The organism is Streptomyces sp. NPDC001770 (assembly GCF_053596135.1).
The window spans coordinates 56,434-109,870 of sequence record NZ_JBSFFN010000034.1; the positions used below are offsets into that span (position 1 = coordinate 56,434).

Annotated in this window: 47 protein-coding genes and 1 other RNA gene (1 of these 48 cut by a window edge); 18 read left to right on the forward strand and 30 right to left on the reverse strand. The window is 73.1% G+C overall.

Annotation, left to right across the window (positions count from 1 at the left end; translation table 11 throughout):
• Positions 1-152, forward strand: the 3' portion of a protein-coding gene (locus ACWCSV_RS26775) for a hypothetical protein (protein WP_451146374.1). It extends 406 nt beyond the left edge of the window; only the last 152 of its 558 coding nucleotides appear in the window; its start codon lies off the left edge, out of view; it ends in the stop codon at positions 150-152.
• Between the two features lie 158 nt (positions 153-310).
• Here the strand turns inward: ACWCSV_RS26775 and ACWCSV_RS26780 are convergent, their stop codons facing one another.
• The 4 genes from ACWCSV_RS26780 to ACWCSV_RS26795 all read right to left on the reverse strand — a co-directional run bounded on the left by ACWCSV_RS26780 (position 311) and on the right by ACWCSV_RS26795 (position 5,208).
• On the reverse strand, positions 311-1,126 hold the full coding sequence (locus ACWCSV_RS26780; RefSeq protein WP_451146376.1) for a hypothetical protein: 816 nt from the start codon (positions 1,124-1,126) through the stop codon (positions 311-313).
• A gap of 202 nt (positions 1,127-1,328) precedes the next feature.
• Positions 1,329-2,237, reverse strand: a complete 909-nt coding sequence (locus ACWCSV_RS26785) for an N-acetylmuramoyl-L-alanine amidase (RefSeq protein ID WP_451146378.1) — start codon at positions 2,235-2,237, stop codon at positions 1,329-1,331.
• Positions 2,238-2,401: 164 nt separating this feature from the next.
• Positions 2,402-2,989, reverse strand: coding sequence for a class I SAM-dependent methyltransferase (locus ACWCSV_RS26790; RefSeq protein WP_451146460.1), 588 nt, complete (start codon positions 2,987-2,989; stop codon positions 2,402-2,404).
• A 281-nt stretch (positions 2,990-3,270) separates the two neighbouring features.
• Positions 3,271-5,208 (reverse strand): MFS transporter, encoded by a 1,938-nt coding sequence (locus ACWCSV_RS26795; RefSeq protein WP_451146380.1) that lies wholly within the window; start codon positions 5,206-5,208, stop codon positions 3,271-3,273.
• A 389-nt stretch (positions 5,209-5,597) separates the two neighbouring features.
• Here ACWCSV_RS26795 and ACWCSV_RS26800 point away from each other — a divergent pair, with 389 nt between their 5' ends.
• On the forward strand, positions 5,598-7,073 hold the full coding sequence (locus tag ACWCSV_RS26800) for a DHA2 family efflux MFS transporter permease subunit (RefSeq protein WP_451146382.1): 1,476 nt from the start codon (positions 5,598-5,600) through the stop codon (positions 7,071-7,073).
• A gap of 17 nt (positions 7,074-7,090) precedes the next feature.
• Here the strand turns inward: ACWCSV_RS26800 and ACWCSV_RS26805 are convergent, their stop codons facing one another.
• The 6 genes from ACWCSV_RS26805 to ACWCSV_RS26830 form a co-directional block, all read right to left on the reverse strand.
• Positions 7,091-7,723 (reverse strand): response regulator, encoded by a 633-nt coding sequence (locus ACWCSV_RS26805; protein WP_451146462.1) that lies wholly within the window; start codon positions 7,721-7,723, stop codon positions 7,091-7,093.
• Between the two features lie 145 nt (positions 7,724-7,868).
• Positions 7,869-8,636: a YqjF family protein gene (locus ACWCSV_RS26810; protein ID WP_451146384.1), complete on the reverse strand. Its 768-nt coding sequence runs from the start codon at positions 8,634-8,636 to the stop codon at positions 7,869-7,871.
• A gap of 67 nt (positions 8,637-8,703) precedes the next feature.
• On the reverse strand, positions 8,704-9,822 hold the full coding sequence (locus ACWCSV_RS26815) for a sensor histidine kinase (protein WP_451146464.1): 1,119 nt from the start codon (positions 9,820-9,822) through the stop codon (positions 8,704-8,706).
• Between the two features lie 146 nt (positions 9,823-9,968).
• Positions 9,969-10,703, reverse strand: a complete 735-nt coding sequence (locus ACWCSV_RS26820; RefSeq protein ID WP_451146386.1) for an ABC transporter permease — start codon at positions 10,701-10,703, stop codon at positions 9,969-9,971.
• Positions 10,703-11,617, reverse strand: a complete 915-nt coding sequence (locus ACWCSV_RS26825; protein ID WP_451146388.1) for an ABC transporter ATP-binding protein — start codon at positions 11,615-11,617, stop codon at positions 10,703-10,705. Before ACWCSV_RS26825 ends, ACWCSV_RS26820 begins: the two co-directional genes overlap by 1 nt.
• Positions 11,618-12,295: 678 nt before the next feature.
• Complete coding sequence (locus ACWCSV_RS26830; RefSeq protein ID WP_451146390.1) at positions 12,296-13,999, reverse strand: hypothetical protein; 1,704 nt, start codon at positions 13,997-13,999, stop codon at positions 12,296-12,298.
• Between the two features lie 420 nt (positions 14,000-14,419).
• Here ACWCSV_RS26830 and ACWCSV_RS26835 point away from each other — a divergent pair, with 420 nt between their 5' ends.
• Genes ACWCSV_RS26835 through ACWCSV_RS26845 form a run of 3 tightly spaced genes read left to right on the forward strand, consistent with a single transcriptional unit; the run spans position 14,420 to position 17,306 of the window.
• Positions 14,420-15,256: a Nif3-like dinuclear metal center hexameric protein gene (locus tag ACWCSV_RS26835; protein ID WP_451146392.1), complete on the forward strand. Its 837-nt coding sequence runs from the start codon at positions 14,420-14,422 to the stop codon at positions 15,254-15,256.
• Positions 15,253-15,996 (forward strand): zinc ribbon domain-containing protein, encoded by a 744-nt coding sequence (locus ACWCSV_RS26840; protein ID WP_451146466.1) that lies wholly within the window; start codon positions 15,253-15,255, stop codon positions 15,994-15,996. Before ACWCSV_RS26835 ends, ACWCSV_RS26840 begins: the two co-directional genes overlap by 4 nt.
• The gene (locus ACWCSV_RS26845) at positions 15,996-17,306 is read left to right on the forward strand and encodes a bifunctional RNase H/acid phosphatase (RefSeq protein WP_451146394.1); all 1,311 of its coding nucleotides are present in this window, start codon (positions 15,996-15,998) and stop codon (positions 17,304-17,306) included. Before ACWCSV_RS26840 ends, ACWCSV_RS26845 begins: the two co-directional genes overlap by 1 nt.
• 34 nt (positions 17,307-17,340) lie before the next feature.
• Here the strand turns inward: ACWCSV_RS26845 and eda are convergent, their stop codons facing one another.
• Both eda and yaaA read right to left on the reverse strand, forming a co-directional pair.
• Positions 17,341-18,000, reverse strand: a complete 660-nt coding sequence (gene eda / locus ACWCSV_RS26850) for a bifunctional 4-hydroxy-2-oxoglutarate aldolase/2-dehydro-3-deoxy-phosphogluconate aldolase (protein ID WP_451146396.1) — start codon at positions 17,998-18,000, stop codon at positions 17,341-17,343.
• 139 nt (positions 18,001-18,139) lie between these two features.
• On the reverse strand, positions 18,140-18,940 hold the full coding sequence (yaaA, locus tag ACWCSV_RS26855) for a peroxide stress protein YaaA (protein ID WP_451146398.1): 801 nt from the start codon (positions 18,938-18,940) through the stop codon (positions 18,140-18,142).
• Between the two features lie 219 nt (positions 18,941-19,159).
• Here yaaA and ACWCSV_RS26860 point away from each other — a divergent pair, with 219 nt between their 5' ends.
• Complete coding sequence (locus ACWCSV_RS26860; RefSeq protein WP_451146400.1) at positions 19,160-19,705, forward strand: TetR/AcrR family transcriptional regulator; 546 nt, start codon at positions 19,160-19,162, stop codon at positions 19,703-19,705.
• Positions 19,706-19,778: 73 nt separating this feature from the next.
• An RNA gene (rnpB, locus tag ACWCSV_RS26865) (RNase P RNA component class A) lies at positions 19,779-20,180 on the forward strand.
• A 164-nt stretch (positions 20,181-20,344) separates the two neighbouring features.
• Here the strand turns inward: rnpB and ACWCSV_RS26870 are convergent.
• The 3 genes from ACWCSV_RS26870 to ACWCSV_RS26880 all read right to left on the reverse strand — a co-directional run bounded on the left by ACWCSV_RS26870 (position 20,345) and on the right by ACWCSV_RS26880 (position 22,653).
• The gene (locus ACWCSV_RS26870) at positions 20,345-21,388 is read right to left on the reverse strand and encodes a hypothetical protein (RefSeq protein WP_451146402.1); all 1,044 of its coding nucleotides are present in this window, start codon (positions 21,386-21,388) and stop codon (positions 20,345-20,347) included.
• A gap of 318 nt (positions 21,389-21,706) precedes the next feature.
• Positions 21,707-21,856: a hypothetical protein gene (locus tag ACWCSV_RS26875; protein WP_451146404.1), complete on the reverse strand. Its 150-nt coding sequence runs from the start codon at positions 21,854-21,856 to the stop codon at positions 21,707-21,709.
• 38 nt (positions 21,857-21,894) lie between these two features.
• Entirely contained in the window at positions 21,895-22,653 is a 759-nt protein-coding gene (locus ACWCSV_RS26880; protein WP_451146468.1) for a PIG-L deacetylase family protein, read from the reverse strand.
• Between the two features lie 604 nt (positions 22,654-23,257).
• On the opposite strand from ACWCSV_RS26880, the gene ACWCSV_RS26885 reads away from it, so the two are divergent.
• Together ACWCSV_RS26885 and ACWCSV_RS26890 are read left to right on the forward strand one after the other, a co-directional pair.
• Positions 23,258-24,175, forward strand: a complete 918-nt coding sequence (locus ACWCSV_RS26885; RefSeq protein WP_451146406.1) for a cation diffusion facilitator family transporter — start codon at positions 23,258-23,260, stop codon at positions 24,173-24,175.
• Positions 24,176-24,684: 509 nt separating this feature from the next.
• Positions 24,685-25,044, forward strand: a complete 360-nt coding sequence (locus ACWCSV_RS26890) for a hypothetical protein (protein WP_451146408.1) — start codon at positions 24,685-24,687, stop codon at positions 25,042-25,044.
• Between the two features lie 17 nt (positions 25,045-25,061).
• Here the strand turns inward: ACWCSV_RS26890 and ACWCSV_RS26895 are convergent, their stop codons facing one another.
• Complete coding sequence (locus ACWCSV_RS26895; RefSeq protein WP_451146410.1) at positions 25,062-27,323, reverse strand: HelD family protein; 2,262 nt, start codon at positions 27,321-27,323, stop codon at positions 25,062-25,064.
• 294 nt (positions 27,324-27,617) lie between these two features.
• Between ACWCSV_RS26895 and ACWCSV_RS26900 the strand changes: the two genes are divergently transcribed.
• Complete coding sequence (locus ACWCSV_RS26900; protein ID WP_451146412.1) at positions 27,618-27,959, forward strand: hypothetical protein; 342 nt, start codon at positions 27,618-27,620, stop codon at positions 27,957-27,959.
• A gap of 38 nt (positions 27,960-27,997) precedes the next feature.
• On the opposite strand, the gene ACWCSV_RS26905 is transcribed toward ACWCSV_RS26900, so the two are convergent.
• Positions 27,998-29,014, reverse strand: a complete 1,017-nt coding sequence (locus tag ACWCSV_RS26905; RefSeq protein WP_451146414.1) for a TetR/AcrR family transcriptional regulator C-terminal domain-containing protein — start codon at positions 29,012-29,014, stop codon at positions 27,998-28,000.
• Between the two features lie 197 nt (positions 29,015-29,211).
• On the opposite strand from ACWCSV_RS26905, the gene ACWCSV_RS26910 reads away from it, so the two are divergent.
• The gene (locus tag ACWCSV_RS26910; RefSeq protein WP_451146416.1) at positions 29,212-30,462 is read left to right on the forward strand and encodes an FAD-dependent monooxygenase; all 1,251 of its coding nucleotides are present in this window, start codon (positions 29,212-29,214) and stop codon (positions 30,460-30,462) included.
• A 29-nt stretch (positions 30,463-30,491) separates the two neighbouring features.
• On the opposite strand, the gene ACWCSV_RS26915 is transcribed toward ACWCSV_RS26910, so the two are convergent.
• From ACWCSV_RS26915 to ACWCSV_RS26940, 6 genes are all read right to left on the reverse strand, one after another.
• A complete protein-coding gene (locus ACWCSV_RS26915; protein ID WP_327175410.1) occupies positions 30,492-30,881 on the reverse strand; it encodes a GntR family transcriptional regulator in 390 nt (129 codons plus the stop codon).
• A 55-nt stretch (positions 30,882-30,936) separates the two neighbouring features.
• Positions 30,937-31,911, reverse strand: coding sequence for an ABC transporter permease subunit (locus tag ACWCSV_RS26920; protein WP_451146418.1), 975 nt, complete (start codon positions 31,909-31,911; stop codon positions 30,937-30,939).
• Positions 31,908-32,870, reverse strand: coding sequence for an ABC transporter ATP-binding protein (locus tag ACWCSV_RS26925; RefSeq protein ID WP_451146420.1), 963 nt, complete (start codon positions 32,868-32,870; stop codon positions 31,908-31,910). Before ACWCSV_RS26925 ends, ACWCSV_RS26920 begins: the two co-directional genes overlap by 4 nt.
• Positions 32,871-33,063: 193 nt before the next feature.
• A complete protein-coding gene (locus tag ACWCSV_RS26930; protein ID WP_451146470.1) occupies positions 33,064-33,930 on the reverse strand; it encodes a glycosyltransferase family 2 protein in 867 nt (288 codons plus the stop codon).
• A gap of 196 nt (positions 33,931-34,126) precedes the next feature.
• The gene (locus tag ACWCSV_RS26935) at positions 34,127-34,984 is read right to left on the reverse strand and encodes a PhzF family phenazine biosynthesis protein (protein ID WP_451146422.1); all 858 of its coding nucleotides are present in this window, start codon (positions 34,982-34,984) and stop codon (positions 34,127-34,129) included.
• Between the two features lie 220 nt (positions 34,985-35,204).
• Complete coding sequence (locus tag ACWCSV_RS26940; protein ID WP_451146424.1) at positions 35,205-35,855, reverse strand: CatB-related O-acetyltransferase; 651 nt, start codon at positions 35,853-35,855, stop codon at positions 35,205-35,207.
• Between the two features lie 257 nt (positions 35,856-36,112).
• Here ACWCSV_RS26940 and ACWCSV_RS26945 point away from each other — a divergent pair, with 257 nt between their 5' ends.
• A complete protein-coding gene (locus ACWCSV_RS26945) occupies positions 36,113-37,780 on the forward strand; it encodes an alkaline phosphatase D family protein (protein ID WP_451146426.1) in 1,668 nt (555 codons plus the stop codon).
• A 21-nt stretch (positions 37,781-37,801) separates the two neighbouring features.
• Here ACWCSV_RS26945 and ACWCSV_RS26950 read toward each other — a convergent pair whose 3' ends face one another.
• A complete protein-coding gene (locus ACWCSV_RS26950; RefSeq protein ID WP_451146428.1) occupies positions 37,802-38,824 on the reverse strand; it encodes a Gfo/Idh/MocA family protein in 1,023 nt (340 codons plus the stop codon).
• A gap of 82 nt (positions 38,825-38,906) precedes the next feature.
• Between ACWCSV_RS26950 and ACWCSV_RS26955 the strand changes: the two genes are divergently transcribed.
• Complete coding sequence (locus tag ACWCSV_RS26955; protein ID WP_451146430.1) at positions 38,907-40,289, forward strand: multidrug effflux MFS transporter; 1,383 nt, start codon at positions 38,907-38,909, stop codon at positions 40,287-40,289.
• A 102-nt stretch (positions 40,290-40,391) separates the two neighbouring features.
• Here the strand turns inward: ACWCSV_RS26955 and ACWCSV_RS26960 are convergent, their stop codons facing one another.
• The gene (locus tag ACWCSV_RS26960) at positions 40,392-41,756 is read right to left on the reverse strand and encodes a hypothetical protein (RefSeq protein WP_451146432.1); all 1,365 of its coding nucleotides are present in this window, start codon (positions 41,754-41,756) and stop codon (positions 40,392-40,394) included.
• Between the two features lie 196 nt (positions 41,757-41,952).
• On the opposite strand from ACWCSV_RS26960, the gene ACWCSV_RS26965 reads away from it, so the two are divergent.
• A complete protein-coding gene (locus ACWCSV_RS26965; RefSeq protein WP_451146434.1) occupies positions 41,953-42,948 on the forward strand; it encodes a small ribosomal subunit Rsm22 family protein in 996 nt (331 codons plus the stop codon).
• 33 nt (positions 42,949-42,981) lie between these two features.
• Here the strand turns inward: ACWCSV_RS26965 and ddaH are convergent, their stop codons facing one another.
• Positions 42,982-43,800: a dimethylargininase gene (gene ddaH, locus ACWCSV_RS26970; protein ID WP_451146436.1), complete on the reverse strand. Its 819-nt coding sequence runs from the start codon at positions 43,798-43,800 to the stop codon at positions 42,982-42,984.
• Positions 43,801-44,128: 328 nt separating this feature from the next.
• Here ddaH and ACWCSV_RS26975 point away from each other — a divergent pair, with 328 nt between their 5' ends.
• The gene (locus ACWCSV_RS26975) at positions 44,129-44,872 is read left to right on the forward strand and encodes a bifunctional DNA primase/polymerase (protein ID WP_451146438.1); all 744 of its coding nucleotides are present in this window, start codon (positions 44,129-44,131) and stop codon (positions 44,870-44,872) included.
• A gap of 61 nt (positions 44,873-44,933) precedes the next feature.
• Here the strand turns inward: ACWCSV_RS26975 and ACWCSV_RS26980 are convergent, their stop codons facing one another.
• The 4 genes from ACWCSV_RS26980 to ACWCSV_RS26995 all read right to left on the reverse strand — a co-directional run bounded on the left by ACWCSV_RS26980 (position 44,934) and on the right by ACWCSV_RS26995 (position 49,128).
• Positions 44,934-45,923, reverse strand: a complete 990-nt coding sequence (locus tag ACWCSV_RS26980; RefSeq protein WP_451146440.1) for a hypothetical protein — start codon at positions 45,921-45,923, stop codon at positions 44,934-44,936.
• A 132-nt stretch (positions 45,924-46,055) separates the two neighbouring features.
• Positions 46,056-46,895 carry a heme ABC transporter ATP-binding protein gene (locus ACWCSV_RS26985; protein WP_451146472.1) on the reverse strand — a complete coding sequence of 280 codons (840 nt, stop codon included), beginning with the start codon at positions 46,893-46,895 and terminating at the stop codon, positions 46,056-46,058.
• A gap of 20 nt (positions 46,896-46,915) precedes the next feature.
• Positions 46,916-48,013: a FecCD family ABC transporter permease gene (locus ACWCSV_RS26990; protein WP_451146442.1), complete on the reverse strand. Its 1,098-nt coding sequence runs from the start codon at positions 48,011-48,013 to the stop codon at positions 46,916-46,918.
• Positions 48,010-49,128: a heme/hemin ABC transporter substrate-binding protein gene (locus ACWCSV_RS26995; RefSeq protein ID WP_451146444.1), complete on the reverse strand. Its 1,119-nt coding sequence runs from the start codon at positions 49,126-49,128 to the stop codon at positions 48,010-48,012. Before ACWCSV_RS26995 ends, ACWCSV_RS26990 begins: the two co-directional genes overlap by 4 nt.
• A gap of 146 nt (positions 49,129-49,274) precedes the next feature.
• Between ACWCSV_RS26995 and ACWCSV_RS27000 the strand changes: the two genes are divergently transcribed.
• From ACWCSV_RS27000 to ACWCSV_RS27010, 3 genes are all read left to right on the forward strand, one after another.
• The gene (locus ACWCSV_RS27000; RefSeq protein WP_451146446.1) at positions 49,275-50,753 is read left to right on the forward strand and encodes an HtaA domain-containing protein; all 1,479 of its coding nucleotides are present in this window, start codon (positions 49,275-49,277) and stop codon (positions 50,751-50,753) included.
• A gap of 102 nt (positions 50,754-50,855) precedes the next feature.
• A complete protein-coding gene (locus tag ACWCSV_RS27005) occupies positions 50,856-52,469 on the forward strand; it encodes an HtaA domain-containing protein (protein ID WP_451146448.1) in 1,614 nt (537 codons plus the stop codon).
• Positions 52,470-52,615: 146 nt separating this feature from the next.
• Positions 52,616-53,287, forward strand: a complete 672-nt coding sequence (locus ACWCSV_RS27010; protein ID WP_451146450.1) for a PhzF family phenazine biosynthesis protein — start codon at positions 52,616-52,618, stop codon at positions 53,285-53,287.
• Positions 53,288-53,437 lie beyond the last annotated feature (150 nt).

Consider the following 53,437-nt stretch of genomic DNA (forward strand, 5'->3'; position numbering starts at 1 on the left):
AGGAACTGGCCACCAAGTTCCGCAAGGGCGAGGCGGGCGACTCCGACATCGGCACCCTCGAAGGCATCATCGACAGTGTCAAGGACGCCGGGAAGAGCGCCGGCGCCGAGGTGAAGGACCAGGTGCCGTCGGTCTCCCAACTGGCGGGATGACGCGCGGCCTTGGACGGCCGCGCGAAGGCCCTTGCGCGAAGGCGCCCCCCACGCGGAGGCCGCGTGCGAAGGTCCCCCCACGCGGAGGCTCCGACGCGAAGGCCCCCGACCGCTGAACTCCCGCGGTCGGGGGCCTTCGTGGCGAACGGGCGTGCGGATCAGCCGCGCTGGATGCCCGAGGTGTCCTGGAGGACGCCGCGACGGCCGTCCTGCGTCTGCGCGATCAGGCTCTGGCCGCGCTGCTCCACCGCGAGGTACCAGGTACCGGGCGCCAGTTCGGCGATCTGGCCGGACGAACCGTCCTCGCCGTACAGCGGACGAGGCACCGGCACCGCGAACCAGAACGGCGTGAAGTCGGCCGCCGGCGCACCGCCGGACTGGGGCGCCTGCGGCGACTGGGCCGCCTGCGGACCCTGCTGCGTACCGTACGGCTGGGGCTGCGGCGCACCGGCCTGCGAACCGAAGGACGGCTGGCCCGGGTAGCCGTACCCCTGGCCCTGCGACGGCGCGCCGTACGGCGACTGGGTGGCGGGAGCCGGGCGGGGGCCCGCCGAGAGGGGGGCCTTGAGCGCGGGGATCAGCGGTCCGGCGACCGTCGCGGCGGCGAGCACCAGGGAGGCCAGCAGGCCGAGGATCAGCCCGGCACCCGCGTCACCGGCGTCGATGGTCGTCCAGAACGCCGTCCACAGCGCGAAGACGGTGAGGGCCACGCCGAACTGCCCGAGGTCCAGACCGACGATCTTGCGGCCCGGCGCCGAGCGGCTCACGATCACCAGCGCCGCTCCGATGACACCGGCGAGGAAGATGCTCATGAGCAGCGAGAGTGAATCCCAGGCGCTCGCGCTGTCGTAACCCGAGCAGTCGATGTTGCTGGGGCACTCGTAACCGGAGAGGTCGAGGAAGGAGGCGATGAACAGCACGACCGCTGCTCCGATCACCACGCCGTCGCCTCTAGTGAGGGAGCGGATATTCACGTGAAGGTCCTTAGTCGGTCGTCTCGTCGGGGACGGTCGTCGCTGCGCCCGGGACCGTCCCTCGGGCGCGCCGAGAAGCCCGGGGCGGCTCCCCATCGTACGGATGAATCTATCGTCTGCCCGGGCGGGTTGGCCCCCGGCTTGCGCGACGGCCCGTCATCCCGCCGGTATCAGCGCAGAACTACCCCGTACCGGGGCGGAACTACCCCTTCAGGTAGCTGCTGATGCCGTCGCTGATCCCCTGGGCGGCGCTCTGCCGCCAGCGCGCGCTCGTCAGCAGCGCGGCGTCCTTCGGATCGCGCATGTTGCCGCACTCGATGAACACCTTCGGAACGGTTGACATGTTGAGCCCGCCGAGGTCGTCGCGCACGTCCAACCCCGTTCCCCCGCCGATGTAATTGGACGCCGCGCTCCCGGTGGCCGCCACGAACTTGCCCGCGATACGGGTCCCCAGGTCGCGCGAGGGGCCCACGATCCGCGAGGTGTCCGCCACCCCGTCCCGTACGAGCGCGGGCAGGATCACATGGAACCCCCGGTTGCCCACGGCCGAACCGTCCGCGTGGACGGAGACCACGGCGTCCGCCTTCGCCTCGTTGCCGATCCGTGCCCGTTCGTCGACGCACGGACCGTACGCGCGGTCGTCGTCGTACGTGAGGAGCACCTTCGCGCCCTCGGCCTCCAGCAGGTCCCGCATCCGGTGCGCCACGTCCAGCGTGAACCGGGCCTCCGCGTAACCGGCGTCGGTGGAGGTCCCGGTCGTGTCGCACTCCTTGTGCCCCGTCCCGATGTCCACCTGGCGGGCGATCTCACGGGTGTGCTCGTGGTTGTGCGGATTGTGGCCGGGGTCGATCACCACCGTGCGGCCGGCGAGCGGCCCCTCGGGCCGGGCCTTCGCACCGGCGGCCGGGGACGCGGGCGGCTTCGGGGCGCCGGAGGGAGCGCTGGTCGCCGGGGCCCCCGCGGGCGGCTGCGCCTTCACTTCCGCACCGCCGCACCCGGTGAGGGGCAGCAGGCAGAGGACGGCGAACGTGGCGAACGAAGCGCTGCGGACGGTACGGCCGGCCGCGGTGCGGACGGAGGGCGGTGTGGGGGGAACGCTGGAGTACGGCACGCGGGCGATGGTACCGACGACCCTCGGATCCCCGTCCCGGTCCCGGAGCCGGTCCCGGTCCCGGTCACGGCCCCGGCCCCCGAGCCAGGGAGCCCGGACCAGGAGCCCGGCCCCGGATTCCCGTCCTTGGTCCCGGTCCGGACTCCCCGTCCCGCCTCCCGGTCTCAGATGCCCTGCCCCGTGCGTCGCAGCACGCGCAGCGAGTCGGTCACCGAGATCTCCGCGAAGGCACCCGAGGCGAGCGCCCGCTGATGCACCCGGTACGGCGCCTGCCCGCCGTCCGCCGGGTCGGGGAACACGTCGTGGATCACCAGCAGCCCGCCCTCGGCGAGGTGCGGCGCCCAGCCCTCGTAGTCGCCGTTCGCGTGCTCGTCGGTGTGCCCGCCGTCGACGAAGACCAGCCCGAGGAGCCCGCCCCAGACCGCCGCGACCTGCGGGGAGCGCCCCACCAGCGCCACCACGTGGTCCTCGAGACCGGCCGCGTGCAGGGTCCGGCGGAAGGCCGGCAGCGTGTCCATCCGGCCCACCTCGGGGTCGACCAGGGACGCGTCGTGGTACTCCCACCCCGGCTGCTGCTCCTCGCTGCCCCGGTGGTGGTCGACGGTGAGCGCGGTCAGTCCCGCACCACGGGCCGCGTCGGCGAGGAGGACGGTGGAGCGCCCGCAGTAGCTGCCGACCTCCAGCAGCGGCAGCCCGAGCCGGGCCGCGTCGACGGCCGCCGCGTACAGCGCCAGTCCCTCGTGCACCGGCATGAACCCCTTGGCCTGCTCGAAGGCGGCCACCACCGCGTCGGCGGGACGGACGCCGGGATCGGCGACGGGAGCGGCGGCGGCGGGGGCGTCGGACTCGGCGGCCACGGGTTCCTCCAGGTGGTGCGGGTGTGTCGACGGCGGCAGTGCGTCGGCGGGGGTCTGCCGACGGGGGTCTGTCGACGGCGGCCCCATCGTGCCGCACGCCCCCGCCGGACGGACCGGCGGGGGCGTGCGGGTGTTTCTTTCCGGCGGCTCCCGGCCGGACGGCCGGGCGGGGCCGGTCAGGCGGGCTGTTCGTCCACGCGCCCCTCGGCCGCCACCTGAACCGCGTCGGACGCCGGGGACACCCCGGCACCCTGCCGCTCCGGAGCGGCGGCGGTCAGCACCAGATCGGTCACCACCGGCCGCCCGTTCGCCGCGCACACGGCGGGCCGGGCGCGCGGCGCGTACCCGGCCGCGGTCACGACCAGCACATGGCCCGGCTCGGGGGCGGCGGCCAGTGCGTACCTCCCCGCGTCGTCGGCGACGGCCAGACCGGCCTGCCGGCCCAGCCGGTCGACCAGGGTCACGGTCGCCCGTGCCACCGGTGCGCCCGCCGCGTCCAGCACCCGGCCGTGGAAACCGGCCGAACCCGCGACGATCCGGGAACCCCCGGCGGAAGGCGCGGGCGCCCCGGCCCGCGGGGCGGACGCCTCACCGTGCAGCACCGCGTCGATCGCCACCAGCGCCTCGGCCTCCGCGAGCAGCGCCTCGCTCTCGCTGTCGGCGACCAGCACCAGCCGCGGGGCCGGGCGCTGCGAGGGCAAGAAGGCGGCCAGGACGAGACCGAGCAGCACCGCCCCCGTCGCGATCATGAACGACAGCCGGAACCCGTGCATCGAGGGAACCGCCACCCCGCCCATGTGGACCGAGGTGTTCGCCAGCACCATGCCGATCACGGCGCTGGAGGCGGAGGTGCCGATCGACCGCATCAGCGTGTTGAGACCGTTCGCGGCCCCGGTCTCCGAGGCGTCCACCGCGCCGACGATCAGCGCGGGGAGGGAGGAGTACGCGAGCCCGATGCCGGCGCCCAGCACCGTGGAGATCACCAGGGTCTGCCAGGCGGCGTCCATCAGCAGGGTCCCGGCGCCGTAGCCGATCGCGATGACCAGCATGCCGGTCATCAGGGAGACCTTCGGGCCGCGCCGGGCGGCTATCCGCGCGTACACCGGAGCGGTGAACATCATCGTCAGCCCCAGCGGCGCCATGCAGAGACCGGCGACCACCATGGACTGGCCGAGGCCGTACCCGGTGGCCTTCGGCAGCTGGAGCAGCTGCGGGACGACCAGGGACACGGCGTAGAACGAGATGCCGACCATGATCGAGACCAGGTTGGTCAGCAGCACCTCGCGCCGGGCCGTCGTCCGCAGGTCCACCAGGGGTGCGGCGATCCGCAGCTCGTACAGTCCCCAGACCAGGAGGATCAGCAGACCGCCGGCGATCAGACCGAGGGTGAGCGGCGCGGTCCAGCCCCACTCGCTGCCCTTGGTGATCGGCAGCAGCAGAGCGACGAGCCCGAGCGAGAGCCCGAAGGCACCCGCGTAGTCGAAGGTGCCGGGCGCGCGCAGCGGCGGCTCGGGCACCAGGAAGACCGTCAGCACCAGGGCCACCACACCGACCCCCGCCGAACCGAGGAACAGCGCGTGCCAGTCCGCGTGCTGCGCGACCAGCGCCGCCCCGGGCATACCGAGGCCGCCGCCCACACCGATCGAGGAGCTCATCAGAGCCATCGACGAACCGAGCTTCTCCGGCGGCAGCTCGTCGCGCATGATGCCGATACCGAGCGGGATCGCACCCATCGCGAATCCCTGGAGCGCCCGGCCGATGATCATGATGACGAGATCGTCGGTGAAGGCGCAGACCAGCGAGCCGATCACCATCACGGCGAGGCTGGCTATCAGCATCCGCCGCTTGCCGTAGAGATCGCCGAGCCGCCCCATGATCGGGGTGGACACGGCACCGGCGAGCAGCGTCGCCGTCATCACCCACGTCGCGTTCGACTGGGCGGTGTGGAGAAGGGTGGGCAGATCCTTGATGACGGGTACGAGCAGGGTCTGCATCACCGCGACGGTGATGCCCGCGAAGGCCAGTACGGGGACGAGCGCTCCCCTGGGTTCCTTGATCTCCCGAAGCGGACCGGGGTTTCCCCCGGTGGTCTGTTCGTTCGTCGTCCGGTCCATACGTATGCCTTCCGGGCAGCAGCGATCACCGGAGGTACCCCCCAAGTGCATGCATACCGAACGCTTCTGGGGGCGGGTGTATTCCCGGGGCAAGGGTGCTCGAACTCAGTTGCGTTATTGGCCTGTTGGTGATGGCTGGTCGGCGATGGCGGGGTGACGAGGTCCGCCGCGATCCGACCGGCGCCGAGTGGTCGCTGCCTTGCCCGCCATGACCGGCGATTCCATCGGCGCTGCGTCCCGTCCCGCCCGATGCCGACGGTTCAGACGCTGCCGACGGCTCGGGGGGCTCAGGCGGCTCGGGGGGCTCCGCCGGCTCCGAGGGCGTACGCCCAAGGGCCGATCCGGGCTCCGACCGCGCCCCGTGTACGCGCGACGCGGCGCCAGGGACGATGGCGGACATGACAGACGTTTCCCCGGGCGGCATCGCTCCGGACGACATATCCGCCGTCCCCCGCACGGTTCCCCGCCGCCTGAGACCCCGCACCTGGGCGGCGGTGGCCGCCGCGTGCACCGGTCAGTTCCTGGTCGTGCTCGACGTGTCCGTCGTCAATGTGGCGCTGCCCTCGATGCGGACCGACCTGGGGCTGAGCGCCTCCGGGCTCAGCTGGGTCCTCAACGCCTACTCGATCGCGTTCGCCGGGTTCATGCTGCTCGGCGGGCGGGCCGCCGACCTCTTCGGCCGCAAGCGGATGTTCCTCGTCGGCCTCGGGCTCTTCACCGCTGCCTCGCTCGCGGGCGGAATGGCGCAGGAGGGCTGGCAGCTGCTGGCCGCCCGCGCCGGACAGGGGCTCGGCGCCGCCGTTCTCTCACCGGCCACTCTCACCCTCCTCACCGCCGCGCTCCCGGAGGGCCCGGCGCGGGTCCGTGCGATAGGTACCTGGATGGCGGTGGGCGCGGGCGGCGGAGCGGCGGGCGGGCTCATCGGCGGGGTCCTCACCGACCTGCTCTCCTGGCGCTGGGTTCTGCTGATCAACGTACCCGTCGGCGCCCTGGTCCTGGCCGGTGCCGCTTTCCTGCTCGCCGAGGGCCGGGGCGGCGAACGGAGAAGGCTCGACCTGCCGGGCGCCGTCCTCGTCACCGCGGGCCTCGCCGCCCTCGCGTACGGCATCGTGCAGACCGAGGCGGCCGGCTGGACGGCCCCGGCGACGCTCGTGCCGCTGCTCGGCGGCATGGCCCTGCTCGGCGCGTTCGTGCTGGTGGAACGGCATACGGCTGTCCCGCTGATGCCCCTGCGGGTCCTGGGCGTACGGGCCGTGGTCTCGGCCAACGCGTCGATGCTGCTGCTCGGCTCGGCCACCTTCTCCATGTGGTACTTCATGACCGTGTACGCGCAGAACGTCCTCGGCTACACCCCGCTGGAAGCCGGACTCGCCCTCCTGCCCACCTCCGCCGCGATCGTCCTCGGCTCGAAACTCGCCCCGCGCTTCATGGCGCGTACCGGTGCGAAGCCGATGGCCCTCACCGGCATCCTGCTCACCATCGCGGGCTTCGCCCGGCAGTCCACCATGGGCGCCGACAGCCACTACGCCGCCGGCATCCTGCTCCCCGGCGTCCTGATGGCCTTCGGTATGGGCTTCGTCTCCACCCCGCTCGCGTCGCTCGCCACCTCCGGTGCCGCGCCCGGGGACGCGGGCCTCGTCTCCGGCCTCGTCAACACCTCCCGCACGATGGGCGGGGCGCTCGGGCTCGCGGTGCTCTCCACCGTCGCCGCCGCCCGCACCGGCGACTCGACCACCCCGGCCGGCCTCACCGCCGGATACGCCCTCGCCTTCCGTACCGCCTCCGGGGTGCTGCTGGCTGCGGCCCTGCTGGTGCTCCTCTGGCTGCCGGGCGCGAAGGCGGGGCGGGTGGCCGAGGGGCGCTGAGGGGGCGCGGAAGGACGTCAGAGCCAGCCCTGCTGCCGGGCCGCCCGGGCGGCCTCCGTGCGGTTACGGGTACCGGTCTTGCCGATCGCGGAGGAGAGGTAGTTCCGCACCGTCGACTCCGACAGGTGCAGCTTCCGCGCGATGTCCGCGACGGTCGCACCGCCGGACGCCGCGTTCAGGGCGTCCCGCTCGCGTGCGGTCAGCGGGCTCGGCCCCGCCCCCAGCGCGGCCGCCGCGAGGGCCGGATCGACCACGGTCTCCCCGGCCAGCACTCTGCGGATCGCCCCGGCCAGCTCCTCCACCGGGCCGTCCTTGACCAGGAAACCCGAGGCGCCCGCCTCCATCGCCCGCCGCAGATACCCGGGGCGCCCGAACGTCGTCAGGATCAGCACCCGGCAGTCCGGCGCCTGCTCACGCAGGTCGGCGGCGGCGTCCAGGCCGCTGCGCACCGGTAGTTCGATGTCGAGGAGGGCCACATCGGGACGGGAGGTGAGAGCCGCGGGCACGATCTCGTCCCCGGAACCCACCTGGGCGACCACCTCGAAGTCCGGCTCCATCCCCAGCAGCAGGGCGAGCGCGCCCCGCATCATGCCCTGGTCCTCGGCGAGCAGCACGCGTACGGACGCGGCGGGGCGGTGGTCCTGCGGCATCTCGGTCACGGGTAAGAGGGTAGGACCCGCGCGCGTGGCCCGGGTGTACGACTTCGGGGCCCGCGTGTACGACTCCGGGTCCCGTGCGTGCGACCTCGGTGTCCCGTCGCGTACGACCCCGGGTCTTGGGTGCGACGACGTCCGGTCAGGGCGTGGGGACGCCGGCCGGGGTGCGGGGCGGGAGCCCGAACCGTACCGGGACCCCCGGCGAGTACAGCACGCTGACGGGCTCGTCGGCCGGTGCGGGCAGCCCTGCCGCGGCGACGAGGTTCTCGCTGTGGTCGAGGAGTTCGGCACGGTGCAGGGGCCAGCGGGGGTGGGTGTTCGGCAGGTAGCGGGAGCGGCCGAAGAAGGCGCTGTGCATGCCCCAGCGCGCGGTCAGGAAGTGTTCGAGCGCGGAGGGCTCCTCGACCCGGGCGCCGACGCGTACGGAGATCCGGCTGTACGCGCCCGCAGGCCGGCCCCACCGCCGCCGGCTGGTGTACGTCACCGTGTCGCCCTCCCGCCGGACCTCCATCTTCGACCACACGTAGGGCAGGCCGAACCCGCTCCGGCCGACCGCGACGGGAAGGAGACGGGAGGCGTCGAGCGAACGGAAGACCACACCCCGCCTGCCGTGGGCGTCCACCGAGTACAGGCGGACATTGGTCTCCGGGAAGGAGCCGAGGTACGGGATGCCCGGAAGTCCGAACCACCCCACCCGGTGCATCCGGAAGGCGACGAGCCCGACGTAGGTGGCACCGTTCAGCGTGTCCGGCCGGGTACCGGCGGGCAGCAGCGGGGCGACGAGGGCCGGGTCGACGGCCCAGTGGAGGAAGGCCAGGTCGAGCCAGGACTGGGTGAGCACGGGACGGTCCGCCGTGTGGGGAGGGTCGGCCGTTATCGGTTCCGGGATCGTAGTCAGCGGCACCATCGTGTCAGTGTGCCATCGGTGTACCGGTGTTCGGGGTGACGCCGGACACACCCGTACCCGTCCCCGCTCACCGCCCCGGCTCCTCGGGCAGCTCCGCCCGTACGACGAACCCGCCGTCCGGACCGGGGCCCGCCCGCAGCGAGCCGCCGGCCAGCGCCAGCCGCTCGGAGAGCCCCGCCAGGCCCGTACCCCCGTAGGCGTACGCGGGCTCCTGGCCGTCCGCCCCGGGGCCCCGGCGGGCCCCCGCGGCGTCCCCGCCGCCCGGCCCGGCGAGGGGCCCGTCGTCGGCGACCGTCAGCAGTACCCGCCCACCCCCGGACGTGACGGAGAACACGCAGTGGGTGGCGCCGCTGTGCCGTACGACATTGGTCACCGCCTCGCGCACCACCCAGCCCAGCAGCGCCTCGCTGCGCGGGGCGGGCTGCGGACCGGTGCGGTGCACCGCACCCTCGATCCCGGCTGCGGTCAACGCCGATACGGCACGGTCCAGTTCACCGGCGAGGCTGCCCTCGCGGTACCCCGTCACCGCCTCCCGGACCTCGGTGAGCGCCTGCCGGCCGACCGACTCGATGTCCACGATCTGGCCGAGTGCCGCCTCCAGGTCCCGGGGGGCCAGCCTGCGGGCCGCCTCCGACTTCACCACGATCACCGACAGGGTGTGCCCCAGCAGGTCGTGCAGATCGCGGGAGAACCTGAGCCGTTCCCGCTCCACCGCGGTGCGCGCCAACTCTGCCTGCGCGTCGCGGAGTTCCCGCACGGTCTCGGACAGTGCGAGGATCGAGGCCGTCACCGCGCCGGAGAGGAACGTCCCGTACCCGATCGTCCACGGGTCCGACGCCTGGTCGCCGCGCCACACGGCGACGGCCACGCCGCAGGCGGACAGCCCGACGAGCGCGAAGGTGAGGGGCCGGCCGTGCAGGATCGTGCCGATCGCCAGCGAGAGCAACGGGAAGAAGAGCAGCCAGCTCCCGCCGTACCCGGCCGCCAGCCCGAAGGTGATGGCGGCCAGGACACCGAGCAGTACGTACGACCCGGTGGTTCGGCGCGCCGGAGAGAAGCTCCGGAACACCAGTTGGATGTAGAGGGAGTTGAACAGCAGGACGCCCACCGCGCCCACCACCGGGTTCGGGGTCTCGCCCTTCCAGAGGTTGGAGAAGGCTCCGAGCCCGAGCAGCAGCCACGGCATCAGCGCGTACGGGCCGGGGCCCGCCGGTCGCCGGCCCGCCCTGTTCCGGCGCGGGGGGCGCCACCACCGGCCGGGCTGGTACTCCCCGCACCCCGGGTCCGGCTGCTCCACGCCGCCGGCGCCCGGGGTGTGCGCGGTGCGCGTCTTCACGGGGTCCTCGCCGCGCGCCGGTACGAGACGACCGCGTAGGCGCCGAACAGGGCCGTCCAGACGAGCAGTTCGGCGACCGAGGCGAGGTGGGGCGCCTGTCCGGCGACCGTCGTCCAGCCGAGATCGGCGAAACCGTGCGCCGGGGTGTGGGCGCCGACGGCCCGCAGCGGGCCGGGCAGGGAGTCCAGGGGGAACCACAGCCCGCCGATCACCGCGAACCCCGTCATGCAGGCGATGTTGACCACGCCGGTGCCCTGCGGGCTCAGGCGGTAGCCGTTGCCGATGCCGAGCAGGGTGAACGGCAGTGTGCCCAGCCACAGCATGCCCACCAGCAACCCCCACTGCCACCAGCCGAGTTGGATGCGGTTCACCAGTGCTCCCGCCAGCAGTACCCCGACCAGCGCGGGAAGCACGGTCACCGAACCACTGGCAGCCCGTCCCACCACGATCCGCGACGGCGCGAGCGGCGTGATCCGCAACTGCCGCAGCCAGCCGAGCGACTTGTCGGACGCGATCCCCGTACCGACCGCCATCGCCGAGCCGAGCGCCCCGTACGCGGCCATGCCGGTCATCGAGTACGCCCGCCAGTCGTCCGCACCCGTACCGCCCCCCGAGGTGTCGCCGATGTTGGTGAACAGCAGGTACATCAGCACCGGCATGCCGGTGCCGAAGACCAGGAACGCGCCGTCCCGCAAGGTCCGGCGTACTTCCAGCATCACGTACGCGTACATCAGCGTCCCTCCTCGGGCGGGGCGGCGGAGCCCGCGGTCAGGGCGAGGAACGCGTCCTCCAGGGTGGCGCGCGACACGAGCAGCCCGCGTACCGCTCCCATTCCGGCGAGGGCGACGACCGTGGCGTCCGGGTCGCCCGAACGCAACAGGGCTCTTTCTCCCCGGACTTCGACGCCGACCACCCCCGGCAGACGGTCCAGCCCGTCGGCCGTGCGGCCCGCCAGGTCGATCCCGACGAGACCGCCGCCCACCGTGCGCCGGATGCCGTCCCCGCTGTCGTCCGCGACGATCCGCCCCCGGTCGAGGACGACGATGCGGGCGGCGTTCTCGTCCGCCTCCTCCAGGTAGTGCGTGGAGAAGAGCACGGTGTTGCCGCGCTCCGCGAAGGCCCGCATGGAGTCCCAGAATGCCCGCCGGGCCTCCACGTCCAGCGCGGCGGTCGGCTCGTCCAGCACCACCAGCCGGGGGTTGCCCGCCAGCGCGACCGCGAAGCGCACCCGCTGCGTCTGGCCGCCGGAGAGCTTGTCGATGCGACGGTCCGCGAACGCCGAGGCGCCCGAGAGCCCCAGGACCTCGCCGATCTCCATCGGCGCGGGATAGGTGGACGCCACGAACGTCACCAACTCCCTCACGGTCACCCGGGGAATGGGCCGGCCCTCCTGGAGCATCGCCCCGACCAGCCCCGCCCGCACCGCCTGCCCCGGCGGTCGGCCGAACAGCTCCACCGCCCCCTCGTCGGGGTCGTCCAGCCCCAGCAGCATCCCGATGGTGGTCGACTTCCCGGCGCCGTTGCGGCCCAGCAGGGCCACCGTCCCACCGGCCCCGATCGTCAGATCGATGCCGTCCACGGCGCGCACGATCCCGCCCGAACGCCCGTCCGTCCGGAAGGACTTCGACACTCCGGTGAAACTCACCGCCGGCGCTCCGGCGCCGTTCCCGTTCCTTCGGGCTCCGCTCTTCCGGGCCCCCGCCGAGACTCCGGCAACCGTCCCCACCGGGGCCGGCCCCCCGCTCGCACTTCCCGTTGTCGTCATGGTGGCGACGGTACGGGGGGTGCCGGACCCGGCGGCAGAGCCGTGCGTACGGCTTGCGGCAGGACAAATGTCATGGGTACTGGAGCGAACGGGAGCGATGCCTCCGCCTCCCGCGGCGAACGGAAAGGCGGGGGTCGTCCCGGCCGTCACCGGCCCGGACGACCCCCGCCTCCCGGTGCTGCTGCCTCAGGAAATCCCGGAGTCCCCGTGGGTGGGCCGGCGGTGCCGGCCGTGCGTCTGCGCGGAGGAGGTCTCCGCCGACACACCCCCTCGGTGCTTTCCGGAGCCGCCTGCGTCGGCCCGTTGCGTGTCCGCCCCCGGCGGGCACGTCTGCATCGTGTCGGTTCGGGCTTCAGACATCTGGGAAGTCACCCCGTTGCGCTCGCTTGCGTGTGTACCGGGGCCCGCCGCCGCCCGTTCCGGTTCCTCCCGGACTTCGTCCCACGTGTCCGGAAAGCAACCTGGGCACACGGTCACACTGCGCACCCGTACGGAACGACTGCGTAGCCCCCGAGGAAAGCTTAGTGCCGCGACCGACAGGGTCGGCCCGTCGTGCCGCTACCGGTCCTCCCGGGGCGGGCCGCCGTGCAACGGCGCCTGCCCCAGCGGAACCGGCCTGCACCCCTCAGGAGATGATCCGTCGACGGACGGTTGCATTCCGGATCCGTCCACCAGTCCGGGACCGCACCGCGCACCGCCGTACGCCTGTGGGGCGACGTCCTCCGGAACCTCCAGCCGCACCAGCCCGCAGGGCGTGTCGGGGCGCTCGTACGGCAGGCTCAGCACGCCCTCCCGGCTCCAGGAACCCGCCCCGGCCGACCAGCCCGCCGGGGCCACGAACTGGTGCAGCCGACGGCCCGCCGGGCGCCACACGCCGAGCCGGCTGCCCGCCGCCCCGTCGATCCGCAACGCCACCGCGCAGGTCTCCGGCATCAGCATCTGCCCCGGCTGCACCGCGAACGGCGTGACGGCCGCGTCCGCGAGGCGCAGGCACTCCGGGAAACGTACGGGCAGGGCGCTGCCCAGCACGCCCCAGCCGAGCCGGTCGTGTCCGGGCGCGTCGGAGCGGAGCAGGAAGAGCCCGCTGTCCGGTTCGGCGATCAGCAGCCGGTCGTTGCTCTCCGGCGCGATCTGGAGGAGCGGAGTCACCTCGCCGCGGCGTTCGAGGTCGACGGCGACCGTCTTCACCGGCCCCCTGCCGGGCGGCCGGCGGTCGAGCGCCAGCACCCGGCCCGTACGGTCCAGCCAGACCCCGCCGGAGCAGAGCCCCGGCACGTCGGCCACGTGTTCGGGTCCGAACGATGCGCCCGCCACCCGCCAGACGGAGGTGGTGAAGATGCCGGGCGCCAGGGCGTAGACGCTCACCCCGTCCGGGGCCGGCGGGAGGAGCGTCATCCGCTCGCACTCCACGGTCCCCAGGGAGAGCTCGCCGGTCCCGGGGCCGGTCGGGTAGAGCAGCGAGAACGCGTGCCGGCCGGCGACCCGCCGCCGGATCAGTACCCGCCCGTCCGCCAGCGGCACCACCTGGGAGTCGGGCTCCTCGGGCTGGTCGAGCGGGAGCGGTACGGCGTACGGCTCCGGGCCGTCGAGCGTCCACCGCTCCGGGTACCAGCCCCGGCCGAGCGCCTCGCTGCCGCCCATCGTGAGCCGCGCCGCGTACGCGCCGTCCGCCGAGAGGGTCAGCGTGCCCGCCGCGTGCGGGGCCCGGTGGGCCGCCGCCGCAAGAGGACCGGCGGGCGGGGGCGGGATGCGGCGGGGGAGGGGAGCGCCCCCGGCAGGGGACGCCGGGCGCCGCCGGGTGACCGACATCCCGGCGGCGTTGGCGGGGGCCTTGGGGTTGGCGTGGGCGGCGGTGAGTCCCGGCGCGGGCCTGGGCACGGTGGTGGGAGAAGCGGCCTTCGCGCCGGTGGTGGCACCGCCGGCCTTCGCGCCGGTGGTGGCTGCCGCCCCGGCGGACGCCGATGATCCGGTGGACGTGTGGAACGAGGCCGCCGCGGGGGAGCCGACGACCGCCCCGACCAGCGGGACGAGCGTGGTCGCGTCGACGCCCCGGCCGACCGGGGCCCCCGTGGGTACGACCGTCCGCCCGGTCACGACGACCCGGATGGCCATGCGCCCCACCCCCTCCTCGGCGAGGGACCCACCGGCATCGGACTCGGTGGCGCCGGACCCGCCGGGGACGGACGCGCGGGGGCCGGGCACGGGCAGCGAGCCGCCGGCGCCCGGTGCGGCGTACGGCGTGGCGATCCGTCCGGATTCCACCGGTCCTCCCGGTCCTCGCTCGTCCAGCCCCTCACGTCTCTGCGGCTTCCCCGGCGTCCCGGGATCTTCGGGTTCCTCGGAGGCGGGTTCCGGCTCCCCGGCAGCCCCGACGCCCCCTTCGGTCGGACCTTCTTCGACACAGGCAGTCATGGGTGTGTCACCTCCGGCGACCGAAGCTAGTTTTCGCGCTTTCCCCCGACCAACGCCACACGCGCCGCTTCACACGTAAGGATGGTGTAAACCCGATTTGCCCGTAAGGCGCTCCGGAGCTGTGCTTCTGCCGCTCTCCCGGTGCCGCGGAACCGCCAGACCCCCGTCCGACGCCCGTCCGGGGTGACGATGCGTGATCGGAACGGACCGCTACGGGTGGGTACGCGCAGCCATGACCGGTGGGGTGCGCAGGCCAGGTAGCCTTTCCCCGTGCCCCGTCTGTCTGAAGTCATCGCCGAACTCGACGCCCTCTGGCCCCCCGAGCGGGCCGAGGGGTGGGACGCGGTGGGTACGGTCTGCGGCGATCCTGACGCGGAGACCGACCGGGTCCTGTTCGCGGTCGACCCGGTGGGGACAGTCGTCGACGAGGCGGTACGGCTCGGCGCCCAGCTGATCGTCACCCATCACCCGCTCTACCTGCGGGGTACGACGACCGTCGCGGCCGACACCTTCAAGGGCCGGGTCGTGCACACGCTCATCCGGCAGGGCATCGCGCTGCACGTGGCGCACACCAACGCCGACACCGCCGACCCCGGGGTCTCCGACGCCCTGGCCGGAGCGCTCGGCCTCCGGATCACCGGCCCCCTGGTGCCGGACCCCACCGATCAGCACGGCCGTCGCGGCCTCGGCCGGATCTGCGAGCTGGACCACCCCGAGACGCTGAGTGATTTCGCCGCCCGCGCCGCCGCCCGGCTGCCCGCCACCGCGCAGGGCATCCGGCTGGCCGGAGACCCGGAGACGACCGTGCGTACGGTCGCCGTCAGTGGCGGCTCCGGCGACAGCCTCTTCGACGCGGTGCGCGCGGCGGGCGTCGACGCCTTCCTCACCGCCGACCTGCGCCATCACCCGGCTTCCGAGGCCGTGCAGCACTCCCCGCTCGGCCTGGTCGACGCCGCGCACTGGGCCACCGAGTGGCCCTGGTGCGAGCAGGCGGCGGCACAGCTCGACGCGATTTCCGACCGCCACGGATGGGACCTGCGGGTCCACGTCTCGAAGCAGGTCACCGACCCCTGGACCACCCACCACTCTTCTGGAGCCCCCAACTGAACGCCGCGCCCGCCGACCAGATCCGACTCCTCGACGTCCAGGCCCTCGACGTTCGCCTCGCGCAGACCGCGCACAAGCGTGCCTCGCTGCCGGAGCACGCGGAGATCGAGTCCCTCAACAACGACCTCGCGCAGCTCCGCGACCTGCTGGTCGCCTCGCAGACCGAGGAGAGCGACACCAGCCGCGAGCAGACCAAGGCGGAGCAGGACGTCGACCAGGTGCGCCAGCGCGCCGTCCGCGACCAGCAGCGTCTCGACTCCGGCGCGGTCTCCTCGCCGAAGGACCTGGAGAACCTCCAGCGCGAGATCACCTCGCTGGCCAAGCGCCAGGGCGACCTGGAGGACGTCGTCCTCGAGATCATGGAGCGCCGCGAGGCCGCCCAGGAGCGCGTCGCCGAGCTGACCGACCGGGTCGCCGCCGTCCAGGCCAAGGTCGACGACGCCACCGGGCGCCGCGACGCCGCGCTCAAGGAGTTCGACGCCCAGACCGAGACGATCACCAAGGACCGCGAGGTCGTCGCCGAGGTCATCCCCGCCGACCTGCTGAAGCTGTACGACAAGCTCCGCACCCAGCAGGGCGGTGTCGGTGCCGCCCGGCTCTACCAGCGCCGCTGCGAGGGCTGCCGCCTGGAGCTGAACATCACCGAGGTCAACGACGTGAAGGCGGCGTCCCCCGACACCGTGCTGCGCTGCGAGAACTGCCACCGCATCCTGGTGCGCACCTCGGATTCGGGCCTGTAATGACCTCGGCCCACCAGCTCGTCGTCGAGGCCGACGGGGGTTCCCGGGGCAACCCGGGGCCCGCCGGTTACGGTGCCGTCGTCGTGGACCCGGCGACGGGCGAGACCCTCGCCGAGGCCGCCGAGTACATCGGCATCGCGACGAACAACGTCGCCGAGTACCGGGGCCTGATCGCCGGCCTGCGGGCCGCGAAGGAGCTGTTCCCGGAGGCGGCGGACGGTTCCGTCCGGGTCCACGTGCGGATGGACTCCAAGCTGGTGGTGGAGCAGATGTCGGGCCGCTGGAAGATCAAGCACCCCGACATGAAGCCCCTCGCGGCGGAGGCGGCCACCGTCTTCCCGCCGTCCGCCGTCACGTACGAGTGGATGCCGCGCGAGCGGAACAAGCACGCGGACCGGCTCGCCAACGAGGCGATGGACGCGGGACGCCGGGGCGAGCAGTGGGAGCCCTCCGCCTCCACCGCCGGCCTGGACGCCCCGGCCCGCCCGGCCGTCGGCGAGTTCGGGGACGTACCGCCCGGCGAGGTGGGTGACGCGTCCGCCGGAGCGGCCAAGGTGCGCGCCGCCCTCGCCGCCGCCCGTACCGGCTCCACGGGCACCTCCGGTGCCGCCGCGTCGCGTACCCCCGAGGCGGACGCCGCCCCGGCCGCCGCTCCCCGGAGGGGGTGGGCCGCGGCGCCGGACATGGGCGCCCCCGCCACCTTCCTGCTGCTCCGGCACGGAGAGACCGTCCTGACCCCGGAGAAGCGGTTCTCCGGCAGCGGCGGCACCGACCCGGAACTCTCCGCGACCGGCCGCGAGCAGGCCGAACGCGCCGCCGCGCACTTCGCGGCCCTCGGCACGGTCCAGGAGATCGTCAGCTCACCGCTGCGCCGGTGCCGCGAGACGGCGGGCGCGGTGGCGGCCCGCCTCGGCCTCGACGTGGCGATCGACGAGGGGCTGCGTGAGACCGACTTCGGCGCCTGGGAGGGACTCACCTTCGCCGAGGTCCGCGAACGGTACGGCTCCGACCTCACGACCTGGCTCGCCGACCCCCATGCGGCGCCCACGGGCGGCGGCGAGAGCTTCGTGGAGGTCGCGGACCGGGTGGCGGCCGCCCGTGACCGGCTGGCCGCCGCGTACGCGGGCCGCACCGTGCTGCTGGTCAGCCATGTGACGCCCGTCAAGACCCTGGTCAGGCTTGCCCTGGGTGCCCCGCCGGAGTCCATGTTCCGGATGGAGCTGGCCGCCGCGTCGCTCTCCGAGGTGGCGTACTACGCCGACGGCAACGCGTCCGTACGCCTCTTCAACGACACCTCGTACCTGCGGTAGCCGCCCCGGTCGCCGTGACCGGGGCGCGCTCGGCTCAGCCGCCCAGGGCTGCCGCCTCGGCGGCCAGCCGCTCCACCCGCGCCCAGTCCTTCGTGGCGACGGCGTCGCCCGGGAGCATCCAACTGCCGCCCACGCAGCCGACGTTGGGCAGGGCGAGATAGTGCGGGGCGGAGGCGGCGGAGATGCCCCCGGTGGGGCAGAAGCGCGCCTGTGGCAGCGGGGCGGCGAGCGCCTTGAGGTAGGCGGTGCCGCCGGCCGCCTCCGCCGGGAAGAACTTCATGTCGGTGACCCCGCGCTCCAGCAGCGCGACCACCTCGGAGGCGGACGAGACGCCCGGCAGGAAGGGCAGACCGGACGCCCGCATCGCCGCCAGCAGGGTGTCCGTCCACCCCGGGCTGACCAGGAAACGCGCCCCGGCGGCCACCGTCTCCGCCACGTTCGCCGCGGATATCACCGTGCCCGCGCCCACCACGGCCCCCGGCACCTCGCGGGCGATGGCCGCGATCGCTTCCCGTGCGGCGGCCGTCCGGAGTGTCACCTCGATCGCCGGGAGACCGCCCGCCACGAGCGCCCGGGCGAGCGGTACGGCGTCCGCCGCGTCCTCCAGCACGACGACGGGGACGACGGGGGCCAGATCGAGCACGGAGTGGACAGGGGTGGAAGCGGCGGCAGCGGGCGCGGGGGAGACGGTCATGGCGTCATCCTGCCGCCGGACCACACTCCCTGCAACGGCCGTTGCGCATGCTGCAACGCAGCCCCGTACCGAGCGACGGCGGGCCCTCGTTGGATCTCCCTCGGCGATCTCCGTCAGCGACCTCCCCGGGCGCTCTCGCTCAGTGGATCTCCGTCACCACGACATCGAGCGACCACGGTCGCCCCGCGCGGGCCGGTGCCTGCGCCTCCACCACGTGGCCGAGGTCCCGGAGTACCTCCACGAGCTGCTCCGGGCTCGCCGGCGCGGCGCCCGCCTCCAGCAGGTCGCGGACCATGCGGCCCTTCGTCGCCTTGTTGAAGTGGCTGACCACCGAACGCTTCTCGACCCCGTCGACCAGCTGCGACTGGAGCACCCGCACGCTCGCCGTACGCCCCGCGAGCTCCCCCTTCGGCTTCCACGCCGACGCGTACGCGGAGGACCGCAGGTCCAGGACGAGCCCGTCGCCGGCGGCCTCCGGCAGTACCGGCTCCATCGCCGCACGCCAGTGCGCGGCGAGCGAGCCGATGCCCGGCAGTTTCACGCCCATCGAGCAGCGGTACGACGGAATCCGGTCACCGACCCGCACGGCGCCCCACAGCCCGGAGAAGACCAGCAGCGAGGCTGAGGCCCGCCGCCGGGCCGCCGCGTCCAGGGTGGCCAGATCCAGGGCGTCGTACAGGACCCCCGTGTAGATCTCGCCGGCCGGCCGGGCCGGAGCCGTACGCAGCTCCGCGTTCTTGCCGACCTCGCCGCGCAGCCCCTCGGTGAGCCCGAGCACGCCGCGCGCCTTCTCCTCGTCGGCCAGGCACAGCTCCACCAGCTCGTCCAGCACCGCCGCCCGCGCCGGGGCGAGCCCGGGCAGCGACAAAGACTCGGGCTTCAGGGGTGCTCCGCGCCCCGGGGCGGCCTTGCCCTCGGAGGGCGGCAACAGCACGAGCACGGCGGTTCTCCTTCGTACGGCGGCGGAACAACCAGGTTACGGGGCCCGGGGAGGACCACGGGCCGGTCGCGGGCGCCCCGGGGGTGGGTCCTCCAAGCCCGGGGCGGGGCCTCCAAGAGGGATCTCCTTTCAGCCATCGCGGCCGGATCTCGTACCATCGCGCTGGCCGCCGCGGACGCTCCCCGACCCGGCCCGATCCAAATGAAAGGCCCCGACCGCGTGACCGACCTCGCCGTCCGCGCCGCCCCTGGCAGTCCCGCCACCAGCCGCCCCCGGCAGATCGTCGCCGCCGCCCGCGCCCTGCTGGAGGAGGAGGGCCCGGAGGCCCTCACCATGCGGCGCCTGGCCGAACGCGTGGGGTTCCGGGCCTCGTCCCTGTACAAGTACTTCCCCGACAAGTCCTCGGTGGTGGCGGCCCTGGCGGCCGAGATGTACCGCGAGACGGCGGCCGTACTGACCGCCGCCGAGGCGTCGGCGCCCGGCTCGTTCCCCGTCCTGGCCACGGCCTACCGCACGTACGCCCTGGCCCACCCCCACCTCTACCTGCTCGCCACCGGCTGCCGCCCGGACCTCCCGGCCCTCGTCCCCGACCGCCGCAAGGCCGCCGCCCCTCTCTACCGGGCCGTCGCCGGGGATCCGGACCGTGCGAGGGCCGCCTGGGCGTTCGCGCACGGCATGGTCGTCCTCGAACTGAACGGCCGCTTCCCGCCGGACACCGACCTCGCCGAGGCATGGACCGCAGGCATCACCGCCTTCACCGGCTGAGCCCGCGGGGCGGAGCGGCGAGGTGCCGCAGGCGGGAGCCCTTCCGCGCCGGGTACGATGGCCCCACGGCAGACGAGCCGGGCGGACGGCCGCGTGGGGATCTCCGGATCTCCCCGAGGAACGTCCGGGCTCCACAGGGCAGGGTGGTGGCTAACGGCCACCCGAGGTGACTCGCGGGACAGTGCCACAGAAAACAGACCGCCCGAGACCCAGGTCCCGGGTAAGGGTGAAACGGTGGTGTAAGAGACCACCAGCGCCTGAGGTGACTCAGGCGGCTAGGTAAACCCCACCCGGAGCAAGGTCAAGAAGGACCGTCGGAAGACGGCCCTGCGCGAACGTTCGAGGGCGGCCCGCCCGAGTTCGCGGGTAGACCGCAGGAGGCCTGCAGCAATGCCGGTCCTAGATGGATGGCCGTCTCCCCGGCCGCCGCGAGGCGACCGGGCGACAGAACCCGGCGTACAGCCCGACTCGTCTGCCTCTCACTACGGCTCTGCCGCGGAAAGGGCCCCCGGCCCCGCGTCGGCGGCCCTGTCCGTCTCTCCGGTGGCTCGCCGCTTCAGGGAGTGCGGAGTCCCTCGGTGAGCGGAGGGTGATCGAGCCCACTTCGCAGAACTCCTCCGCGCAGAATATGTGACTTCTTCATGAATCCGTGAGAGCGCCTCGAACGATTCCGGGGCGAACCAGTACGACACGCGCCTTCTGGTCAGTGCAGCGGCTGAACACTCCAGTGCTCCGTATCGCATCCTGGGAGTTGGTCGAACAACTCCAATTGTGGAATTTTCTGCCGGTGGCACGGGCATCGGCAACCTTCACCGCCGTAGCGCACCCGACGTCACCCGAAACGTCCAATATTTGAACCCGTTGGCCATCGAAGGGGAATTCTCCGCACACCTTCGGGGTGGTGCTGGTGCCTGTCAGTGCATCTCCGTACGGAGTCAAGGTTTTCGCATCGGTATCGAGGCTGTATTTCGGCAGATTTCCGTAGCCTGCCACCGTGTAGCCCCTCTTTTTGTTGTCGAAGAGGCTGACGCCTTCTTTGCTTTGAACTCTCCAGTCGACCTTGACTGAAAAGCTGACGACGGAATCTGTGTAGGCGAACAACTCGAACGCCTCGGAATCCCTGGTGGTGAGCTGAACGGGGAAGCGCACCGCAGGGACCATCGGGTCGACCCAGCTGTTGTCGTAGGCCCCCAGTTGCACGGGCTCCTGGTCCAGATTCATATCCATGAGCCTGTTGCTCGAGTTCGCTCCGCAGCCCTGCGTGTTGACGACCACCAGCCCACTCCTGGGTCTCTCCCGGCGGGACACCTCCACATGCAGGCCCGTGATGAGCGAGGCTTCCTCGCTCGGTGTCGTAGCGGTCAGCAGGAAGGCCATTCCTCCGCTCCCTGAAATGGGGATTCCCTCTTTCGCCAGCGATTCGAACGAAAGCTTCTCCGGAGATTTCTCCATTTCCTCGGGGGTTCGATCCAGATACCAGCCCGTGGGGCAGCCTTCGAGTGAGCCTATCAAGTGCAGAGGTGAATCGTCTGGTGTCGGAGGAACCGGTGCGTTGTATGTGATGCGGCAGTCCGCCTCACCCGAGCATTTATTGCTGTTGCTGGTGCCCCCCTGGCAGGCCGGCAGTGCTAAAGAGAGGCAAGCCGCAAGGGTGAGTGCCAGTGAACGCCTGACGGAAATCATGGAGGGGATCTCTCGTCCCGTGCTCACTTGCCCGTGGAGTTTTCGATGCTGCAGTCGACCTTCGTCCCGCTGCAATTGTTGTTGCTCCCGCCCGAGCCTCCCGAGAGTGTGACAATCGCCGCGATTATGGCAGCAATTACTATTGCCGCCCCACCGATCCAAGCGGCGACCACCTGGGTATCGCGTCGCCTCCGGCTGCTGTTCGGCACGTCTTTCCTCCTGGGGGCTGCCTGTATTTACTCGCGTTCCGCAGCCTAGGACCCGCCCGGGTCCTGGCGCAGGTGTTCGAGCGATTGGTCCGGATCGTGCCTCTTCGGATCAACGTCGGCGCGCGGCGGCGTGCGCCGGGGACTCGCCCTGGTCGACGGAGGTGCCCGCCCACATGGCGGCCGAGGCGCGCAGGGCTCCGTACGCCTCGTCGCCCGTCGCCGAGCCGGACCGCTCGTCCGACGGGGGAGTCGTCGTCATCGGCGCTCCGGTCTTCGAAGGGGCGGGTGCGAACAGGCTTACGCGCAGGTGCGGTTCGCGCCGGTACGAGGGTGGGGGACGGGACCGGGCGTGAGCCGGGTGAAGTACTCGTGGCCCAGGATGCGGGTCCGGCGCTCGGCGTCGAGGCGGGAGAGGACGGCGGGCAGCGGTCGTACGCCCAGGAGTTGACTGCGGTGCGCGCTGATCGCGGCCCACTTCCGGGCGAGTTGGTCCGTCACGTCCACGGCTGCGGTCGCGTACGCGTCCGGCACGCTCAGCGCCGTTTTGCCGACGCCGTGCAGCAGGTGCCCGAGCTCGCCCACCCCGGAGGCAGGGTGGGTCCCCGCGTAGAGGGCGTCGGTCCGCCACGGCTCACCGGCCTCGGGGTACAGGCCGGCGAGCCCGGCGGCCTCCACCGCGAGCAGGGTCACCTGATGGGTGCGCCGGTGGTCCGCGTGACCGGTGAGCTGGCCGAAGGCGTCATGGGTGAGGACGGCGGCGGGGCGGAACCCCCTGATCTGCGCGACCACGTGCGCGACGGCCTCGTCCAGGTCCACATCGCACAGCCGGGGCCGTCCGGGAGCGGAGGAATCGTTGCGGGCGTCGCGGTATCCGAGCATCCGCGGTGAGCCCGCGCCGAGAACCTCCAGCGCCTCGGCGAGCTCCGCGGCCCGGGGGCTGTCCGGTGCCCAGGTCGTGGTGACGACCGCCGTGCGGGAGCCGGCGGCGGAGTGCTGGGCGAGCACACCACCGGCGAGGATGCTCTCGTCGTCGGGGTGCGCGAAGACCCCCAGCACCGACGGGAGGACAGCGGCGTCCGGGGAGAGCGAGGGGGCCCAGAGGGCGGGTGCCTCGGTTCGGGGCGGGGTGTCGGGCACGGTTGCCTCCAGGGGCGGACGGTGCGGAGGGTGCGGCCGGCGCGGGCAGGCGGACCGGAGTGCGGCCGGGCCTTGGTGAACCAGCCGGGCGGAAGGCCTGTCGAGTACCTCGCCCGGCGGGAGTTGCTCGTCGGGGGTACCGCGCCCTCCCGCCGAAGTGCGCGGACCGGTCGGCCCTCGCGTTTGCCACGGATGGCTCTCCCTCCGGGTGGACGGCGTGGGGTGTCAGGTGCGGTGGCCGGTCCGGCCGGGGCACGGGCATCAGGTTCAACGACGTGACGGGGACGACGGACGCGCGTGTTTCGGTCGAGCCCGGGGCGCGGCACACCAGGCCGTACGTACGTGCAGCCTGCATCAACCCGTGCGGCACAAGGGGCCCGGCCCGGCGGGAAATGGCCGAAACTCCCGGGCCGCACGCCGGAGGCCGGGCGCGCCACGCCCGGCGGGCCGGGCCCGGTGCCCCCGGACACCGGCGCCGTGAGGTCCGGTTGCCGCCCGGCCGGGGCCCCATGACGATGAGGGAGTGGAAGACGGAGGGCCGTCCCGGGCGGCGCGGCAGGAACAGCGCGCCCTGCGCGTCTCGATGGCCGTCTCGGTCGTGCTCGCGCTGGCGGGCCTGGTGTGGGGGCTCGTGGCCGGGTCGCAGGCGATCCTGCTCGACGGCGTCTACACCGCCCTCGGCCTCGTCCTCTCCTGGATCGCGCTCCGCGCCTCGCGCGTCGCCGCGGCCGGTCCGACGCGGCGCTTCCCGTTCGGGCGGGAGTCCCTCGTGCCGGTGGCCGTCGGGGTACAGGGACTCGCGCTGCTCGGGACGTTCGGCTACGCCGCGGTGGAGGCGGTACGGGTCATCCTCGGGGGCGGGTCCGAGGTGGCGGCGGCAGGGCTGGCCGCGTACGGAGCGGTGAGCGGCCTCGCGTGCCTCGCGGCGTACGGCTATCTGGCGCGCCGCGGCCCGCGCTCGGACCTGATCCGTACGGAGTCGACGGTCTGGCTCGCGGGAGCGGTGACCAGTCTCCTCATCGCGGTCGGCGGGGTCGCGGCGGTGCTTCTGGGCATGACCGTGTGGCACGCCGCGAAGGCGTACGCCGACTCGGTACTGGTCCTGCTGACCTGCGCGCTGCTCGGCGCTCTGCCCGTACGCATGCTCCGGCAGGCCACGTCCGAACTGCTGGAATCCGCCCCGGAAGCGGCCGTGCAGCAGCGGGTACGTGAGGTGGTGGAGCGCGTGCGCGCGGCCGAAGGACTCCCCGAACCGGTGCTGCGCACCAGCAAGGTGGGCCAGAAGCTCTACGTCGAGATCGCCTTCGTGGTGCCGCCGGACAGCTGGGACGTCGCGGGCGAGGACCGGGTGCGGCACGCGCTGCGGGACGGGCTCACCGCCCTGCCCTACGAACCGTGGAGCGTCGTCGAGATCACCTCGGACCCCGGGCTGGTGCGCTGAGTCCGCCGGACGGCCTTCGGATCACCGGCCTATGGATCACCGGCCTTCGGATCGCCGGAGGCCGTACGGCGGGGTCGTGCCTCGCATCGCCTTCCGTGGCCGTGCACCTCGTGCACGCCGTGCACCCCGTACGACCCTTCCTGCCGCGGGTGTTGCCGTACGAACGGCCGCTGACGACCGTCTGGAGGTAGGCGACGGCTTCGGCCTCGGTGGCGCCGAGGACGACATGGGTGCCGAGGACGACATGGGTGCCGAGGAGGCGGATCGGCGGCCGGCAGGGCGGCCTCGGCCGGCACGGAGCCGGCAGTCACGGCTCGACCTGTTGACCCGGGGCGTGGTCCCCGCGCTGCGCCGCGCGGGTCTCTTCCGGCACGACTACGAGGGGCCGACCCCCAAACACCACCTGGGCATCGCCCGGCCCGGGCGGTGCTTTCCGGCGAGGACCCGTGGCGGTGAGTAAATGGTCCATTGCACACCGCTCACGACCGGCGGGCGCTACCGTGGTCGCCGTGGAAGACCTCGACGCCGAAGAAGCCGACAAGTGGCCTCTCCCGCCACCCTGGATGTGGGACTGCGAAGACTGTGTGACCCTCTACCGGCGGATGCGGGAAGCGCCCGAACTCGCGGCAGCGGCCCGGGAGGAGGTGGGGCCGGGCATCGACTGCGACCCCTTCGACCAGGTGATCACCACGCAGATCAGGCTCTCCCAGCACATCGCCAACGAGCACACGGCACACGTACCCGCCACCGCTCCGTCCTGCGGGCGGTGCGCCTCGGACGCGGTGTCCACGACGATGCCGCGGGCCCTGGTCCTGGAGCACCGGGCCCGGCACCTGGTCGTCCCGCCCAGCATCGTGGGCGGCATCTGAGAGCCGGGCCCAGGCCGCTAAGCGTCCTCCTCCGGCAGGACCGGGGCGAACCCGATCAGCCCGAGCCGCTGGGTCGCACGGGTCAGCGCCACGTACAGGTCGTTGACCCCGCGCCGGGAGCCGGTCCTGATGCGTTCGGGCGCGACGACGACCACCGAGTCGAACTCCAGCCCCTTGGACTGCCGAGCGTCCAGGATCACCACCGGGGCCGCCAGGTCGGGGTCCGGTCCGAACGATGCGCCCGGCAGGGCCTCGGCGAGCTCCATGTGGAGCTCGCGCGGGGCGATCACCGCGAGCTTCCCCTCGTTCCGGGACTCCCGGGCGACGGCCTCGGCCGCCGTACGTACCAGCTTCTCCGGCTCGGCGGTCAGGGTCCACGGCGCGACACCGGTGGACCGCACCGACCGGGGCGGCTCGAAGGACGGATCGGCCTCGCGCCGGACCTCTGCGGCCGTCTCCATGATCTCCTTCGGCGTGCGGTAGTTGACGTCCAGGCGGGTGTGCTCCCAGCGGTCGCCGACGTACGGGCCGAGGATGTCCGCCCAGGCGTCGGCCCCCGCCGCCGAACCGGTCTGCGCCGGATCGCCGACCAGCGTCATGGAGCGGGTCGGGCAGCGGCGCATCAGCAACCGCCAGGTCATCGCGGAGAGTTCCTGCGCCTCGTCGACGATGATGTGGCCGAAGGCCCACGTCCGGTCGGCTGCGGCGCGTTCCGCGGCGCTGCGGTGGTCCGCCTCCTCCTGGCGCTCGGCGAAGCGTTCGGCGTCGATGATGTCGTGCGCGGAGAGGATCTCCGCGTCGTCCTCGTCCTCGAAGTCGGTGGAGCGCGAACCCTCCGAGAGGTCCAGCACACCCTGGGCGTACGCGATCTGCTTGCGGCGCTCGGCCTCTTCGGCCGCCCGGAGGGCGCTGTCGTCCTCGCCGAGCAGCTCGGCGGCCTCGTCGAGCAGGGGGATGTCGGCGGGGGTCCACTCGGTGCGGTCCGTCAGGCCGGTGGGGTCGGTGTCGTCGCGGCGGACCGCCTCCGCCTCGCCGGGCGGGAGTCCGGTGGGCGCGGCGAGATAGGCGGCGAGGAACTCCCCGGGGGTGAGGCGGGGCCAGAGGCCGTCGATCGCCGCGTGCACCTCCTCGTTCCCGGCCACCTCCTCGTGCAACTGCTCGATGTCGGAGGGGTCGAGCAGGTTGGGGCCGCCGAGCGGGTCGGCCCCGATGCGGTCCGCGAGCTGCCGGGTCAGCGCGTCGACGATCCCCGCGGCGAACGGCCGGCGGGCGAGGTTGTGCGGCAGCCCGGTGTTCCGGGCCTCCGCCCTGACGCGGGCGACCGTCTCGCGGTCGAGGAGCAGGGTGTCCTGGTCATGGGCGATCCCGACGGGGTCGGCGGGCAGCCGCTGGAGGCCGGCGACCGCCCCGCGCAGCGCCTCGGCCATCCGGGCCGCACCCTTGACGGCCGCCGCCTCCGGGGTGTCCGTGCCGGTGGCCCGTACCCCGGGGAAGAGCTCGTCCGGGGTGGCCAGCAGCACGCCGGTCTCGCCCAGGGAGGGCAGCACGTTGCCGATGTAGCCGAGGAACGCGGGGTTGGGGCCGACGATCAGCACCGCACGGCGCGCCAGCTGCTCGCGGTACGCGTACAGGAGGTACGCGGCGCGGTGCAGGGCCACCGCCGTCTTTCCGGTGCCGGGCCCGCCCTCCACGACGAGCACACCCCGGTGCGGGGCTCGGATGATGCGGTCCTGCTCGGCCTGGATGGTCCGCACGATGTCGGTCATGCGGCCGGTACGGGTGGCGTTCACGGCGGCCAGCAGCACGGCGTCGCCGTTGGGGTCCTCGTGGCCGGTACGGAGCGCGGGCGCGGTCTCGTCCAGATCCAGGATCTCGTCGTGCAGGGCGGTGACCCGGCGTTCGCGCGTGGTCAGGTGTCTGCGGCGGCGGAGCCCCATGGGGGTGTGGCCCGTCGCCAGGTAGAACGGGCGGGCCACCGGGGCGCGCCAGTCGATGAGCAGCGGGGTGCGCGCCTCGTCCTCGTCACGGATACCGAGCCGCCCGATGTGGTGGTGCGCGCCGTCACGGAGGTCGATCCGGCCGAAACAGAGCCCGTCCTCCACGGCGTTCAGTGTGGCGAGGCGGTCCGACTGCTCGGCGACCGTGACGTCCCGCTCCAGCCGGGCCTGACGGCTGTGCACGGGCTGACCCAGCGAACCCCGCACGGCGCCTTCGGCCCCTTCCCGCAGGGCGTCGAGACGTTCGTGGAGCAGGGTGACGAATTCCTGCTCGCGAACCATTTCCTCGCTTGACAATGTGACTCCAGAAAAGATAAGGTGAGCCCTGTGAATTTCTTCCGTGATGTCGCCGGAAGCTGGTGCGAAGTTGACGCATCGAAAGCACGGAAACATTCAGTTTAAGCAGAAGGACGCCTCGGACGCCAATGCGGTCCGGGGCTTTCTTGCGTTCCCGGCCGATTGCGTCCGTTCTGTGCGCGGTCCGTGCCGTTCCGTCCGCTTCTCCGGTCGCACGGTTCCGTTCCCGGCCCTCCGCGGAGGATGCCGCGGGGGGTGCGCGCGGCGTAGCCTTCCGGCATGGATTCTTCCGCCGAGTGCCCGTCCGGTACGGGCACGGCAGCCCCGGGACCGCGCCCCGCCGGGCGGTCCGCCGTCGACGGCCCCATGGCCGCGCCCGAGGTCACGTACACGGAGTGCCGCCGGTGCGGCACGCTCATCGCCGGTCTGGACGGGCGCTACGCCTGCCCGGGCTGCGGCTGGGTCAACGACCACTCGGAGGGGCACCGCGCCCTGCCGACCGCCGAGGACGACCCCGACTTCCCGGGACCGGCCGGCGTCCGCCGCCGTACGGGCGCGGGCGCGGGGCAGGCGACGGGCGTGGTCCGGCGCGGTCCGGCGCCGGAGGCGCGGGCGGAGTGAGCCGGGTCCGGCAGGCCCAAAAGCTCCGCGGGCCCGCGTCAGGGGCGCCGGGGTGCCTCGTCGATCAGGGTGGCGAAACCGTCCAGCAGGCGTTGCAGGCCGAAATCGAAAAGCATGTCGAGATCGAAGTCGTAACCGGCCGCGGCGATGCGCTCCAGCGTCGGGAACGCACCGGTCGAGAATGCCTCCCGGAGTTGTGATTTCTGCGTGTCCATCCACTCGTCGCTCGTCAGGCCGGTGAATTCCTCGGCCACGGCTTCGGGCTCGATATTGATCGCGGTACCGCGCACGTAATTGAACAAGGTGATGTGGAGCGTGAAGTGCGTCTGGCCGCCGAGTCCGCGCCCGCCCAGCGCCTGAAGCACCCACTCGGTGAAGGGCAGGGCTCCGGCGAGCAGTTGCGGCCGGGTCACCGAGAGCGCGGGCGCGAGCCACGGATGGCGGCGGAACGTTTCCCACAGCAGCCGGGCGGCGAGTTCCAGCCGTGCCCGCCACCCTGCCGGGGGATCGGCGGGAAAGCGCCACTCGGCGCAGGCGGCGTCCATCATCTGCGCCAGCAGGTCGTCCTTGTCGGTCACGTGCCGGTAGAGCGACATGGTCGCCGCCCCCAGCTCGTTGGCCACCCGCCGCATCGAGACCGCGCCCAGCCCCTCGGCGTCGGCGACCGCGATGGCCGTCGCGATGATCCGCTCCCGGGCGAGCGCGACGACCGGCCCGCCCGCGGCGCGAGCCGGGGCCGGGGTCGTGGCCACAGGTGAACCAGGGGCCGGAACGGAGGCCGGGCGGCGCGCCCGTGCGACGCTCTCGACCACGGTGCCCACGCCGGACACCGGGCGGACCAGCCCCTCGTGGCGGAGCTCGGCGATGACCTTGGTCGCGGTTGCCATGGCGACCCCCCACTGCCGGGCGATCTCCCGGGTGGAGGGGATGCGGTCCCCGGGCCCGAGCTCCCCGGACTCGATCCGCTGCCGCAGGACCCCGGCGATCCGGCGGTAGGGCGGCTCCTGCGGCAGCGCCCGCCGCACTTCCCCGTGCGCTGTTCCCTGCCGCTCCATGACCCCTCCGCACTAGTACACCTCTGCGGTCCGCACTGTACTGCCTGACTGCGGCAGAGGGCGGCAGTCTCCGGAAAACCGCCGGGAGAACGGGCGTGCCCGACTGTTCCGTACTAGTACGCGGGCGTCCAAATCCCTTGCTTTCTCGGGGATTTCAAGGTTGCTTCATACGCTGCGTACGCCGTACATTCGCCTCCATGGGAAGAAATGACGTACTCATCTCCGGCGCCGGTATCGCCGGCCCCGCCCTCGCGTACTGGCTACGCGCGGCCGGCTTCCAGGTCACGGTCGTCGAGCGGGCGCCGAGCCCCCGGCCCGGTGGGCAGACGGTGGATCTCCGTGGTGCGGGCCGGGAGGTGATCAGCCGTATGGGGCTCATGGACCGGGCGCGCGCCGTCGCCGTCGAGCAGCGCGGTCTCGCCCTGGTGGACGCCCGGGACCGGATCACCGCCGGGATGCCGACCGCCGCTTTCGGCGGGGAGGGGATCGTCTCCGAGATCGAGATACTCCGTGGCGATCTCGCCCGCCTCCTGTACGACGCGACCTCGCCGGCCACGGACGCCGCATCGGCCGCCCCCGGCACGGAGTACCTCTTCGACGACACCCTCACCGGCCTCGTCCAGGACGGCGACGGCATCACGGTCACCTTCGAGAAGGCCGGCCGGCGCCGCTTCGGGATCGTGGTGGGCGCCGACGGGCCGCACTCCACCGTCCGGGCGCTCGCCTTCGGGCCCGAGGCCGACTTCGTCCGCCCGCTGAACTGCTGCACCGCGTGGTTCACGGCCCACGAGGAGTGGGACCTCGGCGGCTGGTTCCGGATGTTCAACGCTCCCGGCGGGCTCGTCGCGTCCGCACGCCCCGGCCGGCTCCCCGGCGAGATCAAGGCCGGACTCAGCTTCCGCGCGGAGCCCTTCCCGTACGACCGCCACGACATCGACGCCCAACGTGCACTGCTGGAAGCCCGGTTCAAGGGTGCGGGATGGGAAGTCCCGCGCCTGGTAGCGGCGATGCACACCTCGGACGACTTCTTCTTCGACTCCCTGGGGCAGGTGCACCTCGACAGCTGGTCGCGCGGACGGGCCGTGCTGCTCGGTGACGCCGGGTACAACCCCTCGCCCCTCACCGGCATGGGGACGAGCCTCGCCCTCGTCGGCGCGTACGTGCTGGCCGGCGAGTTGTCCACGCCCGGCGCCGGTCACCGCGAGGCCTTCCGGAACTACGACCGGATCATGCGCCCCTACGTCGCCCGGGCGCAGCAGCTCCCGCCCGGCGGCACCTCCGGGTACGCACCGAACGGCGCGCTCGCCATCCGGCTGCGCGCCGCCTCGATGCGGTCGATGAACCGCTGGCCCATGCGGCAGATGCTCGCCGCCCAGTTCGCCAAGGCAGGGGACATCGACCTGCCCGACTACGCCCACCTGACGGCCGCCGCGGGGACGCCCTCCTGAGCGCGCCCCCGCGTCAGCCGGACCGTGCCTCAGCTCTCCTGCGGGTACGCCGTCTCGTACGCGGCGCTGAACAGCGCCTTCACGTCGTGCCCCGACAGCCCCTCGGTGCGCGCCTGGACCAGCCACGCGTCCAGCGAGGTGCGGAGCGGCGAGTCCGGACCCGACTGGGGCCGGGCGAGGTCACGGGTGATGAAGGTGCCCGCCCCCTGGCGCACCTCGGCGAACCCGAGGCGCTCCAGCTCCCGGTACGCCTTGAGGGTCGTATTGGGGTTGACCTTGGTGGTGGCCGCCACCTGGGCGGCCGTGGGCAGCTTGTCCCCCTCCTGGAGGGCGCCCATCCGCAGGGCCTGCTCGACCTGGTGCACGATCTGCAGGTACGTGGCGATGCCACTGCGCCGGTCGATGCGGAAAACGACCACTGCTCTTCACCTTCCGCTCGACTGAGGAGACTTTACGGACACGGAGAGGGCTCCGTCACAGCGGGCGCCGCGAGACACGCCACACGACGAAGACCGTGAGGACGGCCGTGGCGGCGAGCAGGATGCCCGCGCCGGTCCACTGCATGGAGGGCATCTGGTCGTAGTCGAGGTACTCCATGACGTGGTTGACGATGCCCTTCTCCTTGATGCAGGCGTTCTGCGCGGTCTCGGTGGCCTCGGCGCAGGTGCCCCAGCCGTAGAGCGTGCCGTCCGCGGTGCCGACCCAGCTGTCGAGCACCTGGCGCCTCGGGACGCTCGTGGGTTCCCCGTTCAGCGGGTAGGTGAGCAGATGGCTGGTGCCGAGGCTGTTGCGGATCTGGTCCCAGGCGACGTTCGCGAGGACGGAGAAGCCGAGGGTCACCGTCATGGACAGCATCACGCGGCGGAGCAGGACCCCGATCGTGACGCCGGCGGCCGTCAGGAAGAGGCAGAACGCGGGCAGTACCGGGCCCGTGTTGTCGAAGGTCGCCGCGTCCAGCCAGGCGGCCGGGAAGACCGTGCGGTACGGCTTCCACCACCAGGTGTAGAGCGCGGAGAGCACCAGACCCGCGACGAGGGCGATGCTGTATCCCACCGTCAGCTTGGCGATCAGCCAGCGCCGCCGCGGTACCGACTGGGTGGTGACGAGCTGCGCGGTGCCGTGCTCCCGGTCGGAGGAGATCAGCGGGGCGCCGACGAAGACGCCGAGGAGCACCGGGAGGGAGCCGAGGGCCAGCATGAGATAGCTGTAGCGCTGGCCGAGTTCCAGCTGTGTCGTCAGCTCCTTCCGCGGCCAGCCGGCCGCGTTCAGTGTGTCGGTCATCTCCCCCCGCAGGTAGAGGATCGCGGCCGAGCCGAGGACCACCAGCGCGAACACGGAGTACAGCGTCGCCCGGTGCTGACGCACCATCAGCCAGGTCAGGCCGCGCAGCGGGCCGCGCCGGACGGTTCCCGCCCCCGTGGCGGGGTCGGTCAGGGTGGTGGTGGTCATGATGCGGAGATCCCCTCGGCGTCGGTACGGGCACCCGGGGTGAGGAGCGCGGGCGCGTCCGGTGAACGGAGGTGGGCCAGCAGCACCTCCTCCAGGCTCGGTTCGCTGATCTGCCAGTCGCCGGCGAGCGGCCCGACCGGGCGTACGAGCGCCTGGAACTGGCGGCCCCGCACGCGGGACTCGATCACGGTGTGGCGGGTCAGCTCCGGCGGCAGCCCGCCGTCCGCCGCCAGCCCGGTCACCAGAGCGTGGGCGGGCACCAGCGTGTCGGTGTCACCGGCCATCCGGAGCCGGCCCTCCGACACCACCAGCAGGTAGTCGCACATCTCCTCCAGCTCACCGAGCATGTGGGAGGACATCAGGACCGTGGTGCCGCGCTCGGTGGCCTCCGACATCAGCAGGGTGCTCATCTCGTCGCGCGCCAGCGGGTCGAGGTCCGACATCGGCTCGTCGAGCAGCAGCAGGTCCGGGCGCTTGCCGAAGGCGAGCGCGAACGCGACCCGGGTGCGCTGGCCGCCGGAGAGCGTACCGACGCGGGCGTCCAGCGGGACCCGGCCCGAGCGGACGATCCGTTCCGCCGCCGCCATGTCCCAGCCGGGGTTGAGCTCGGCGCCCATCCGCAGCGTCTCGGCCACCGTGAACCGCTTGAAGAGCGGCTTGTCCTGGCCGAGGAACGCGAACCGGGGCATGGCCGAAGCATCGTCGACCGGGATGCCGAAGACCTTCAACCCGCCCTCGGTCGGGTCGATCTGCCGGGACGCGATCCCCAGCAGGGTGCTCTTGCCCGCGCCGTTGGGTCCGACGAGACCGCAGATCCGGCCGGCCGGGAGCCGGAAGGAGCAGTCCCGCAGGGCCCAGCCGCGGCGGTACCGCTTGCCCAGGCCACGGGCCTCCAGGGCCCATCGCTCGGATGTCTCGCTCGGTGTGTTCGGGTGTTCCACGCCTCGCCCCAATTCCATGAGTCAATTAATGGAATAATTGACTGAGGGATGGGGGGCTGTCAAGGCGGGCCCCCGCGGCGGTGGTCCGGGGCGTACCGCCGGAGCCGGAAACGCCGATCGCCCGGAACGCGAGGCGTCCGGGCGATCGGTGAGGAGAGGCGAAGAGTGGTGAAGCGGTGGTCCTGCGGGGTTGGTGGGTACGGGCGGCCGGTCAGACGAGCGGCGGCCGGCCGAGCCGGGTCATCCGCCACACCGTGCGCCAGCGCATCGGGTTGCGGGGGCCGCAGGGGGTGCGCAGACCCTCGGCGAAACCGCCCATCCAGGACTTCAGCCCCTTCGCGGACCGGGTCCGGGCGAGGGTGAGCAGCGTCCACACACCCAGGTAGAGCGGGATCAGCGGCGCGGGGAGGTTGCGGCGGGCCAGCCAGACCCGGTTGCGGGCGGTCATCCGGTAGTAGACCGCGTGCCGGGCCGGCGAGGTCTTCGGGTGCTGGAGCAGCAGATCGGGCTCGTACAGGATGTTCCAGCCGCCGTCGAGCGCCCGCCAGGAGAGGTCCGTCTCCTCGTGGGTGAAGAAGAACTCGGCCGGCCAGTGGCCCGTGCCCGCCAGCATCTTCATGGAGAGGGCGTGCGCGCCGCCCAGGAAGGCGGTGACCAGCCCGCGCCGCATCGGGTCCGAGGCGCGCAGGCGCGGGATGTGCCGACGCTGCGTCTCGCCGTGCTCGTCGGCGATCCGGAACCCGACGATGCCGAGGTCGGGGTCGGCCGCGTACAGGTTCTGCACCGTGCTGAACACGTTCTTCTCGACCAGCAGGCCGTCGTCGTCCAGCTCGATCACCACGTCCACGTCACCGAGCTCGGCGAGGCGGGCGAGGCCGACGTTCCGGCCGCCGGGGCAGCCGAGGTTCTCCTCGTTCTCGATCAGGGTCACCCCGCCCTCCAGGTCCTCCAGGCCGGGGAAGGCGGAGAAGTCCGGAAGCTTCGTGCCGTTGCCGATGACGACGAGCCGGGTGGGCCGGACGTCCTGCATGGCCACCGACGCGAGAAGGGCCTCCACCGCCTGCGGGCGGTCACCCATGGTGACGATGGAGACACCGATGCGTGGTGCGAGGGCTGCGGATGGGGACAAGATCGGTACTCCCGTGCTCGGCTGCGGTGTCCGCGATCGTACGCCCCGGAGTTGGGCCGCCCGACTCCGAACCGTCGTACGGATGCCGAGTGGCGTTCACCGGGCGCTGGGCGGCAGGCCGCCCGGCACCGGTCGCCGATCCGGGTCAGCCGATCCGTGTCCCCGCGCCGCTCACCCGTACGCGTGCGTCGCCCGGGCGCAGCTCCACCGTGAGGGTGCCGGGCCGGCCCATGTCCGCGCCCTGGTGCACCGTGAGCACGGCGTCCTCGGGGACGAGGCCCAGCTCACGCGCGTACCCGCCGAAAGCGGCGGCCGCGGCGCCCGTCGCGGGGTCCTCCACCACACCGCCCACCGGGAACGGGTTACGGGCGTGGAAGACCCGCTCGGACTCCCGCCAGACCAGCTGGACGGTGGTCAGGTCCAGCCGGCGCATCAGGGCTTCGAGCCGGGAGAAGTCGTACGCCAGGTCCGCGAGGCGCTCCCGCGTCGCGGCGGCCAGCACCAGATGGCGGGCTCCGGCGAAGGCGATACGGGGCGGCAGCGCCGGGTCCAGATCGGCGGCCGGCCAGTCGAGCGCCGCCAGTGCCTCCGCCAGATCGGCCGGCGCGACCTCCGTCACGTGCGGCTCCACGCTGGTCAGCGTGGCCCGCAGGGCGCCGTCGTGCGACTCCACCGTGACCGGCACCGAACCGGCCGGGGTCAGGAACTCCAGCTCACCGGGGCCGTCGCGGTCCGCCAGCGCGAGCGCGGCGGCGACCGTCGCGTGCCCGCAGAACGGCACCTCCGCCTTCGGGCTGAAGTAGCGGACCGTGTACGTCCGCTCCCCGGGTGCCTCCGTCAGGAACACGGACTCGCTGTAGCCGAGCTCGGCCGCGACGGCCAGCATCGCGACGTCGTCGAGGTCCGACGCGTCCAGGACGACCCCGGCCGGGTTGCCGCCCTCCGGACGGGTGGAGAAGGCGGTGTAGTGCAGGATCTCGGCGGCGGGGTGTTCTGTACTCATGCAACGCCTCAACCGGGGCGTGCTCCCGCGCATTCCCGTGCCCGTACGCCCCGGCCGGCGAGCATTCCCGTGCCCGTACGCCGCCCCACCCGCCCGCGCTCAGCCGCCCAGCAGCTCCTCGACGAGGCCGGCGGCCCGCAGCGTGCGGTCATCGCGAGGTGGGCGCGGCGACGGGGCATCGGGGATCACACCTTCCGGTTCGGCGGCGGGACGGGCACCCTCATGCGCCGCGCGGGTCCGGCGCGGCGGCTTCCAGCTCGGCGACGCTGCCCGACATGACCGTCCGGATGTGCGCGGAGAGGTGCTCGGCGGGCCAGTCCCACCAGGCCACCGCCAGCAGCCGGACGATGTCCTCCTGGCCGAAGCGGGTGCGCAGCAGGCGGGCCGGGTTGCCGCCGACGACGCCGTACTCGGGCACGTCCGAGGTGACCACCGACCCGGCGCCGACGATCGCCCCGTGCCCGATCCGTACGCCGGGCAGCACCGTGGCGCCGTAGCCGAACCAGACGTCGTTGCCGACGACGGTGTCACCCCGGTCCGGCAGGCCGGCCAGCAGGTCGAAGTGGTCGGACCAGGAACCGCCCAGGGTGGGGAAGGGGAACGTGGAGGGGCCGTCCATACGGTGGTTGGCGCCGTTCATGAGGAACCGCACCCCCGTGCCGAGCGCGCAGAACTTCCCGATGACGAGCTTCTCCGGTCCGTAGTGGTGGAGCACGTTGCGCGTCTCGAACGCGGTCGCGTCGTCCGGGTCGTCGTAGTACGTGTACTCCCCGACCTCGATCAACGGGGACTTCACCAGGGGGCGGAGCTGCACCACCCGGGGCTGTCCGGGCATCGGATGGAGCACGGTCGGGTCGGCGGGTACGGGCACGTCGGGCGGTCCTCCCGGAAGCGGCGTCGGTTCCTCATCCATGATCACAGCACGGCGCCCTGCCGGACAGTCGTTTTTCACCTGCGGGAACGCGCGTCCGGTGCCGCTTCCCCGCCGCACCCGGTGCTCACCGTCCCGCCATCCGAATGTTGTGCACCCGACAAGTGGCGGACGCCGTTCCGCACTCCAATGCCCAGGGGGAGTCCGGCGGTTCGAGGGCCGGCCCCCTCGACACCCGTCTGCCAGGGGAGAGACCCATGACGCCCGCACCGACCACCACGGACGCCGAACACCCGGATCGTCAGGCCGAGTTCCGCGCGGCGGCCCGCCGTCACCGCGAGGGCACGGGCCGTCGCCGCTTCCTCACCACCACCGGCGCCGCCGCCGCGCTCGCCTTCGCCGTGAACCTGCCCGCCGCCGGTACGGCGAGCGCCGCCGAACTCGACCCCCGCGGGATCGGCGAGAACCCGTTCACGCTCGGCGTGGCCTCCGGCGACCCGCTCCCCGACTCCCTCCTGCTCTGGACGCGCCTCGCCCCCCGCCCGTACGAGGCGGGCGGCGGACTGCCCGCCGCCCGCGTCCGGGTCGGCTGGGAACTCGCCCACGACGAGCGCTTCCGCCGGGTCGTCCGGCGCGGAACCGCCACCGCGCACCCGGAGTTCGCCCACAGCGTCCGCACCGAGGTCCGCGGCCTGGAACCCGGCCGCACCTTCTACTTCCGCTTCCGCGCCGGCGGCTGGACCAGCGAGACGGGCCGCACCCGCACCGCCCCCGACCCGCACGCCCGCAACCGCGCGGTCAGGCTCGCGGCCGTCTCCTGCCAGGCGTACCACGACGGCTACTTCACCGCCTACCGCCACCTCGCGGCCGAGGACGTCGACGCCGTCTTCCACCTCGGCGACTACCTCTACGAGTACGCCGTCACCGCCACCGGCGGCGCCCGCGCCTACACCGACCGTGTGCTGCCGGACGTCTTCAACCGGGAGACGCTGACCCTGGAGGACTACCGGCTGCGGTACGCCCTCTACAAGTCGGACCCCGACCTGCGCGCCGCGCACGCCGCGCACCCCTTCGTCGTCACCTGGGACGACCACGAGACCGAGAACAACTACGCCGACGACACCCCCGAGAACAGCGTGCCCGCCGAGGAGTTCCTGCTCCGCCGGGCCGCCGCCTACCGCGCGTACTGGGAGAACCAGCCGCTGCGCACCCCGCAGCGCCCCACCGGCCCCGACATGCGTCTCTACCGGCGGCTGCGGTTCGGGCGGCTCGCGCAGTTCGACATCCTGGACACCCGCCAGTACCGCAGCGACCAGGCGTACGGCGACGGCTGGAAGGTTCCCGGGCCGGAGTCCGAGGACCCCGCCCGCACGCTGACCGGTGCCACCCAGGAGCGGTGGCTCATCGACGGCTGGCGCACCTCCCGCGCCACCTGGAACGTGGTGCCCCAGCAGGTCACCTTCGCCCAGCGCAAGGACGTGCCCACCGCCGCCTACAAGTTCTCGATGGACTCCTGGGACGGCTACCCGGCCTCCCGGCAACGGGTGCTGGACGGCGCCGAGTCGGCGGGCATCGACAACCTGCTGGTCCTCACCGGCGACGTGCACGTCGCCTACGGCTTCGACCTGAAGAAGGACTTCGACGACCCCTCGTCCCGCACCGTCGGCACGGAGATCGTCACCACCTCGGTCACCAGCGGCCAGAACGGCTCGGTGAAGCCCGCCAACTGGAACAACCAGATGGCGGCCAACCCGCACCTGAAGTTCTACGACGGCCGGCGCGGCTACGCGCTCGTCACCCTCGAAAGCGACCACGCGCGCGCCGACTTCCGCGCGGTCGACGCCGTCACCACGCCCGGCGCCCCCGTCACGACGGCTGGTTCCTTCGTGACGGAGGCGGGCAACCCGGGGCTGACCCCTGCCTGAGCACGTGTGTCTGGCGGTCCGTCAGGCGCGCTGCTCCACAACGGGGTCGGACGGATAGCGGACGCCGATGCGGTCCCGTACCGCGTCGAGCGTCCGCATCACCGCCAGCGAACCGTCCAGCGGTACCAGCGGGGACTCGGTCTCGCCCGCCCGCAGCGCGCGCATCACCTCGACCGCCTCGTACTGCATCCCGGACAGGCCCTGCGGACCCGGGCCCGTGACGATCTTCTCCGGCGCCGGGTCCGCCGCGTCCGCGCGGTACAGGAGGAAGTGGTCGGGGTGGAAGAAACTGTGCGGGAAGTCGATCCGCCCCCTGGTGCCGATGACGGTCGCCGCCGTGGGGTGGTGGCCCACGATCGAGCAGGAGAGCAGGGCGGTCGCGCCCGCGTCCCAGCCCAGCAGCATCCCGGTGTTCAGGTCCGTGCCCTCGGGGGAGAGCAGTGCGTCCGCCTGCACCCGGTCCGGCTCGCCCAGCAGCAGCTGCGCGAACGACACCGGATAGACGCCCAGGTCCAGCAGTGCGCCGCCGCCCAGCGCGGGGTTGCGCAGCCGGTGCTCGGGACCCACGTCACCCGCGAACCCGAAGTCGGCCTGGACGGTGCGGATCTCGCCGATCGCGCCCTCGCGCACCAGCTCCGTCATGCGGCGGACGACCGGGTTGAGGTACGTCCACATGGCCTCCATCAGGAAGAGCCCGCGCTCCCGGGCGAGCCCGACCAGCTCACCGGCCTGCCCCGCGTCCAGCGTGAACGCCTTCTCGCAGAGCACGTGCTTTCCCGCGCGGAGCGCCAGCGCGGTCGCCTCGTAGTGGGCGGAGTGCGGGGTTGCGACGTACACCACATCGACGTCCTCGTCCGCGACGAGCTCGGCCCAGCTCCCGTAGGCCCGTCCGATCCCGAACCGCTCGGCGAAGGCCCGGGCCGACTGCTCGGTGCGCGAGGCGACCGCGACCACCTCGGCGTCCGGCAGTCCCAGCAGATCCTTGGTGAAGGTCGCGGCAATGCCGCCCGTCGCCAATATGCCCCAACGCACAGTCCCGCTCATGCCACGCCCTTGATATCGGGTTCCGACCACTCGGCCTGAGCTGAGAGCATAGATGCGGATTTCAACGATGTGGAGATGAAGCATGCCGGACAGCGGCGGAAGCCGGGCCCAGCGAGAGCAAGAGCACATACCTACGGCGGGAACCGGTCAACTGATCACCGGGCCCGCCGTTCCCGACCCTGCGCCGGCCCCCGAGGGTCCGGCCCTTCCCGGTCTCACCGGCCTCCCGGCCGCCCCGGCGGCAGCCGTCCGGCGGACCGCGTTCCTGGTGACCCTGGTGCTCGGCGGCCTCACCGCGCTGCCGGCCCTTTCCATGGACATGTACCTGCCGGCGCTGCCCGACGTCACCGACGCGCTGCACGCCCCGGCCGCCACCGTCCAGCTCACGCTGACCGCCTGCCTCCTCGGCATGGCCCTCGGCCAGCTCGTCGTCGGACCGATGAGCGACCGGTGGGGCCGCCGCGGACCGCTCCTGACCGGCATGGTCGTCTACGTCGCCGCCACCGCGATCTGCGCCATCGCCCCCAACGCCGAGATGCTCATCGGCTGCCGTCTGCTCCAGGGCCTCGCGGGCTCGGCCGGCATCGTGATCTCCCGGGCCGTCGTGCGCGACCTCTACGACGGCATCGAGATGGCCAAGTTCTTCTCCACCCTGATGCTGATCTCGGGCGTCGCACCGATCATCGCCCCGCTGATCGGCGGACAGGTGCTGCGGATCACGGACTGGCGCGGCGTCTTCGTCGTCCTCACCGTCGTCGGCCTGCTGCTGACCGTCGTCGTGTGGAAGAGCCTGCACGAGACCCTGCCGCCCGGGGAACGCCACACCGGCGGCGTCACCGAGGCCCTGCGCACCATGCGCGGCCTCTTCGCCGACCGGGTCTTCATCGGCTACACGATCGCCGGCGGGCTCGCCTTCGCGGCCCTCTTCGCCTACGTCAGCGCCTCGCCCTTCGTCATCCAGGAGATCTACGGGGCCTCGCCCCAGACCTTCAGCCTGCTCTTCGGTCTCAACTCGGTCGGCCTGATCGTCGTCGGCCAGATCAACGGCCGGCTGCTGGTCGGCCGGGTCAGCCTCGACCGGGTCCTGCTCTTCGGGCTCGCCGTGATCCTGGCCGCGGCCGTCGCGCTGCTGCTCATGACCAGCGGGGTCTTCGGCGAGGTGGGGCTCGCCCCCATCGCCGGCACGCTGTTCGTCCTGATGTCCGCGATGAGCCTCTCCCTGCCCAACACCAACTCCCAGGCGCTGATGCGCTCCAAGCACGCGGCGGGCTCCGCCTCCGCACTGCTCGGCACCTCGTCGTTCCTCATCGGCGCGATCGCCTCGCCGCTGGTGGGCATCGCGGGGGAGGACACGGCCGTCCCGATGGCCCTCGTCCAGACCGTCTGCGCCGCCGCGGCCATGACCTGCTTCCTCGTGCTGTGCCGCCCCTGGGAGCGGCGCGGCCGGACGGACGGCGGGCTGTAGCACCACCGCCGCTCCGCGACCGCGGCCTCGTGCGGCGACGGGCCCTGATGCACCCCGGGTGCATCAGGGCCCGTCGCCGTGGATCCGGGCCGGGGCGGCCGGTCAGCCGGCGCGCGGGTAGCCGATCAGATGCTGCCGGTCGTCGCGGTCCGTCGTACGGAAGATCCCGACCCCGGTCGTCTCCGCCACCGGGAGCCGTACGTTGCGGGCGAGCGGCTCGTCCGACCCGTCGACGAAGTTCATCACCACCGGCACCCCGCCCCCGGCGAGCGCCTCGTCGGCGTCCCGCACGTTCCGGGCGCCGTACGCGAGCCCGTCGTCCGTCACCGAGGCGAGCGTCACATGGGACGAGCCGTCCTCGTCCTCCAGGCAGTACCCCTTCTTCGCCACCAGGTCGAACGCCAGGTTCCCGGCGATCAGGTAGTCGCCCGACGGCGGGACGACCGCCTGCGGGAACCGTCCCGGCTGTATGGCCGGACGGTGGCACTCCACCGACACCAGCGCCTTGCCGCTCGCCGCGTCGTGCACCGTCCACAGCTCGTGGGTCGCCGCCCGCTTCGAGGACTTCTCCGGCTGCCACTTCGCCAGCACCAGCCCCGCCGCCACCGACGTCGGCACCCCGGTGGCCGGGTCGGCCCCCTTCGGCGCGACGTTCCGGCTGTACCAGCCGCCCGGCACCCAGAACTCCCGCGCCCCGCTCACCAGCAGCCCCCGCGAGGTCTGGCCGGCCACCTCCGTCAACTTCCGGCAGGCCGTGCACCCCTTGGGGTACTTCAGCTCCGACGCGGCGATCTTCGAGGTCTCGCCGGTCACCGGGTCGATCAGCGCCACGTTCGCGTCGGCGTCGGAGATCACGATGTCCGGGCCGCTCGCGGAGACCGAGGGAGCGCCGTTCCACGGCAGCTCCACATGGTGGCGGTCGCCGTTGGTCGCCGCGTAGACGTCGAGTGAGATGAACGTCTCGGAAGGGGCGAGCCCGTCGCCCGCCGTCCCGTACGACCAGGTGACGAAGAACTGCCGGTCCTCGCGGGAGACGGTCAGCAGCCGGGGATAGCTTTCCGGGTCCAGCGTCTGGCGTGCGTCGCTCCGCCACCCCAGCTTCCCGGTGGCCGTGTCGAGGGTGCGCACCCGGTAGCGGTGGTCCGCCGAACGCTCCAGATAGGCCAGGGTCCCCGTCGGCCAGGAGAAGGCGATGTCGGGCGAGGCGCCGACCACCTCCCACCCGCTGTCCGTCGTGTACTGCGGTGGGACGTTGAGCACGGTCCGCGCCCCGGACGCGCCGGGCGCCGGTTTCGCGGCGGCCGAAGCGGAAGCCGCCGGAGTCGTGGCGCCGGCGCTCTTCCCACCGCCCCTGCCGTCCGTGCCGTCCTTGTCCGCGGAGCCTCCGCCGCAGGTCGCCAGCAGCAGCAGGAGCGCCAGGAAGACCACCCCGCCGACCAGAGTCAGTCGAACGATCCTCTGTCTCATGGGTCCCCCCGTCGGGCCTTCGCGGGTCTCGCGGCGGTCAGCGTAGCAACTGCCACATGCGCAAGCGGAGTTACGCGTGTCGCTGTCGCCCACCCGTGACCCGGCGGACACCACCCGCCCGCGGCGGGCCTCTCACCGGGCCGGGGTGGTGCGCCTCCCGGGCCGGGGCGGTGCGCCCCGCGAATAGAATTCCTCGGTGAACGTCACCCTCCCCACCGCCGAAGCCCTGCGCGCGGCCCTCGCCGGTCTGCTCGACGGACTGCCGCCCAAGCAGGCGGCCCAGGCCGTCGACCGGCTGATCGCCAGCTACCGCGGCACGACCCCGACCGACGCGCCGGTGCTGCGGGACCGGGCGGACGTCGTCGCCTACGCCGCGTACCGGATGCCCGCGACCTTCGAGGCCGTACGGGCCGCCCTGGACGCACTGTGCGAGGCCGCCCCCGACTGGCGGCCGGCCACGCACACCGATGTCGGCGGCGGTACCGGCGCGGCGAGCTGGGCCGTCGCCGGGGCGTGGGACGGACCGGAGACCACCGTCCTGGACTGGGCCGAGCCCGCCCTCGCGCTCGGCCGCGAGCTGGCCGAGGCCGGCGGCCTCCCCGGGCTGCGGACCGCCCGCTGGCAGCGCGCCCGGATCGGCGCCGCGCTGGAGCTGGCCCCCACGGACCTGGTGACCGTCTCGTACGTCCTCAAGGAGCTGACCCCCGCCGCCAGGACCGAGCTGGTCGACGCGGCGGCCGGTGCCGCGCAGGCCGTCGTCGTCGTGGAGCCCGGCACCCCCGACGGGTACGCCCGGGTGATCGAGGCGCGCGACCGGCTGATCGCCGCCGGGCTGACCGTGGCGGCGCCCTGCCCGCACAGCGCCGCCTGCCCCATCGAACCGGGCACCGACTGGTGCCACTTCTCCGCCCGGGTCAGCCGCTCCTCCCTGCACCGGCAGGTCAAGGGCGGGACGCTGAGCCACGAGGACGAGAAGTTCAGCTACGTCGTCGCGACCCGCTTCCCCGTCGAGCCGGTGGCCGCCCGGGTCACCCGCCGGCCGCAGATCCGCAAGGGCCAGGTGCTGCTGGAGCTCTGCACCCGGGACGAGGCCCTGCGGCGCGAGACGGTCACCAAACGCCACGGCGCGCTGTACCGGGCGGCCCGGGACACCGACTGGGGCGACGCCTGGCCGCCCCCCGAGAAGGACTGACCACCCGGACCACCGCTCACGGAGCCGCCGCGCTCAGCGGTCCCGCAGCTCCTGGGTGCAGCACTTCACGCTGCCGCCGCCCTTCAGCAGCTCGCTCAGATCCATCGGCACCGGTTCGAAGCCCCGGTCCCTCAGCGGGTCGAACAGCCCCGTCGCTCCCTGCGGCAGCAGCACGTGCAGACCGTCGCTGACCGCGTTCAGGCCGAACGCGGCGGCGTCCGGCTCCCGGGCGATCAGGGCGCCGGGGAAGAGCCGGGCCAGCACGGCACGGCTGCCAGGCGAGAACGCGCCGGGGTAGTACATGATCTCGTCCGCCGCCTCGTCGAGCACGCAGAGCGCCGTGTCCAAGTGGTAGTAGCGCGGGTCCACCAGGTCCAGGCCGATCACCGGCCGGCCGAAGAACTCCTGCGCCTCGTCGTGCGCGAGCGGGCTGGACCGGAACCCCGTCCCGGCCAGCACGAACGACGAGGTGACGGCGAAATCGCCCTCGCCCTCGTTCACGTGCACCGGCTCGCGGATCTCGTCGTAGCCGTGCGCCCGGAACCACTCCCGGTGCGCCTCGGCCTCGCCGTGCCGCTCCTGGTGCGCGAAGAGCGCGCCGAGCACCCGCCCGTCGATCACGGTGGCGCCGTTGGCGGCGAAGACCATGTCCGGCAGACCGGCCAGCGGCGACAGCTCCTCGACCGTGTGGCCGAGGGCGCGGTAGCGGTCGCGGAGGTCCTCCCACTGCGTCCGCGCCAGCGGCAGATCGACCGGCTTGGAGGGGTCCATCCACGGGTTGATGGAGTAGGTGACCCGGAAGTGCGCCGGGGCGCACATCAGATAGCGACGAGGGGTGGCGTCACGGTGCACGGGGGCTCCTCACGAACGGCAGCCTCGGCTGCGGCACGGTGGGGGAACGGAACGCGCGGTCTGCGCGTGAGCCCATGGTGCGCTGCCCGGGCCCCGGTCCGCAGTGCTCCGATCGGGTGAGCGTGCGCGGTGGCGAGGGGCGTGGAAAGGCCGGGTGCCGTACGCCGCCGGCCCCACCCCGGTGGGGGAGGATGCCCGCCGATGACCCGTTATCGGGCGTGATGTCCCTCACTCTGGGCGGTGGTGTCCCGCCCCGCTGGTGAACTCTGGCCACCCGAAGAGCAGGATGGTGGGACCATGGACGGGTAACGCTGAGGTGAGGGGATAGATGGGCGCCGATTCCGGCCGTAACCGCGGCACAGAGGGCAAGCTTTCCCAGTGGCTGCGGCGACGGCCCAAGCAGCGGACCGATGCCGACGGCTCGGCCCGACTGGGCATGCTCCTGGCCGTCGCCGACGCGGGGATGCCGATCTCGCCCGCCGCCCACCCGCTCGGACACCGATGTTCGTGCGAACGCATCGGATGCCCCACCCCCGCCCGCCACCCCGTGTCGTTCGCCTGGCAGACCCAGTCGACCACCGACAGCGCGCAGATCGAACGCTGGGCCGAGGGCCAGCCGCTGGCGAACTTCATCACCGCCACCGGAATGGTCCACGACGTGCTGGACGTCCCGCTCTCCGCCGGGGTCAACGCCCTGGAGCGGCTGACGGGGCGCGGGATCGACGTCGGCCCCGTCGCCCGTTCCGGCGACGACCGGATGCTCTTCTTCACCGCCACCCGCGGCACCCCCGAGGACGAGGACGAGTGGTGGCCCTGCGAGCTGGACTCGCACCCCGAGACCATGGACGAGCACCCCGGCCTGCGCTGGCACTGCCGCGGCAGCTACGTCCTGCTCCCGCCCGCCCGTCTCCCCGGTGACCTCGACGTCCAGTGGGTGCGCGGCCCCGAGCACCCGCTGCCGGACCCGCTGACCCTGCTGGAAGCGCTGACCGACGCCTGCGCCGTGTACGTGGACAGCGACGAGGCGACCGGCCTGGACCCGGCCGCGGTGGCCTGGCCGCTGGGCCGCTGAGGCGCCGGACCGGTCCGACGAGCAGTCGGACGGCGGTCCTCTCGCCCCGTCGTCGGCCGTCCTACTCGCCGGTCGCCGAGACCAGTCCCGGCAGCCGGTTCAGTACGGTCACCTTCGCGCCCCCGGCGGCGCCCCGCGCGGGCACATACGCCAGCTGGCTGGAGACGCGCTCCTTGGTGAGGGTGCTCTTCACCTCGCCCGTGAGCAGCGCCTTCGTGTCCCGGTTCACCTCGGGCTTCAGCCCCTGGGCGGCCGTCTGGCGTTCGTAGTGCTTGCTGCTGAAGAAGACCAGCGCCCCGCCGTCCTTCGTCGCGAGACCGAACGGGCGGAACGCGCCGTCCAGCGGGCGGTCGACGTACTGGAACGAGAACCCCGGCTTCCTCGTCGCCGCGCGTGCGGCCCGCCAGCCCGAGGTGGTCGCGCCCGCCGCGAACACGTCCGGCGACCCGGTGGACAGGTAACCGGTGTACGAGGTGCTCAAATCCTCGGGCCGCATGGCGAGTCCGGCGCCCACGGTCTCGGCGGGCTTCGCCAGTCCGTCCCCGTCCAGCGCGAACTCCGGTACCTCCGAAGGCGCTACGACCCCGAGATAGGGCACCGTCCACAGCGCGTCCGGGCCGGTCCGCTCGAAGACCAGCAGCCAGCGGGTGTCCTGGTCGCCCTCGTCCACGTCACGGTTGGAGTCGGTGTCCGCGAAGAAGTACCGCGGCCAGCCCGCCTTCCTGGGTATGACATAGCGCGTGTCCGTCAGCTCCAGCGGATCGTGCGCCGCCGCCGCGGCCTTGTCGGTGTACGTGGACCGGGCCTTCAGCCCCGCCTGGTTGACCGCCCCGAGCGCCCCGGTCACCCGCTCCGCGTCCAGAGCCGGATCGAGCGCCGCGTCCGCCTTGTTGTACGCCGTGAGGAAGTCCTTGAGGGCCTGGTCCGCCTCGGACTTCGTCGCCTGGGGCACCTGCTCCAGTTCTCCGTGCACCGTCACGCAGCCGCTCGCCGTCATGCCCAGTACCGTCGCCACCGCGAGCCCCGCCGCCGACCGACCCAGCCTTCTCATCCGTTGCCTTCTGCGCCTTCTGATCCGTCGTCCGCACTGACCGTCCGAACCCTACCGGGGCGAAGATGCGTGCGAGGGCCGTCCCGCAATCCGCGGTGGATCAGTGCGAGGAGCCGACATGCTCCCGGCGGGTCACCGGTCGCGCGCCGGGACGACGAGCGGCACCCCGGTCCGCGGGTGGGGAAACACCTCGACGGGCTGCCGGTACACCTCGCCCAGGAGCTCTCCGGTGAAGACCTCGGACGGCGGTCCGGCCGCCGCGATCCGTCCGCCCCGCAGCACCACCGCCCGGTCCGCGTACGCGGCGGCCAGCCCCAGATCGTGCAGGACCACGACGACCGCGTCCCCGGCCGCCGCCCGCTCCCGGCAGATCCGCAGCACCAGTTCCTGGTGGCGCAGGTCCAGCGCGGCCGTCGGTTCGTCGAGCAGCAGCAGCGGGGCGCGTTGCGCGAGGACCCGGGCCAGCGCCACCCGGGCGCGCTCGCCGCCGGAGAGGGCGGAGAAGGGCCTGCCCGCGAAGCCGGTGACCTCGGTGGCCTCCATGGCGGCGGCCACCGCCGCGTCGTCCTCGTCCGCCCGCGCCGTGCCGGACCAGGGGGCCCGCCCCATCCGGACGACCTCCTCGACCGGGAAGGGGAAGGAGAGTACGGCGGACTGAGGCAACACGGCCCGGCGGAGCGCGAGTTCGGCCGCCGTCCAGGCCCCGGTGGGCCGCCCGTCGATCCGTACCCCGCCGGTGTCGGACGGCAGGTCGGCGGCGAGCGCTGCGAGCAGGGTGGACTTGCCGGCGCCGTTCGGGCCCACCAGCGCCAGCACCTCACCCGCGTGCGCGGTCAGCGAGACGTCGTCGAGCACCGGCCTGCCGCCCAGGCGCACCGAGAGGCCGGCCGCCTCCGCCACCGGGGTGCCGGAGGCGTGACGGACGGGCAACTCCCGTTCCCGCGCGGCGAAAAGGTTCCTGAGGCTCCTCATGCCGTGCCGTTCACGTGTGCTCATGCCCAACCACCCTGCTTCCGACGGGTTCTGCGCAGCAGCCAGAAGAAGAACGGGCTGCCGAAGAGCGCGGTCAGCACCCCGAGCGGCAGTTCGGCGGGCGCGGCCACCGTGCGGGCGGCCAGGTCGGCCACCACCAGCACCAGGGCGCCGCCCAGCGCACTGCCGGGGACCAGGAACCGGTGGCCGGGACCGTTCACCATCCGCAGCAGATGGGGCACGAGCAGCCCCACGAAGGAGATGATCCCCGCGACCGCGACGGCCGCGGCGGTCAGCAACGCCACCACCAGGACCAGGACGATCCGCAGCCGCTCCACGTCCACGCCCAGGTGGCGGGCAGGCCGCTCGCCCAGCGCGAGCAGGTCCAGCTTCCGCGCGGAGAGCGGTGCGACGAGCAGCCCGGCCGCCGCGCACGGCAGCACCGCCAGCACCTTGGGCCAGGTCGCCTGGGCCAGGGAGCCGAGCTGCCAGAAGGTGATCTGGGTGACCTGCGCGTTGTCGGCGAAGAAGACGAACAGCCCGATCAGCGCCCCGGCGAAGGCGTTCACGGCGATCCCCGTGAGGATCAGGGTCACCACCTCGGTCCGCCCGCCCGACCGCGACAGCGCGTACACCAGGAGCACCGTCGCGAGGCCGGCGGCGAACGCGCAGACGGTGATGGTCCAGTTGCCGAAGAAGCTCAGGCCGAGACCGATGGAGGCGACCGCGCCCACGGCCGCTCCGGAGGAGACGCCGATGACGCCGGGCTCGGCGAGCGGGTTGCCGAAGACGCCCTGCATCAGCGCGCCCGCGCAGCCGAGCGAGGCGCCGACGAGCAGGGCGAGGACGACCCGGGGCAGCCGCACGTTCCACAGCACGCTCTCCCCGACCCGGTCCAGTTCCCGGCCGCCCAGCCCCACCCGGTGCAGCACCGAGCCCAGCACGTCGCCGAGCGGGATGTCGTACGCGCCGAGGCCCGCGGAGAGCAGGCAGCACAGCAGCAGCGCCACCGACAGCCCGAGGGCGAGGGCGGGCGCGGTGCGCCGCCCGGGGGAGACGGGGGCGGCGGGGGAGGCCGCGGGCGGTCCGGTGCGCTTCTCCTCGGAGGTCGCGGTCACCGGGCCACGCCGCCCTCGGGGTAGAGCTGTCCGACGATGTCGGCGAGCACCTGGTCGGTGCGCGGGCCGTAGTTGAGGAGCACACCGTCGTCCACGGAGACGATCCGCCGGTCCATTCCTGCCGGGGTCTCGGCGACCCCCGGGATCTTCAGCAGGCCGTCGATCCCTCCGACCGATGCGAGGCCCTTGGTCATCACGAGGATCGCGTCGGGCGCCGCCTTCGCCAGCGCCTCACTGGTGATGGCGGTGAAGTCCTTGGTGAGCCCGGAAGCCTTCCCCGCGTCCACCGCGCCGGCGGCCTCCAGCAGCGAACTCGCCCCTGACTCCGCGCCGCCCAGCAGATAGACCGAGGCGGTGCCGCGCAGGTAGAGGAAGGCGACCCGGGGCTCGTCGCCGTGGGCCGGCACGTCCTCGCGTACGGCGGCGAGCCGGCCGGCGGTGCGCTTCTCCAGTTCGGCGCCCGCCTTCCCGACCCCGAGGGCGGCGGCGACGGTGCCGATCCGCCGTGTCACGTCGCCGAGTTCCAGGGCCGGGTCGACCACCAGCAGCGGGACGCCCGCGGCACGGATCTGGCCGATCGCCTCGGCGGGGCCGGTGGTGGTGTCGGCGAGGACGAGCGTCGGCTTCAGGGAGAGGACGCTCTCCGCGGACACGTCGTGGGCGCGGGTCACCACGGGGAGCTTCGCGGCCTGTTCGAAGGTGGCGGTGATGTCCCGGGCGACCACGTGCTCACCGAGGCCGAGGGTGAAGACGATCTCGTTGAGGGAGCCCGTCAGCGGCACGATCCGGTCGGCGGACGTGATGGTGACCGCGGTGCCGTCCGCCGAGTCCACGGTGACGGGCAGCTCGGGCACGGGGGTGGTGGCCAGCGGCTCCACGCGGTCCGCCGCGGCCGAACCCGCCTTCTCCTCGGCGGACTTCCCGGATCCCGTGGACTCCGTCGACGTCGAAGCGGATCCCGTCGTGCCGCCGCACCCGGCCAGCGCGAGGGTGAGCGCCACGGCGGCGGCCACGGCGGCGGCCGGCCGGCGGAGACCCGCGCGGCGGGCGGGCGCGGTCCGGGCGGGCCCGCGGGTGTCCGGGCCCGGCGGGGCGAAGTCCTGTCTGGGGGGCACGGATTACCGTCCTGTCGTTCCGCTTCGAGTGATTGATCGTTTTTGTGCTCTGCCGCACCTCATGTGCGGAACAAGGGGGGTTCCGCCGCAGACGAGACATAGCTTAGGTTAGCCTTACCTGAATTCGCCAGGCCTCGGAGGGGTCCATGCTGTCGTCCCGGTCCACCCGCGCGCTCGCCGTCGCGCTCTTCGCGGTACTGCTGGGAGCCCTGCTCCCGGCCACCGCCGCTCAAGCGGCGAGCCGAACGGTGCAGGGCGGCCGGCTGGACTGGGGGATCAAGTCCTCGTTCCAGTCCTACGTCACCGGCCCCATCGCGGGCGGCAGTTGGAGCCTCACCGGGGGAGCCGCCACGGTCGGCGGAAGCCAGTTCCGGTTCCACTCGGCCACCGGCTCCTACGACCCGGCCACCGGCGCCCTCGCCTCCGGCTTCTCCGGCGGAGTCCACTTCGTGGGTCACCGCACGGACGACGGCTCCTACGAGCTCGACCTCACCATCGCGCGGCCCACCGTCCGGATCTCCGGCGGCGCCGGCACCCTCTACGCCGACATGACCAGCAAGGAGCGGGGGACCGGACGCGTCACTCCCAGGTCCCAGGTGCCGCTCGCCACACTGGGCCTCGGCGGCATCGACATGCGGGGCGGCTCCACCCCCGTCGCGCTGAACAACATTCCCGCGACGCTGACTTCGCAGGGTGCCTCCGCCTTCGCCGGCTACTACACGGCCGGTACCAGTCTCGATCCGGTGACCCTCTCCGTCGACACCACCGCACCCGCCACCGCCGCACCGAAGCCCTCGCCGGGCACGACCGGCGCGCCGACCCCGAGCACGTCCGGGAAGGCCGGCTCCGGTGAGGCCGACGAGGAGAAGGCGGCCGGGACCGGCTTCGAGGACGCCGCTGTCGACTGGGGTGTCCGCCGCACCTACCGCGAGTACGTCACCGGCTCGGTCGCCCGGGGCGAGTGGACCCTGGCCGGCGGCGCGAAGGACGGCGGTGCGCTGTTCCGCTTCCCCGGAGGCAAGGGCACGTACGACCCCGGGAGCCGGACGCTCGAAGCCGCCTTCGCCGGAAGCGTCCGCTTCACCGGGGCCGACGGACTCGATCTGGAACTCGCCCGCGTCGCCGTCTCCGTGAAGGCCGGCACCGGAACCCTCCGTGCCGACGTCACCAGCTCCGGAGCCGTCTCGAAGAACGTCCCGCTGGTCACCTTCGCCGCCAAGGGGTTCGCGCCGAAGGACGGACTCGCGCTCCTCACCGAAGCGCCCGCCACCCTCACCGCCGCCGGGGCGAAGGCCTTCGGCTCCCTGTACGCCCCGGGCACCGCCATGGACCCGGTCTCCCTGGCCGTCACCGTGGACCCGGGCGCGAAGCTGCCCGCCCTCCCCGACCTGGGGAGCGGGGCGACCGCCCCGGCGACCCCGGCGGCCGGGCCCTCCTCCGCGAACCGGCCCTCCTCCGCGGCCGCCGCCGCGGAGCCGGAGCCGGGCCCGGCCGCCCGGGGATGGATCCCCGTCGTGGCCCTCGCGCTCGCCGCCGCGGCCGGGGTGTGGTTCGCCGGCCGCCGCCGTTCCCGCCGCTTGGGTGAGGACCCGGAGCGTCACCCCACCCCTGGGTCCACCCCCTGACCTTTCCGTCCCGATGCCCGCGGCCCGGGCGGCTCCCGAACCCGGCCGCGCGCTCACCCCTGCCCTTCACGACCCACTTTTCTCCCGAGGAGACCACCGACCATGGCAGCAAACCGCCGCCCCATAGCCCTCGCCGCGGCAGTCGCCACGGCCGCCGCGCTGGGCGCCGCCTTCGCGCTCCCGGCCCTCGCCGCGGACTCCGGTACGACGGCCACCGGTACCGCGGCGACCGCTCCGGCGACCCGGCTGGAACTGAAGGACGGCACGCTCGACTGGGGCTTCAAGCAGTCCTTCCGCGGCTACATCGGCGCGGCCGGCCGGATCACCGTCTCCGACGGGGCCGAACAGGCCGCGAACAACGGCGCGTTCACCTTCGTCAACGGCAAGGGCAACTACGACCTCGCCACCCACGGCACCGCCACCGCCTTCGAGGGCGGCGTCAACTTCTGGGCCCACGAGGGCGCCCTCGACATCACGCTCTCCGACGTCAAGGTCTCCACCACCGGCACCGGTGGCGCGATCACCGCCGACCTGAAGACCCCCCAGGGGACGCAGGACGACGTCGCCGTCGCCGACCTGGACCTGTCGGCCGTCCGGCCCGGACAGGGCGAGGGGGGCGCGATGGTCTTCAAGGACATTCCCGCCACGCTGACGAAGCTCGGGTCCGAGGCCTTCAACGGGATGTACCAGGAGGGCCAGGCCCTCGACCCGGCCACGCTCACCGTCACGGCGGTCACCCCGCCGACCGAGGAGCCGACCGAGGAGCCCACGGACGAGCCGACCGACGAGCCCACGAAGGAACCTACCGGAGAGCCCACGGACGAGCCCACGAAGGAACCCACCACCGCGCCGACGAACGAGCCGGCCGGCACGCCCTCGCCCGGCGTCTCCGCCACGACGCCCGCCGCCGAGCAGGGCGCCCTGGTGGACGGCACCCTCGACTGGGGCGTCAAGGAGTCCTTCCGCTCCTACGTCACCGGCCCGATCGCGAGCGGCTCGGTCGAGACGACCGGCGGCGCGACGACCACCGCGAACGGCTACCGCTTCGGTGACGCCACCGGCCGGTTCGACGCGGCGAAGAAGACCCTCCAGGCCGGCTTCGAGGGCCAGGTCCGCTTCCTCGGCCACCAGAGCGGCGACACCTACGCCCTCGACCTCTCCTTCTCGGCCCTGCGGGTCGAGGTGACCGGCACCTCCGGCAAGCTGGTCGCCGACGTGTCCTCCAAGGACCGCGCGACCGGCAGGACCGAGGTCAGCAAGGGACTCGCCGTCGCCGACCTCACCGTGCCCGCCGCCGCGCTGACCGCGAAGGACGGTGTGGTGACCCTCTCCGGCATCCCGGCCACCCTCACCGAGGGCGGCTCCGCGGCCTTCGGCGGCATGTACGAGAAGGGCGAGAAGCTCGACGCGCTGACCGTCGCCGTATCCCTGGACGAGGACGCCCAGCTGCCGGGTACCGGCTCCACCGGCTCCACCGGCTCGACGGGCTCCACCGGCGGCGACGGCTCCACCGGTGCGGCAGGCTCCACCGGCAGCACCGGCTCCGGTTCCGTGGGCGGCGGCGAGGGCGGCAGCGTGGGCGGTTCCGGCTCGCTCGCGGCCACCGGCGCCGACCTGCCCACCGGGGCCCTGCTCGCCGCCTCCGGCCTCGTGGTGGCCCTCGGTGCCGGTGCGTTCGTCGTGGCACGCCGCCGCGGCCCGGACGCGACCGCCTGACCCGTACGGCCCCGGCTGCCGCCACCCGGCTGCCGTCCGGACCCGCCCCGGCCGCCCCGCGCGCGGCCGGGGCGGCCGGGCTGCGCGCGGACGCTGCGGAGCCGACCGGGAACGGCCGGTTCCCGACCGAATGCTTGAATGCCGGTATGAGTGAATTCGACGTACCCGACGGCATCGACGTCCTGCGGGTGTTCTGCGCCCCCGACGGCCGGCACGGGAACGCCCTCGGGGTCGTACGGGACGGGCGCGACTACCCCGACGACACCTCGCGCCAGGAGCTCGCCGCCGAACTGGGCTTCAGCGAGACGGTGTTCGTGGACGACCCGGAACGCGGCCAGGTGGACATCCGGACCCCTGGGCTCCGGCTGCCGTTCGCCGGGCACCCGCTCGTCGGTACCGCCTGGCTGCTCGACCTGGAGATCCTCGAACTGGAGGTGGGGGACGTCTTCGCCCGCCAGGACGGCGAGTTCACCTGGATCACCGCCCGCCCGGAGTGGGTGCCGCCGAGGGAGCTGGTGCGGTACGACTCCGCCGCCGAGGTCGACGCCCTGACCGGGCCCCCGCCGGGCGAGGGCTGGTTGTACGTGTGGGCCTGGGAGGACGAGGCGGCGGGGCGCGTCCGCGCGCGGGCGTTCCCGCGCCGCGGTGACGGCATCGCCGAGGACGAGGCGACCGGAGCCGCCGCCCTGCTGCTCACCGCACGGCTCGGCCGCGCGCTCAACATCACCCAGGGGCGCGGCTCCCAGCTCCTCACCGCGCCCGCACCGGACGGCACGGTGGAGATCGGCGGCCGGGTCGTGCTCGCGCTCCGGAGCTGAGCACGCGCGGCCGCCCGCCGGGCGACGGGAGGGCGGACGGGAACGGCGGAGGGGCGGGCAGCCGGTCGACCGGGGAGATCGGAAGAGGGGCGGGGAGGGAAAGAGGGGTGAATATTGAGTGTAGATATCGGTGGGAGGCGTATCAATAAA

Bases quoted from the DNA above. Each gene is read 5' to 3' on its own strand.
- ACWCSV_RS26790 (WP_451146460.1), bottom strand. From the start codon at position 2,989: ATGCCGGTGCACGAGGGACTGGCGCTGTACGCGGCGGCCGTCGACGCG.
- ACWCSV_RS26795 (WP_451146380.1), bottom strand. From the start codon at position 5,208: ATGGACCGGACGACGAACGAACAGACCACCGGGGGAAACCCCGGTCCG.
- ACWCSV_RS26800 (WP_451146382.1), top strand. From the start codon at position 5,598: ATGGCGGACATGACAGACGTTTCCCCGGGCGGCATCGCTCCGGACGAC.
- ACWCSV_RS26805 (WP_451146462.1), bottom strand. From the start codon at position 7,723: ATGCCGCAGGACCACCGCCCCGCCGCGTCCGTACGCGTGCTGCTCGCC.
- ACWCSV_RS26810 (WP_451146384.1), bottom strand. From the start codon at position 8,636: ATGGTGCCGCTGACTACGATCCCGGAACCGATAACGGCCGACCCTCCC.
- ACWCSV_RS26815 (WP_451146464.1), bottom strand. From the start codon at position 9,822: ATGCCGTGGCTGCTGCTCGGGCTCGGAGCCTTCTCCAACCTCTGGAAG.
- ACWCSV_RS26820 (WP_451146386.1), bottom strand. From the start codon at position 10,703: ATGTACGCGTACGTGATGCTGGAAGTACGCCGGACCTTGCGGGACGGC.
- ACWCSV_RS26845 (WP_451146394.1), top strand. From the start codon at position 15,996: ATGACCTCGGCCCACCAGCTCGTCGTCGAGGCCGACGGGGGTTCCCGG.
- eda (WP_451146396.1), bottom strand. From the start codon at position 18,000: ATGACCGTCTCCCCCGCGCCCGCTGCCGCCGCTTCCACCCCTGTCCAC.
- ACWCSV_RS26870 (WP_451146402.1), bottom strand. From the start codon at position 21,388: ATGATTTCCGTCAGGCGTTCACTGGCACTCACCCTTGCGGCTTGCCTC.
- ACWCSV_RS26875 (WP_451146404.1), bottom strand. From the start codon at position 21,856: ATGACGACGACTCCCCCGTCGGACGAGCGGTCCGGCTCGGCGACGGGC.
- ACWCSV_RS26895 (WP_451146410.1), bottom strand. From the start codon at position 27,323: ATGGTTCGCGAGCAGGAATTCGTCACCCTGCTCCACGAACGTCTCGAC.
- ACWCSV_RS26900 (WP_451146412.1), top strand. From the start codon at position 27,618: ATGGATTCTTCCGCCGAGTGCCCGTCCGGTACGGGCACGGCAGCCCCG.
- ACWCSV_RS26905 (WP_451146414.1), bottom strand. From the start codon at position 29,014: ATGGAGCGGCAGGGAACAGCGCACGGGGAAGTGCGGCGGGCGCTGCCG.
- ACWCSV_RS26910 (WP_451146416.1), top strand. From the start codon at position 29,212: ATGGGAAGAAATGACGTACTCATCTCCGGCGCCGGTATCGCCGGCCCC.
- ACWCSV_RS26920 (WP_451146418.1), bottom strand. From the start codon at position 31,911: ATGACCACCACCACCCTGACCGACCCCGCCACGGGGGCGGGAACCGTC.
- ACWCSV_RS26925 (WP_451146420.1), bottom strand. From the start codon at position 32,870: ATGGAATTGGGGCGAGGCGTGGAACACCCGAACACACCGAGCGAGACA.
- ACWCSV_RS26930 (WP_451146470.1), bottom strand. From the start codon at position 33,930: ATGGGTGACCGCCCGCAGGCGGTGGAGGCCCTTCTCGCGTCGGTGGCC.
- ACWCSV_RS26935 (WP_451146422.1), bottom strand. From the start codon at position 34,984: ATGAGTACAGAACACCCCGCCGCCGAGATCCTGCACTACACCGCCTTC.
- ACWCSV_RS26945 (WP_451146426.1), top strand. From the start codon at position 36,113: ATGACGCCCGCACCGACCACCACGGACGCCGAACACCCGGATCGTCAG.
- ACWCSV_RS26950 (WP_451146428.1), bottom strand. From the start codon at position 38,824: ATGAGCGGGACTGTGCGTTGGGGCATATTGGCGACGGGCGGCATTGCC.
- ACWCSV_RS26955 (WP_451146430.1), top strand. From the start codon at position 38,907: ATGCCGGACAGCGGCGGAAGCCGGGCCCAGCGAGAGCAAGAGCACATA.
- ACWCSV_RS26960 (WP_451146432.1), bottom strand. From the start codon at position 41,756: ATGAGACAGAGGATCGTTCGACTGACTCTGGTCGGCGGGGTGGTCTTC.
- ACWCSV_RS26975 (WP_451146438.1), top strand. From the start codon at position 44,129: ATGGGCGCCGATTCCGGCCGTAACCGCGGCACAGAGGGCAAGCTTTCC.
- ACWCSV_RS26980 (WP_451146440.1), bottom strand. From the start codon at position 45,923: ATGAGAAGGCTGGGTCGGTCGGCGGCGGGGCTCGCGGTGGCGACGGTA.
- ACWCSV_RS26985 (WP_451146472.1), bottom strand. From the start codon at position 46,895: ATGAGGAGCCTCAGGAACCTTTTCGCCGCGCGGGAACGGGAGTTGCCC.
- ACWCSV_RS27000 (WP_451146446.1), top strand. From the start codon at position 49,275: ATGCTGTCGTCCCGGTCCACCCGCGCGCTCGCCGTCGCGCTCTTCGCG.
- ACWCSV_RS27005 (WP_451146448.1), top strand. From the start codon at position 50,856: ATGGCAGCAAACCGCCGCCCCATAGCCCTCGCCGCGGCAGTCGCCACG.
- ACWCSV_RS27010 (WP_451146450.1), top strand. From the start codon at position 52,616: ATGAGTGAATTCGACGTACCCGACGGCATCGACGTCCTGCGGGTGTTC.